This is a genomic window from Mesorhizobium sp. BR1-1-2 (assembly GCF_020165435.1).
Taxonomy (GTDB): domain Bacteria; phylum Pseudomonadota; class Alphaproteobacteria; order Rhizobiales; family Rhizobiaceae; genus Mesorhizobium.
Map to the genome: position 1 here is coordinate 1 of NZ_JAIUID010000018.1, position 54,174 is coordinate 54,174.

64 protein-coding genes and 1 tRNA gene (1 of these 65 only partly in view) are annotated in these 54,174 nt (G+C 63.4%); 27 read left to right on the forward strand and 38 right to left on the reverse strand.

The features are described 5' to 3' along the window. Positions 1–96: 96 nt before the first annotated feature. From LB551_RS26380 to LB551_RS26435, 12 genes are all read right to left on the reverse strand, one after another. Positions 97–732, reverse strand: a complete 636-nt coding sequence (locus LB551_RS26380) for a tetratricopeptide repeat protein (RefSeq protein ID WP_224629182.1) — start codon at positions 730–732, stop codon at positions 97–99. A gap of 109 nt (positions 733–841) precedes the next feature. Further along, positions 842–967, reverse strand: a complete 126-nt coding sequence (gene ykgO / locus LB551_RS26385; RefSeq protein ID WP_125004464.1) for a type B 50S ribosomal protein L36 — start codon at positions 965–967, stop codon at positions 842–844. Positions 968–1,240: 273 nt separating this feature from the next. Continuing rightward, positions 1,241–2,317 (reverse strand): 5-(carboxyamino)imidazole ribonucleotide synthase, encoded by a 1,077-nt coding sequence (locus tag LB551_RS26390; protein WP_224629181.1) that lies wholly within the window; start codon positions 2,315–2,317, stop codon positions 1,241–1,243. After that, entirely contained in the window at positions 2,314–2,811 is a 498-nt protein-coding gene (gene purE, locus LB551_RS26395) for a 5-(carboxyamino)imidazole ribonucleotide mutase (RefSeq protein ID WP_140550896.1), read from the reverse strand. Before purE ends, LB551_RS26390 begins: the two co-directional genes overlap by 4 nt. Positions 2,812–2,906: 95 nt before the next feature. After that, a complete protein-coding gene (locus LB551_RS26400) occupies positions 2,907–3,803 on the reverse strand; it encodes an anti-sigma factor family protein (protein ID WP_224629179.1) in 897 nt (298 codons plus the stop codon). Further along, a complete protein-coding gene (locus LB551_RS26405) occupies positions 3,800–4,339 on the reverse strand; it encodes a sigma-70 family RNA polymerase sigma factor (RefSeq protein WP_224629177.1) in 540 nt (179 codons plus the stop codon). Before LB551_RS26405 ends, LB551_RS26400 begins: the two co-directional genes overlap by 4 nt. 404 nt (positions 4,340–4,743) lie before the next feature. Next, positions 4,744–5,949, reverse strand: a complete 1,206-nt coding sequence (locus LB551_RS26410) for an aminotransferase class V-fold PLP-dependent enzyme (protein ID WP_224629175.1) — start codon at positions 5,947–5,949, stop codon at positions 4,744–4,746. Positions 5,950–5,972: 23 nt separating this feature from the next. After that, on the reverse strand, positions 5,973–6,434 hold the full coding sequence (locus tag LB551_RS26415; protein WP_140550900.1) for a RidA family protein: 462 nt from the start codon (positions 6,432–6,434) through the stop codon (positions 5,973–5,975). Between the two features lie 38 nt (positions 6,435–6,472). Next, on the reverse strand, positions 6,473–7,267 hold the full coding sequence (locus LB551_RS26420) for an amino acid ABC transporter ATP-binding protein (protein WP_140550901.1): 795 nt from the start codon (positions 7,265–7,267) through the stop codon (positions 6,473–6,475). 2 nt (positions 7,268–7,269) lie between these two features. After that, a complete protein-coding gene (locus LB551_RS26425) occupies positions 7,270–7,920 on the reverse strand; it encodes an amino acid ABC transporter permease (RefSeq protein WP_140500483.1) in 651 nt (216 codons plus the stop codon). A 1-nt stretch (position 7,921) separates the two neighbouring features. Next, positions 7,922–8,587, reverse strand: a complete 666-nt coding sequence (locus LB551_RS26430) for an amino acid ABC transporter permease (protein WP_140500485.1) — start codon at positions 8,585–8,587, stop codon at positions 7,922–7,924. Positions 8,588–8,681: 94 nt separating this feature from the next. Continuing rightward, complete coding sequence (locus LB551_RS26435) at positions 8,682–9,563, reverse strand: transporter substrate-binding domain-containing protein (protein WP_140550903.1); 882 nt, start codon at positions 9,561–9,563, stop codon at positions 8,682–8,684. A gap of 129 nt (positions 9,564–9,692) precedes the next feature. On the opposite strand from LB551_RS26435, the gene LB551_RS26440 reads away from it, so the two are divergent. Then, positions 9,693–10,487 (forward strand): IclR family transcriptional regulator, encoded by a 795-nt coding sequence (locus tag LB551_RS26440; RefSeq protein ID WP_140550904.1) that lies wholly within the window; start codon positions 9,693–9,695, stop codon positions 10,485–10,487. Positions 10,488–10,489: 2 nt separating this feature from the next. Here the strand turns inward: LB551_RS26440 and LB551_RS26445 are convergent, their stop codons facing one another. Then, entirely contained in the window at positions 10,490–10,693 is a 204-nt protein-coding gene (locus tag LB551_RS26445) for a YdcH family protein (protein ID WP_140550905.1), read from the reverse strand. A 239-nt stretch (positions 10,694–10,932) separates the two neighbouring features. Here LB551_RS26445 and LB551_RS26450 point away from each other — a divergent pair, with 239 nt between their 5' ends. The 3 genes from LB551_RS26450 to LB551_RS26460 all read left to right on the forward strand — a co-directional run bounded on the left by LB551_RS26450 (position 10,933) and on the right by LB551_RS26460 (position 13,750). Continuing rightward, the gene (locus LB551_RS26450; protein ID WP_097571999.1) at positions 10,933–11,112 is read left to right on the forward strand and encodes a YdcH family protein; all 180 of its coding nucleotides are present in this window, start codon (positions 10,933–10,935) and stop codon (positions 11,110–11,112) included. A gap of 533 nt (positions 11,113–11,645) precedes the next feature. Next, positions 11,646–12,896, forward strand: a complete 1,251-nt coding sequence (ispG, locus tag LB551_RS26455) for a flavodoxin-dependent (E)-4-hydroxy-3-methylbut-2-enyl-diphosphate synthase (protein WP_140550906.1) — start codon at positions 11,646–11,648, stop codon at positions 12,894–12,896. A gap of 5 nt (positions 12,897–12,901) precedes the next feature. Further along, positions 12,902–13,750: a lytic transglycosylase domain-containing protein gene (locus LB551_RS26460; protein ID WP_140550907.1), complete on the forward strand. Its 849-nt coding sequence runs from the start codon at positions 12,902–12,904 to the stop codon at positions 13,748–13,750. A gap of 66 nt (positions 13,751–13,816) precedes the next feature. Here the strand turns inward: LB551_RS26460 and LB551_RS26465 are convergent, their stop codons facing one another. The 5 genes from LB551_RS26465 to LB551_RS26485 all read right to left on the reverse strand — a co-directional run bounded on the left by LB551_RS26465 (position 13,817) and on the right by LB551_RS26485 (position 18,759). Then, positions 13,817–16,156, reverse strand: a complete 2,340-nt coding sequence (locus LB551_RS26465) for a response regulator (protein WP_224661035.1) — start codon at positions 16,154–16,156, stop codon at positions 13,817–13,819. Positions 16,157–16,335: 179 nt separating this feature from the next. After that, entirely contained in the window at positions 16,336–16,578 is a 243-nt protein-coding gene (locus tag LB551_RS26470) for a hypothetical protein (protein WP_224661036.1), read from the reverse strand. Between the two features lie 13 nt (positions 16,579–16,591). Further along, complete coding sequence (locus LB551_RS26475) at positions 16,592–16,810, reverse strand: hypothetical protein (RefSeq protein ID WP_224629165.1); 219 nt, start codon at positions 16,808–16,810, stop codon at positions 16,592–16,594. Between the two features lie 206 nt (positions 16,811–17,016). Continuing rightward, entirely contained in the window at positions 17,017–17,772 is a 756-nt protein-coding gene (locus LB551_RS26480) for an SDR family oxidoreductase (protein ID WP_224661037.1), read from the reverse strand. Between the two features lie 69 nt (positions 17,773–17,841). Beyond that, on the reverse strand, positions 17,842–18,759 hold the full coding sequence (locus LB551_RS26485) for a polyprenyl synthetase family protein (protein WP_224661038.1): 918 nt from the start codon (positions 18,757–18,759) through the stop codon (positions 17,842–17,844). Positions 18,760–18,837: 78 nt separating this feature from the next. Here LB551_RS26485 and LB551_RS26490 point away from each other — a divergent pair, with 78 nt between their 5' ends. From LB551_RS26490 to LB551_RS26525, 8 genes are all read left to right on the forward strand, one after another. Then, on the forward strand, positions 18,838–19,599 hold the full coding sequence (locus LB551_RS26490) for a biosynthetic peptidoglycan transglycosylase (RefSeq protein WP_224661039.1): 762 nt from the start codon (positions 18,838–18,840) through the stop codon (positions 19,597–19,599). Between the two features lie 142 nt (positions 19,600–19,741). After that, the gene (rpmF, locus tag LB551_RS26495) at positions 19,742–19,924 is read left to right on the forward strand and encodes a 50S ribosomal protein L32 (protein WP_008834724.1); all 183 of its coding nucleotides are present in this window, start codon (positions 19,742–19,744) and stop codon (positions 19,922–19,924) included. A gap of 332 nt (positions 19,925–20,256) precedes the next feature. Continuing rightward, on the forward strand, positions 20,257–20,751 hold the full coding sequence (locus LB551_RS26500; protein ID WP_224661040.1) for an Lrp/AsnC family transcriptional regulator: 495 nt from the start codon (positions 20,257–20,259) through the stop codon (positions 20,749–20,751). A 2-nt stretch (positions 20,752–20,753) separates the two neighbouring features. Then, positions 20,754–21,611 (forward strand): transporter substrate-binding domain-containing protein, encoded by an 858-nt coding sequence (locus LB551_RS26505; protein WP_224661041.1) that lies wholly within the window; start codon positions 20,754–20,756, stop codon positions 21,609–21,611. A 103-nt stretch (positions 21,612–21,714) separates the two neighbouring features. After that, positions 21,715–22,374 carry an amino acid ABC transporter permease gene (locus LB551_RS26510; protein WP_224661042.1) on the forward strand — a complete coding sequence of 220 codons (660 nt, stop codon included), beginning with the start codon at positions 21,715–21,717 and terminating at the stop codon, positions 22,372–22,374. Beyond that, positions 22,371–23,045 carry an amino acid ABC transporter permease gene (locus tag LB551_RS26515; RefSeq protein ID WP_224661043.1) on the forward strand — a complete coding sequence of 225 codons (675 nt, stop codon included), beginning with the start codon at positions 22,371–22,373 and terminating at the stop codon, positions 23,043–23,045. The genes LB551_RS26510 and LB551_RS26515 overlap by 4 nt, the downstream gene beginning before the upstream one ends. A gap of 31 nt (positions 23,046–23,076) precedes the next feature. Further along, on the forward strand, positions 23,077–24,030 hold the full coding sequence (locus LB551_RS26520; RefSeq protein ID WP_224661044.1) for an agmatinase: 954 nt from the start codon (positions 23,077–23,079) through the stop codon (positions 24,028–24,030). A gap of 181 nt (positions 24,031–24,211) precedes the next feature. After that, positions 24,212–24,613 carry a hypothetical protein gene (locus tag LB551_RS26525; RefSeq protein WP_224629153.1) on the forward strand — a complete coding sequence of 134 codons (402 nt, stop codon included), beginning with the start codon at positions 24,212–24,214 and terminating at the stop codon, positions 24,611–24,613. Between the two features lie 2 nt (positions 24,614–24,615). Here the strand turns inward: LB551_RS26525 and LB551_RS26530 are convergent, their stop codons facing one another. The 3 genes from LB551_RS26530 to LB551_RS26540 all read right to left on the reverse strand — a co-directional run bounded on the left by LB551_RS26530 (position 24,616) and on the right by LB551_RS26540 (position 26,066). Beyond that, positions 24,616–25,047, reverse strand: a complete 432-nt coding sequence (locus LB551_RS26530; protein ID WP_140562417.1) for a GlcG/HbpS family heme-binding protein — start codon at positions 25,045–25,047, stop codon at positions 24,616–24,618. A 187-nt stretch (positions 25,048–25,234) separates the two neighbouring features. Further along, complete coding sequence (locus LB551_RS26535) at positions 25,235–25,468, reverse strand: hypothetical protein (protein WP_224661045.1); 234 nt, start codon at positions 25,466–25,468, stop codon at positions 25,235–25,237. A 76-nt stretch (positions 25,469–25,544) separates the two neighbouring features. Beyond that, positions 25,545–26,066, reverse strand: a complete 522-nt coding sequence (locus LB551_RS26540) for a winged helix-turn-helix transcriptional regulator (RefSeq protein WP_140550919.1) — start codon at positions 26,064–26,066, stop codon at positions 25,545–25,547. Between the two features lie 89 nt (positions 26,067–26,155). Here LB551_RS26540 and LB551_RS26545 point away from each other — a divergent pair, with 89 nt between their 5' ends. Beyond that, a complete protein-coding gene (locus tag LB551_RS26545) occupies positions 26,156–27,019 on the forward strand; it encodes an alpha/beta fold hydrolase (RefSeq protein WP_224661046.1) in 864 nt (287 codons plus the stop codon). A gap of 35 nt (positions 27,020–27,054) precedes the next feature. Here the strand turns inward: LB551_RS26545 and LB551_RS26550 are convergent, their stop codons facing one another. From LB551_RS26550 to LB551_RS26560, 3 genes are all read right to left on the reverse strand, one after another. After that, positions 27,055–27,318: an ArsR/SmtB family transcription factor gene (locus LB551_RS26550; protein WP_224661047.1), complete on the reverse strand. Its 264-nt coding sequence runs from the start codon at positions 27,316–27,318 to the stop codon at positions 27,055–27,057. A gap of 31 nt (positions 27,319–27,349) precedes the next feature. Next, positions 27,350–28,597, reverse strand: coding sequence for an MFS transporter (locus LB551_RS26555; protein WP_140500523.1), 1,248 nt, complete (start codon positions 28,595–28,597; stop codon positions 27,350–27,352). An 84-nt stretch (positions 28,598–28,681) separates the two neighbouring features. Beyond that, the gene (locus tag LB551_RS26560) at positions 28,682–28,876 is read right to left on the reverse strand and encodes a DUF1192 domain-containing protein (protein WP_140500525.1); all 195 of its coding nucleotides are present in this window, start codon (positions 28,874–28,876) and stop codon (positions 28,682–28,684) included. A 121-nt stretch (positions 28,877–28,997) separates the two neighbouring features. Here LB551_RS26560 and LB551_RS26565 point away from each other — a divergent pair, with 121 nt between their 5' ends. From LB551_RS26565 to LB551_RS26575, 3 genes are all read left to right on the forward strand, one after another. Continuing rightward, the gene (locus LB551_RS26565; protein ID WP_224661048.1) at positions 28,998–30,008 is read left to right on the forward strand and encodes an NAD(P)H-quinone oxidoreductase; all 1,011 of its coding nucleotides are present in this window, start codon (positions 28,998–29,000) and stop codon (positions 30,006–30,008) included. A gap of 195 nt (positions 30,009–30,203) precedes the next feature. After that, complete coding sequence (locus LB551_RS26570) at positions 30,204–30,344, forward strand: DUF1127 domain-containing protein (RefSeq protein WP_140500528.1); 141 nt, start codon at positions 30,204–30,206, stop codon at positions 30,342–30,344. A gap of 326 nt (positions 30,345–30,670) precedes the next feature. Beyond that, the gene (locus LB551_RS26575; protein WP_140550924.1) at positions 30,671–31,366 is read left to right on the forward strand and encodes a DUF1013 domain-containing protein; all 696 of its coding nucleotides are present in this window, start codon (positions 30,671–30,673) and stop codon (positions 31,364–31,366) included. A 63-nt stretch (positions 31,367–31,429) separates the two neighbouring features. Here the strand turns inward: LB551_RS26575 and LB551_RS26580 are convergent, their stop codons facing one another. The 4 genes from LB551_RS26580 to LB551_RS26595 all read right to left on the reverse strand — a co-directional run bounded on the left by LB551_RS26580 (position 31,430) and on the right by LB551_RS26595 (position 33,647). Further along, positions 31,430–32,149, reverse strand: a complete 720-nt coding sequence (locus tag LB551_RS26580; protein WP_140500532.1) for a helix-turn-helix transcriptional regulator — start codon at positions 32,147–32,149, stop codon at positions 31,430–31,432. Positions 32,150–32,238: 89 nt separating this feature from the next. Then, a complete protein-coding gene (locus LB551_RS26585) occupies positions 32,239–32,682 on the reverse strand; it encodes a hypothetical protein (protein ID WP_224629142.1) in 444 nt (147 codons plus the stop codon). Positions 32,683–32,739: 57 nt separating this feature from the next. After that, positions 32,740–33,330: a DJ-1/PfpI family protein gene (locus tag LB551_RS26590; protein ID WP_224661049.1), complete on the reverse strand. Its 591-nt coding sequence runs from the start codon at positions 33,328–33,330 to the stop codon at positions 32,740–32,742. 149 nt (positions 33,331–33,479) lie between these two features. Next, positions 33,480–33,647: a hypothetical protein gene (locus tag LB551_RS26595; RefSeq protein WP_140550927.1), complete on the reverse strand. Its 168-nt coding sequence runs from the start codon at positions 33,645–33,647 to the stop codon at positions 33,480–33,482. A 151-nt stretch (positions 33,648–33,798) separates the two neighbouring features. On the opposite strand from LB551_RS26595, the gene LB551_RS26600 reads away from it, so the two are divergent. Beyond that, entirely contained in the window at positions 33,799–33,978 is a 180-nt protein-coding gene (locus LB551_RS26600; protein ID WP_181165425.1) for a hypothetical protein, read from the forward strand. Between the two features lie 76 nt (positions 33,979–34,054). Here LB551_RS26600 and LB551_RS26605 read toward each other — a convergent pair whose 3' ends face one another. From LB551_RS26605 to tkt, 7 genes are all read right to left on the reverse strand, one after another. After that, positions 34,055–34,771 carry an SGNH/GDSL hydrolase family protein gene (locus LB551_RS26605; protein ID WP_224629137.1) on the reverse strand — a complete coding sequence of 239 codons (717 nt, stop codon included), beginning with the start codon at positions 34,769–34,771 and terminating at the stop codon, positions 34,055–34,057. A gap of 99 nt (positions 34,772–34,870) precedes the next feature. After that, positions 34,871–35,602: a DUF899 domain-containing protein gene (locus LB551_RS26610; protein WP_224629135.1), complete on the reverse strand. Its 732-nt coding sequence runs from the start codon at positions 35,600–35,602 to the stop codon at positions 34,871–34,873. Between the two features lie 167 nt (positions 35,603–35,769). Further along, positions 35,770–36,795, reverse strand: a complete 1,026-nt coding sequence (locus tag LB551_RS26615; protein WP_224661050.1) for a class I fructose-bisphosphate aldolase — start codon at positions 36,793–36,795, stop codon at positions 35,770–35,772. A gap of 226 nt (positions 36,796–37,021) precedes the next feature. After that, entirely contained in the window at positions 37,022–38,218 is a 1,197-nt protein-coding gene (locus LB551_RS26620) for a phosphoglycerate kinase (protein WP_140554203.1), read from the reverse strand. A gap of 156 nt (positions 38,219–38,374) precedes the next feature. Beyond that, entirely contained in the window at positions 38,375–40,258 is a 1,884-nt protein-coding gene (locus LB551_RS26625) for a potassium/proton antiporter (RefSeq protein WP_224661051.1), read from the reverse strand. A 213-nt stretch (positions 40,259–40,471) separates the two neighbouring features. Then, positions 40,472–41,482, reverse strand: coding sequence for a type I glyceraldehyde-3-phosphate dehydrogenase (gap, locus tag LB551_RS26630; RefSeq protein WP_224629111.1), 1,011 nt, complete (start codon positions 41,480–41,482; stop codon positions 40,472–40,474). A 211-nt stretch (positions 41,483–41,693) separates the two neighbouring features. Next, positions 41,694–43,685: a transketolase gene (gene tkt / locus LB551_RS26635; protein ID WP_224661052.1), complete on the reverse strand. Its 1,992-nt coding sequence runs from the start codon at positions 43,683–43,685 to the stop codon at positions 41,694–41,696. A gap of 259 nt (positions 43,686–43,944) precedes the next feature. On the opposite strand from tkt, the gene LB551_RS26640 reads away from it, so the two are divergent. From LB551_RS26640 to LB551_RS26655, 4 genes are all read left to right on the forward strand, one after another. Next, positions 43,945–44,217 carry a DUF4164 domain-containing protein gene (locus LB551_RS26640; RefSeq protein ID WP_023763725.1) on the forward strand — a complete coding sequence of 91 codons (273 nt, stop codon included), beginning with the start codon at positions 43,945–43,947 and terminating at the stop codon, positions 44,215–44,217. 4 nt (positions 44,218–44,221) lie between these two features. Then, a complete protein-coding gene (locus LB551_RS26645) occupies positions 44,222–44,587 on the forward strand; it encodes a cell division protein ZapA (protein ID WP_140500552.1) in 366 nt (121 codons plus the stop codon). 169 nt (positions 44,588–44,756) lie between these two features. After that, a complete protein-coding gene (locus tag LB551_RS26650; RefSeq protein WP_140554196.1) occupies positions 44,757–45,416 on the forward strand; it encodes a peroxiredoxin in 660 nt (219 codons plus the stop codon). Positions 45,417–45,666: 250 nt separating this feature from the next. Next, positions 45,667–46,539 carry an MBL fold metallo-hydrolase gene (locus LB551_RS26655; protein ID WP_224661053.1) on the forward strand — a complete coding sequence of 291 codons (873 nt, stop codon included), beginning with the start codon at positions 45,667–45,669 and terminating at the stop codon, positions 46,537–46,539. 87 nt (positions 46,540–46,626) lie between these two features. Here the strand turns inward: LB551_RS26655 and rpoH are convergent, their stop codons facing one another. Together rpoH and LB551_RS26665 are read right to left on the reverse strand one after the other, a co-directional pair. Further along, a complete protein-coding gene (rpoH, locus tag LB551_RS26660) occupies positions 46,627–47,538 on the reverse strand; it encodes an RNA polymerase sigma factor RpoH (protein WP_027023478.1) in 912 nt (303 codons plus the stop codon). A gap of 208 nt (positions 47,539–47,746) precedes the next feature. Continuing rightward, a complete protein-coding gene (locus LB551_RS26665) occupies positions 47,747–48,802 on the reverse strand; it encodes an RluA family pseudouridine synthase (protein WP_224661054.1) in 1,056 nt (351 codons plus the stop codon). 25 nt (positions 48,803–48,827) lie between these two features. On the opposite strand from LB551_RS26665, the gene LB551_RS26670 reads away from it, so the two are divergent. The 4 genes from LB551_RS26670 to LB551_RS26685 all read left to right on the forward strand — a co-directional run bounded on the left by LB551_RS26670 (position 48,828) and on the right by LB551_RS26685 (position 50,575). Then, on the forward strand, positions 48,828–49,226 hold the full coding sequence (locus tag LB551_RS26670; RefSeq protein ID WP_224661055.1) for a fimbrial protein: 399 nt from the start codon (positions 48,828–48,830) through the stop codon (positions 49,224–49,226). Positions 49,227–49,239: 13 nt separating this feature from the next. Next, positions 49,240–49,647 (forward strand): VOC family protein, encoded by a 408-nt coding sequence (locus tag LB551_RS26675; protein ID WP_140554190.1) that lies wholly within the window; start codon positions 49,240–49,242, stop codon positions 49,645–49,647. Positions 49,648–49,737: 90 nt separating this feature from the next. Continuing rightward, positions 49,738–49,812 (forward strand) — tRNA-Glu (locus LB551_RS26680). Positions 49,813–50,203: 391 nt separating this feature from the next. Continuing rightward, the gene (locus LB551_RS26685; protein ID WP_140554188.1) at positions 50,204–50,575 is read left to right on the forward strand and encodes a hypothetical protein; all 372 of its coding nucleotides are present in this window, start codon (positions 50,204–50,206) and stop codon (positions 50,573–50,575) included. Positions 50,576–50,755: 180 nt separating this feature from the next. Here the strand turns inward: LB551_RS26685 and LB551_RS26690 are convergent, their stop codons facing one another. Next, positions 50,756–50,959, reverse strand: a complete 204-nt coding sequence (locus LB551_RS26690) for a hypothetical protein (protein ID WP_224661056.1) — start codon at positions 50,957–50,959, stop codon at positions 50,756–50,758. Positions 50,960–51,221: 262 nt separating this feature from the next. On the opposite strand from LB551_RS26690, the gene LB551_RS26695 reads away from it, so the two are divergent. Beyond that, a complete protein-coding gene (locus tag LB551_RS26695) occupies positions 51,222–52,190 on the forward strand; it encodes a DUF2865 domain-containing protein (protein ID WP_224661057.1) in 969 nt (322 codons plus the stop codon). A 606-nt stretch (positions 52,191–52,796) separates the two neighbouring features. After that, a protein-coding gene (locus LB551_RS26700; RefSeq protein ID WP_224661058.1) for a PAS domain-containing protein crosses the window boundary here: on the forward strand, positions 52,797–54,174 show its beginning. The gene runs 2,756 nt beyond the window's last position; only the first 1,378 of its 4,134 coding nucleotides appear in the window; it begins with the start codon at positions 52,797–52,799; the stop codon falls past the right edge of the window.

The following is a 54,174-nucleotide window of genomic DNA, read 5'->3' on the forward strand; positions in this document are numbered from 1 at the left end:
GAGTAGGGGAGTAGGGGAGTAGGGGAGTAGGGGAAGTATTTCCGGGCGATCTCTCTCCTACTGCCGTACTGCCCTATTCCCCTACTGCCTTAAATATCAAATGCCTTCGCCGGCGAGCTCTTCCGAAAGCGTGCCGACCTGGTCCTGGGCGCTGCGCAGCATCGGATAGATGGCAAGGACCTTCTGCCAGGCCTCGAGCGCCGATTGCTTGCGTCCGGTCACGGTCATGATCTGCGCCAGGCCAGACAGCGCGCCGAAGTGGCGTGGCTCGAGTTGCAGCGCATGATCGATGTCGGACATCGACTTGCCGTAGTTCTTCATCATGAAATGCACCGTTGCACGCCGGTTCCAGCCCTCGGCATACGCTGGCTGCAATGTCACCACCTGGTCGAGGAAATCGAGCGCGACGTCGAACTTCTGGTTCTCGATCGCCTTCTGCGACCATTGCATCATCAGGTCGATCGAGGCGCTGCCCGACTGGGACCATTCGTTCCAGATGATGCCGGCGATACGCTCTGCCGCCTTTTCGTTGCGCTCGCGCTTGAGATCGGCAAACAGCTTGTCGAGCCGGGCCTCCCTGGTCATTGCGGGAGGCGGGGCTTCCGGCGCCGGCTGGGCATCCGGAGGCGCCGGCTCCGGGGCCGTTTGCACGGTCGCCCGATCATCGGCCCGCGCCGGCAACGAGACGGCGCTGCAAACGAGGATCGTCAGAAATGCAAAAAGAATCCGCATCGCCCGAATCTAGTCCCGGGCGGCGGAACGTCAAACCGATTTTAGCGTGAAAAGCCGGCGGACCGACGATAAACACCAACTGTGGAGGCAAAAAGCCTCGCGACGAAGCTCAGCCCTGGCGCGCCTTGTAGCGCGGGGCGGTCTTGTTGATGATGTAGACGCGGCCCTTGCGGCGAACCAGACGGTTGTCGCGATGACGCGCCTTCAGCGCCTTGAGCGAATTCTTGATCTTCATGGTCTTGCCTGTCGGTGTGGACCCGGTCGGGTCGAAATTTTAAGGCGCGCCAGAAGACGCGCCTTTGAACTGTGGGTGGCTCATAAACGAGGAGCCTTGTCCGTGTCAACCGCAAGCATGCCTGGTAGCGGAGATGAATGCCCGATGCCGTCAAATATCCGCAGCCGGCCCATGGCTCGGCACCGGCTGGTATGATGTGGTGGTCGCCACGTGACTGGGGGACACCATGCGCCGAGTTTTCCTGCCCAGTAGCTCGCGGTGTCGCTGTCGCTGTCAGGCGCGGCGGCTGATCCGGGTGAAATGGCCCATCTTGCGGCCGGGCCGCGCCTCGGCCTTGCCGTAGAGATGCAACATCAGCTCTGGCTCCGCCAGCAATTCCGGAACGCGCATGATATCGTCGCCGATCAGGTTCTCCATCACGCAGTCGGAATGGCGCCGCGGGTCGCCGAGCGGCAGCCCGGCCACGGCGCGGATATGCTGCTCGAACTGCGAAACGGTGCAGGCGGCTTCCGTCCAATGACCTGAATTGTGGACGCGGGGCGCGATCTCGTTGGCCAGCAGCGAGCCGTCGGCCAGCACGAAGAACTCGACGCCGATGACGCCGACATAGTCAAGCGCCGACAGGATCTTCACCGCCGCCGTCCGGGCCGCCTCGGCTGTCTGGGGCGCGATCACGGCCGGCACGGTCGATGTGTGGAGAATGCCGCTGCGGTGGACGTTCTCGGCCGGATCGTAAGCGGCGACGACGCCATCGATGCCGCGCGCGGCGATGACGGAGACTTCGCGCTCAAAGGAAACGAAAGCCTCGAGGACCAGCGGCACGTTGCCCATGGCCTCGCAGGTGCCGGCGAAGCCGCCGGCTTCCATGTCGCGGAAGACGCGCTGGCCCTTGCCGTCATAACCCATGCGCCGCGTCTTCAATATGCCGCTGCCGCCAAAGGACTTCAGCGCCGCCGTCAGCTCGTCGTCATTGTCGACCGCGCGGAAATCCGCCGTGGCAATGCCGATGCCGTTGAGAAATGTCTTCTCGGTCACCCGGTCCTGCGCCACATCAAGCGCGCGCGCAGGCGGATAGACCGGCACCTTGGCGGCGAGCGCCTCGGCGGCGGCAACCGGAACGTTCTCGAACTCATAAGTGACGACGGCACTTGCCGCGACCAGTTCGGCAAGCGCGGCGGGGTCGTCATAGGCGGCCGTGACCTGACGGTTGGCGACCTGCGCTGCGGGGCAATCCGGCTGCGGCTCCAGCACCACGGTGCGGTAGCCGAGGCGAGCGGCCGCCATTGCCAGCATGCGGCCGAGCTGGCCGCCGCCGATGATGCCGATGGTCGATCCGGCGGGCAGGCTCACGGCGCGTCCGTGGGTTCGGCCGCGACCTTGGCGGTCTGGGAGGCGCGCCAGGCATCAAGCCGCCCGGCAAGCTTGTCGTCGTGGAGCGCCAGCACGGCGGCGGCCAGCAGGGCTGCATTGGCCGCACCGGCCTTGCCGATGGCCAGCGTCCCCACGGGAATGCCGGCCGGCATCTGGACGATGGACAGCAGCGAATCCTGTCCCGACAGGGCTTTGGATTCCACCGGCACGCCGAACACCGGCAGCGGTGTCATCGCCGCCGTCATGCCGGGCAGGTGCGCCGCACCGCCCGCACCGGCGATGATGACCTTGTAGCCGGCGGCCTTGGCGCCCTTGGCGAAGTCGTAGAGTCGGTCGGGGGTGCGGTGCGCCGAGATGATCCGCCTGATATGCGGGATGCCAAGCGCCTCCAGTGTCTCGGCGGCATGGCGCATGGTCGCCCAGTCGGACTGGCTGCCCATGATGATGGCGACGTCGGCGCGTTGATCGTCCAAGCTTCTGCTCCCGGCGACAAAGGCGCGCCTTAGCGGAATTCGGCGGCGGCGGCAAGGATGCGAGGCATTGCCGGTCGTCCGGCCGGGAGATCGGCCTATGCCGCAGCCTTGCGGAAGCGGGCGACGAAATCGTCGAGTTCGGGCCGCTCCATGTCGGAGATAGCCCAGTAGGAGAAGGCGCCGTCGCTCCACTGCACCAGCGAAAAGCCGCCGGAGGACAGATCGTCAGGCCCGCTGACCTTACCGTCCTGCTGCGGTTCGGCGACCAGCGTGATCAGATGTTCGCGGTGGCGGTAGACAAGTGCCGGCACGGGCCGGCCGGCGATTACTTCGACGCGGCCGCCGATCAGTGCGTAGCCGTCCTGGGCAAGATCAGGTGCCGGTGGTGACACGCCGATCCGGGCGTCGAGCCAAGGCTTTACCGTATGGCGATCCGACGAGACGATGTCGATCGGGCTGGCGGCAAGCAGGCTGCGGCGATGGCCGCTGGCGACCGCGGCGGCAAGGCCGTCTTCCGCACCGCTGAACATCACCCATTGCGTCGCCCCGCTGGCGAGTACCGCGCTGATCATGATCGACGCGGCCATGGCCCGCCAGTCGAACGAGCCGAAGCGGCGCGCTCGACTTGGCGACAGCCGCGGATCGGCATTTCGCCTCTGCCCTCCCCCGCTAGGGGCAAGCATCCCCGGCAGCGCCGGTGAGCCCTGCTGCGGTTTGACCGTTTCGCCTGCCTCCGGCTGCGCGGTGGCCGCAGCGCCAATGGCCGCGATGCGAGCCCGAAAGGCATCGCTGATCTCGGAGTGCGGCAAGTGGCCGATCGCGCCCTGCAAGGCCACGATGCGGGCATGCTCGGCGGCAAGCCGCGGATCGGCGGCGAGGCGCCGCTCCACCGCAAGCGCGGCCGCTGCATCAAGTTCGCCGTCGACGAGGGCGTGGATCATCAGCCTGATGCCTTTCGGATCATTGGGCAGTCCGTCGTCATGCATGGTCATGGCGCTCTCCCCAGTTCAGACACAAGCAGGCTCCGCGCGCGGGCCAGCCTGGACATCACCGTACCCATCGGCACGCCGAGCATGGCCGCCATCTCGCGGTAGCTGAGGCCGTTGATGTCGCGCAGCACAAGCGCCTCGCGGAACGGCTGCGGCAAGGCTGCTATAGCCGCTTCAAGTGCCGCCGTATCCGCCTTGGCGATCAGGCTTGCCTCCGGACCGTTTTCGTCCGGCAGACTGGTGCCGTGTGCCGCCGCCATCTCATCGAGGTCGCCGAGATCGCCGACAGCCAGCATGCCGCGCGGCCGGTTGCGCGACATCCAGGTATAGGCGGTGTTGCGCACGATGGTCAGCAGCCAGGCGCGGGCATTGCCGCCGGCATAGCCTGATATGCCGGCATGCGCCTTTATGCAGGCGTCCTGCACGACGTCCTCGGCATCGGCGCCATTGCCGGTCAGCCAGCGGGCAAGCGCGAGCGCGTCGCCGAGATGCGGCAGCACCACCTCGTTGAAGCGCTCGGCCCTGGCCTTATCGCTCAAAGCAGCACCATCCGATACTCCGCGAGGAACAGGCCGGGCGCTTTCAGGCAACGCGGGTGATCTCGTCCCGCTCGCCCGGGCGAAACCCGCGGCAACAGGCAGAGCCGCCTGCCGTGGCGAAAGTGAATTCATCTGCGTCACCAGTGTCAAGCGCAATGGGAAAGCCCTGCATCATGGGAGAAGGCCGGCTAAGGTCATGCGCTCGAGCAAATGGCGGCCGCCGACGCGGCGGCCATGCTCGCTGTCGTTTTCGCAATGACGGGCATGCCGGTCTCCTCAACGCCTGTAGCGGCCTATGTCGAGGAGACCCGTTGCGGCCGAGATTTATTCCCGGCGCGTACGCATCCGGCTGTTCACGGTCACGTGATCAGCCCATGCTTCTGTTTCGTTGGTCCGCTTGGCGCTCAATCCGGCCAGCGCAAGGCGCCGGAAGAATCCTTGCGAGCAATCCTCATGGCGTCGGCGGGCCGGTCCTTCGCGGTCAACAGGGCACGCAGCCGTTCGGCGACAATCTCCGCCTCTCCGGGATGAAGATTGCAGGGGTCGAGGAAGAAATGGCCCCGTTCGACCTCGTGGTTGCGCACGATGATGGGCGGCGATCCCCCGGCAAGCGCCGAGGCAAGGCCGGCGGCGGTGAAACCGCTTTCCGGCCGCACGAAGACCTGCAGCCGATCAAGTGGGTTGGCGGTCGGGTCGGGAATGATCTCCGCGCCAATGCCCGGGATACCTTGCAGAGCATCCTTCCAAAGGTTGAGGGCGGCCTCTTCGCGCCGGCGGATGCCGGCGTGGTCGCGCTTCTCCCAGGCCTCGAGCGCGGCCATGGTGCCGGCGATGCTTTCCTTGCCGACCTTCATGGCGCGGGCGACGCCGCGGTTCTGCAGATAGGCTGATCGCACCAGATCCTTGCGTCCGGTGACGATGCCGCTGGTCGGGCCGCTCAGGAATTTGTGGCCGCTGTAGATGACGATGTCGGCGCCGCGCGCCAGGAAGCCGCGCAGGTCATATTCGGAAGCCGCGTCGACGATCACCGGCACCCCCTTGGCGTGGCAGATTTCGCAGAATTCCTCCAGCGACAGCATGCCGTACTGCACGGTGTGATGCGCGACGACATAGAGGCCTGCCGCCGTGCGGTCGTTGATCGCGTCCCGGACATGATAATCCTGCGTCACGCTGACCGTGCCGGCAGGCACGACCTTGGCGCCGGCCACCCGGACCGACTGGTCGATCGGCGCCCCATAATTGACGATGTGGCCGAGCTGGACGATGACTTCGGACTTCAGGCCTTCCGTGACGTCAGGCAGGCGTTCAATGGCGAGCAGGTTGGTTCCCGTCATCGCGCCGGCGATCGCCATGGTGATGCCGCTGGCGCAGCAGGCGGTGATGAAGCCGGCCTCGCCGCCGGTGAGGCGCGCGACGACGGCGCTTGCGGCGCGCTGCAGATCATCCATCTCCACCCATTGCGATGCCATTTCAGACATGGCGCTGATCGCTTCAGGTACGATGATCGATGCGCCGAGCGCCGTCATCGTGCCGGAGACGTTGATGATCGGGCGAAGGCCGAGCCGTTCGCGGATCGTGGTGTTGGAGCCGGTGTCGGAATAGGTTTTCATCTCTGGATCCCATTTCTAGCAGGTCAGGCGGCGATCTCGACGACCGCTTCGATTTCGACGGTGATGTTTCCGGGCAAGGAGCCGACGCCGATCGCCGAGCGGGCATGCCCGCCGATCGTGGCGAAAACGTCGGCGAAAAGATCGGAGCAGCCATTCACCACTTTGGGGTGATCGCTGAAGGTCGGCGTGGCGTTGACGAAGCCGAGCAGCTTGACGACGCGCACGATGCGGCCGAGATCGCCGGCGGCAGCATGCATGACGGCAAGCAGGTTAAGGCCGGTGAGGCGGGCATGCTGATAAGCCTGCTCCACCGTCACATCCTCGCCCACCTTCCCGGTGCAGAGCGTGCCGTCAGCTCGCAGCGGTCCCTGGCCGGACAGGAAGATCAGCCGGCCGCTCTCGGCATGGGTGACGAAGTTGGCGATGGGCGTCGGCGGCTCGGGCAATGTGAGGCCGAGTTCGGCGAGCCTGGTGTAAGGCGTCATGGAAGAAGGCTCCTTGGGATGGCGTCGACCATCCGATGTCAGAAGTGCGAGGCGCGGAAGCGCGCCAGGAAATTGCGCAGACGCTCATTGTCGGCGTCTGCTGCGAGAATCTCCTTCGGCGGGCCGACCGCGCCGACGCCGCCATCGGCCATGAAGACGATGCGGCTCGAGGCGTCGCGGGCAAAGGCCATCTCATGCGTGACCATCACCATCGTCATGCCGTCCTCGGCGAGGCTGCGCACCACTTCGAGCACCTCGCCGACGAGTTCCGGATCGAGGGCGGAGGTTATCTCGTCTAGCAGCAGGATTTTCGGCCCCATGGCCACGGCGCGCGCAATGCCGACGCGCTGCTGCTGGCCGCCCGAGAGCTCCGCCGGCAGGCTGTCGGCCTTATGGGCAAGGCCGACGCGGCCGAGCCAGTGTTCGGCAATCGCGCGCGCCTCCGCGGTGCTTTTGCCGCGCACCTTGGTGAGGCCGAGCATGATGTTGCCGGCGGCGGTGAGATGCGGAAACAGGTTGAAACTCTGGAACACCATGCCGGTCTCGGCGCGCATCGCGGCAAGGTCGCGTTCACTGCGGCGCTGGCGGGCTCCGGTTTCGCGGAAGCCGACCTCCTTGCCGTCGATGCGGATGGACCCGCTGTCATAGCTCTCCAGGAAGTTGACGCAGCGCAGCAGCGTGGTCTTGCCGCTGCCCGAGGGCCCGATGACCGTCACCACCTCGCCGCGCGCCACGCGCAGGCTGACCGAGCGCAGGACCTGGACGGCGCCAAAGGATTTGGACACATCGCGGATATCGAGGAGGGCCGGGGCATCGTTCGAGCTTGTGGACATTGCTATTCCCGGATGAAGGAGAAGCGCCGCTCCAGCCGCCGGCTGGCAAGCGAAAGCGCATAATTGACGGCGAAATAGATGAGGGCGCCAAGGATGTAGAGCGGCATGGCCTCATAGGTGCGGCCGATGACCTGGTTGATGGCCTGCATGAGATCGGTGATGCCGAGCAGCGAAACCAGCGCGCTGCCCTTGACCGCGTCGGTGACGCCATTGATCCAGGGCGGCAGGAAACGCCTGAACGCTTGCGGAAAGATGACATGGGCCAGCCGCTGGCGGAAGGTCAGGCCGATCGCCATCGCGGCCTCCGATTGTCCCTTCGGGATGGAGCCGACGGCGCCCCGCAGGTATTCGACGACCTGGGCCGTCTTGAACAAGGTCAGCGCCAGCACGGCAGCCCAGAAGGACGGCAGGTGAAGCCCGACGGCCGGCATCCCGTAATAGACGAAGAAGATGAGAACCAGGATCGGTATGCCGCGGATCGTGTCGCTGAAGATGCGCACCGCCCAGCGTGCCGGCGCCGGGCCATAGACCAGGCCAACGCCAAGGACGACGCCGGCGACGAGCGAAAACGTCACGACCAGCAGCGACACCCAAAGCGTCAGCGCAAAACCCTGAGCCAGGAAAGGCAAGGCGTAGGCGATCTGGCCAAGCATGCTAGTGCACCACCTTGAACCAGCGTTCGACGAGCCGGAGCGCGTAAAGCAGGGCGTAGCCGGTCAGCAGATACATCGCCGTCACGACGAGATAGACCTCGACGATGCGGAAGGTGTTGAAGTTGATCCATTGCGCGCCGAAGGTCAGCTCGGGCACCGAGATGACCGAGGCGACGGAGGTGTCCTTGAACAGCGATATGAAGGTGTTGGAAAGTGCCGGCAGCGTGATGCGCAGCATGGTCGGCAGGCGCACATGCAGCAGCCTTTGCCAGGGCGTCAGGCCGATCGCCTTGCCGGCGTCGAGCTGGCCGCGCGGCACCGCTTCGAGACCGGAGCGGAACACCTCGACCAGATAGGCGCCGCTGTAGAGCGCCAGCGTGGCGACGAACGAGGTTTGCGCGCTGTAGGCGATGTCGACCACGGTCGGCAGACCGTAGAAGACGAGATAGACGAGCAAGATCAGCGGCACGTTGCGGATGAATTCGACATAGGCGGCGATGATGCCGCGCACCATGCGTCCGGCCGACACGTACCAGACCGCCAGGACCAGGCCGATGACGATGCCAATGGCGATCGAGATGACCGCGAGTTCGAGGCTGAGCAGCAGGCCGCCCCACAGCTTGTCGAAATGCCGCCAGATCAGGTTGAAATTAAGCGCATAACCCATGCGTCGGCCTCAGTGCTCCCGATGTGACGCAAAGCTGGCCGCGTCGCCAGGAAAAAGGCGGAAGGGCGCCGGCGGCGCCTATCCGCCGATGACGTCAGATAACCGGGAAGCCGGGATGGCGCGCCGGCGGCTCCTGCCCGAAATAGTCCTTGAACGCCGCGTCGTAGAGCGCCGTTTCATGGCCGAACATGGCGATGGTGAAGGTCTGGTTGACGAAGGTCAGCCAGTCGAGATCGCCTTGCCGGAGCGCTGCGCCATAAAGCATCGAATACCAGCTCTTGCCGGCGTCGAAGTATTTGTCAGGATTGCGCGAGGCGAGCCAGCGCACGGTGGAAAGGTCGACGGCAGCGGCATCGGCACGCTTGGATTCCAGTGCCTGCAGCACGTTGGCCTGTGTATCGATCTGCATCACTTGCGCCTCCGGCAAGGCAAAATGCACCGAAGATTCGGCGTCGACATTCTGCAGGATGGAAACGCGCGTCGCGGAGCCTGCGGCAAGCAGCTTGTCGAAGGTCTTGTTCTCGGCGCCGGGCAAAGTCAGCAAGGCGACGCCCTCGACGTAGTAAGGCCTGGAGAAGTTGATCAGCTGCGAGCGCTGCGCGGTCATGGTCATGAACTGGATGGTGATGTCGACCTTGTTGGTCGTCACGTTCGGAATGCGCTGCGCCGGGTCCTGCATGACGAACTCGACCTTGGCCGGGTCATCGAACAACCCCTTTGCGAGAATGCGTCCCATGGTGATGTCCATGCCGACGAGTTCGCCGGCATCGTTCTCGAAATGCCAGGGCGCATTGGTGCTTCCGGTGCCGACGATCAGCTTGCCGCGCTCCAGCACGGTGCGCAGCAGGCTATCGGGCGCAGCCTGCGCCGCCGCCTTCTGCACGTCGACCGTAGCCGCCGCGCTCATGACGCCGGCCGTTGCCAGTCCGGCCATGCCCAGTTTCAGAAAATCACGCCTTTTGGATGTGTCGTTCACAGCGACCTCCTTTCGTGTTGTGTTCCCCTACGCACAGGCAATACACGCGCCCGAAATCATTCAGAAATTGTCTCTTACAAGGGACGTGTGTATCCTGTACAAGACAGATACTAACATCAGGAATCGACAATGCAAGATGGCAGCGCCTTGGCGGTCTCAGCGGACGCAAAGATTTCGGCCTCTCGGGAGAAGGGCCTCAACCGGGTGCTCGAGATTCTGGAGTTCCTTCATTCGACACAGCGCGCCATCGGCATCGGCGACCTGGCCAAGGGGGTCAACGCGCCGCGTTCGACCACCTACACGCTGGTGCGATCGCTGGTCGATGCCGGCCTCCTGGAAATGGCCGGCGACGGCAACCGCGTCTATTTCGGCAAGAAGCTCTATCTCTATGGAATGGATTATGTGCGCGGCAACGACCTCTTGAGGCGAGGACGCCAGGAGGTCGACAACCTGTCGCGCGAGACCGGCGAGACGTCCGAACTGTGCATGCTGCAGAGCGGCCGCTATACGATCGTCCACTCGAGCCCGGGCACCCGGCCGTTCCGCATCAGCTCCGCCACCGGATTGCAGATCCCGCTGCCCTGGACCGCCTCAGGCAGGCTCCTGCTCGCCGGTCTCGAACAGGCCCGGATCGAGGCGATGATATCGGAAGACGATCTCATCCTGCCCGATGGCCGCAGATTGCGGCTGGACGATTTCATCGCCGACATAGCGACGGCGCGCGCCACCGGCTATTGTATCACTTCGGGGCTCGTCGACGCCTATACGAAATGCCTCGCCGCGCCGGTGTTTTCAGCGCCCGGCACGGTCGAGGCGACGATGTGTCTGGTGGTGCCCATCGACACGTCGCAGGAGAAGACAGGCGAACTCCTGGCCCTGCTGCGCGAACGCGCGGCGAGGCTTTCGATCGCGGCCTGGACCTGAAGTCAGGCGATGATGTCCGGGATGATCTTGTCTTCCAGCTTCATCAGCCGATCCTTCAGCGCAAGCTTCTTCTTCTTCATGCGCTGGATCTGCAGCGGGTCGCAGTTCATGGCGATCATCGCATTGATCGCAGCGTCGAAATCGGCGTGTTCCTGCTTCAGCCGGGAAAATTCGAGGCGAATATCGGCCTGTTCCTGATCGGACATTCTCTACCGTCTGCACGTCTGCGGCGCCCAAAACTGGGCCTGATTGGGCGGGGGCGGCTCGTTTTGCCACCGGCGCGCAGCCCATATCACATTTCACAGTGCCGTGGAATGCTACCACGGATCATTCGACATCGCTGCGCGAAGGTGGCACACTGTCATTGTGCCGTCACAGAGCGAGCCTGCGGTGGACGCGCCTTTGGCGGCTGCAATCGAGGAAACCATGAAAGGGAGAACCAATCATGTCTCTTGCATCCCATCTTGATGAGTTGCAGCGGAAACACGGCGACATCGAACGCGAGCTCGATGATGCGATGAATCACCCGTCGGTGGACGACCTCGAAATCGTGAATCTCAAGCGACGCAAGCTGGCAATCAAGGACGAGATTGAAAAACTGAGGGCCAAACCCACGACGCATTGATGCCCCACTGACATAACCGCTCACCATCCGGGTCTTTCCTGCCGGCGGCAATTGCCGCCGGACTGGTGGTTTTGATTTCCGTTTCAGGTCGGCCATCACAGATATCCGTACCAGGCCGAGGCCTTCCGACTTCGGAATCCGAGGACGAGCAGGAGTGAAGCTCTGCGCAGGAACCCCTGAATCTATGCGGTAACTCTTGACCGAAGAGCCATGGCGCTCTGAGGTCAGGGCTTGGATTCTGGCTGTGCTGCGTCGCTCTTCTCCTTGCTCCTCCCCGGAATTCATTCCCGGAATGGTGAAGCGATTGGGGCCTGCCAATCGCCAGGTAGCCGATTGGCCAACGCAAGCGACCGGCAAAAAATCGGGTGCCAAGGAACCGGCGGCGGGATGATTGCGGCCAGTGGCGACCTGTCGCCATTGACAAGCCATCTTTGCTCCTCCACCTCATGCCCGGACTTCAGCGCATCGGCCCGGAGCGCGCTTTTGTGCGTCCAAGTGGACGCGCGGCGCCCCAGAGATTAAAGGCTGCCGGCATGACCGGATATTATTCCTTCCCCTTCCCGCGCCGCACCTCGGTTGGCGTCGATGTGGGCGGCGTGGTGGTTGGCGGCGGTGCTCCCGTCGTCGTGCAGTCGATGACCAATACGGATACCGCCGATGTCGACCAGACGGTCGCCCAGGTCGCGGCGCTGCATCGCGCCGGCTCCGAGATCGTGCGCATTACCGTCGACCGCGATGAAAGCGCCGCCGCGGTGCCGCGCATCCGGGAGCGGCTGGCGCGGCTCGGTATCAACGTGCCGATTGTCGGCGACTTCCACTATATTGGCCACAAGCTCCTGGCCGATCATCCGGCCTGCGCCGAGGCGCTGGCCAAATACCGCATCAATCCCGGCAATGTCGGTTTCAAGGACAAGAAGGACCGGCAGTTCGCGGCAATCGTCGAAATGGCGATCAAGCATGACAAGCCGGTGCGCATCGGCGTCAACTGGGGCTCGCTCGACCAGGAACTCCTGACCCGGCTGATGGACGACAACCAGGCCCGCGGCTTTCCGTTGACCGCACAGCAAGTGACGCGCGAGGCGATCGTGCAGTCGGCGATCCTCTCGGCCGAGATGGCCGAGGAGATCGGCCTTGGCCGCGATAAGATCATCCTCTCGGCGAAGGTCAGCGGCGTGCAGGACCTGATCGCCGTCTACACCGAGCTTGCCAGCCGTTCCGACCATGCGCTGCATCTCGGCCTCACCGAGGCCGGCATGGGCTCGAAAGGCATCGTCGCCTCATCCGCCGCCATGGGCATCCTGTTGCAGCAAGGCATCGGCGACACCATCCGCATATCGCTGACGCCGGAGCCGAACGGCGATCGCACACGGGAGGTGCAGGTATCGCAGGAATTGTTGCAGACCATGGGCTTCAGGCAATTCGTGCCGATCGTCGCCGCTTGCCCCGGCTGCGGCCGTACAACCTCGACCGTGTTCCAGGAACTGGCGCAGAACATCCAGGCTGATCTCAGAAAGAACATGCCGGCGTGGCGTGAGAAATACCCAGGGGTCGAGAACCTCAAGGTCGCGGTCATGGGCTGCATCGTCAACGGCCCGGGCGAGTCCAAACATGCCGATATCGGCATTTCGCTGCCCGGCACCGGCGAGACGCCGACGGCGCCCGTCTTCGTCGACGGCAAGAAGGCGGCGACGCTGCGCGGACCGTCGATCGCGCAGGATTTCGAAAAGATGGTCACCGACTATATCGAACAACGATTTGGTCGCGGCAAGGCCGCGGCAGAGTAGGTCGAATGCTGCGCTTCCTCCCGGTGGCGCTGATCCTGCTGTGCGGGTGGCCGACCCTGGTCCAGGCCGATCCGCCGCAATCGGCCAAGCAGCGGCTGATCGACAAGGTCTGCAATCTGATCCAGGCCCATGCCGACCAGAACGGCCTGCCCAGGGATTTCTTCGCCCGGTTGATCTGGAAGGAAAGTCGGTTCGATCCCAACGCCGTCAGTCCAGTCGGCGCCGAAGGAATCGCCCAGTTTATGCCGGGGACCGCCAGGATGCGCGGGCTCGCCAATTCCTTCGACATCAACCAGGCGATCCCGGCCTCGGCGAAATACCTCGCCGAGATGAAGACCAGCTATGGCAATCTCGGCCTGGCGGCCGCCGCCTACAATGCCGGCGAAAACCGGGTCTCGCGCTGGCTGGGCTCGGGCGGCTTCCTGCCGATGGAAACCGAAAGCTATGTCTTCGACATCATGGGCGAGCCGGTCGATAAGTTCGCCGACCGCGCCTATGCCGGAAGCGTACGACCGCTCGACGCGAAATCCGATTTCGTCGCGGCCTGCCGCAAGCTCCCGGTGATCATGTCGCGGACGGTGGCGATGGCTTCCATCAACATAAAGCCGTGGGGAGTCCAGGTGGCCGGCAATTTCCGCCGCAGCGCCGCGATCAACCAGTGGCTCAGGGTGAGAGGCCGCTTCCCGGCCCTGTTAGCCGGGCATGATCCGGTGGTCAGCCGGGTGCGGACGCCGATCGGCCGACGCGGCATCTACGCGGTCAGGATCGGGGTCGACGACCGTGCCGCCGCCGGCGCCATCTGCCAGAAACTGCAAAGTGTCGGCGGGGCATGCGTGGTGGTGCGCAACCGTTAGAGCCGCATTGAACGAGCTCGGTAACGCTTTGTTCGCCTGAATGCGTCTGTCGCATCCATCACAAATTTACGCCGTCTTCGCCACCACCGTTTCGCTGAGCCAGGTGCCGATCTTGGCGCCGAGGCGGTCGGGTGAAACCGGCTTCGGCAGATAATCGTCCATGCCGGCTTCGATGCACTTGTCGCGGTCGCCCTTCAGCGCATGCGCGGTGACGCCGATGATCGGGATGTGGCTGCCATCCGAAGCCTCCGTCGCCCGGATGGCGCGGGTCGCCTCGTAGCCGTTCATTTCCGGCATGGAGACGTCCATCAGGATCAGCCTCGGGCGCAGCGAGCGGTACATCTCGACCGCCGTGCGGCCGTTGCCGGCTATGCGATAGCTCAAGCCCAACCCGTTGAGGATTTGGCCGAACACCAGCTGGTTCACCTCATTGTCCTCGGCGATGAGGATGTCGATCGGACCGTTCGGCGCGACCGTCGGCTCCGGCACGGGGACGGCCGGCATTGCCGGGCCGCGGATGACGGTAAAGGCGGGCGGCGCCGCCTGCGGCAGCGTCGGTACCGGTTCGCGAACGAACTGCGCCCTGCCGAGCTGCGAACGGGCTTTCTGGACGACCGAGATGACGGTGCCGAGCAAAACCGCGGAGCGTGCCGGCTTGGTCAGGTGCGCGGCAATGCCGAAATCGATGATCATCTTGCCGAAATCGACCTGATCGACCGAGGTCAAGAGCACGACCGGTATGGCCGACAGCCGGCTGTCGGCGGCAATGGCTTTCGCGACATCGGCGCCGTTCATACCGGGCATCTGGTAGTCGAGGATAATGCAATCGACGGCGGCTCCCAGCTGGCAGGCGCGGTCGAGGAAAGCCAGGCCGACCGCACCGCTTTCGGCGGCGGCGCAGTCGAAGCTCCAGCTCCTGAGCTGTTCGAGCAGGATCTCGCGGTTGACCGGATTGTCATCGATGACCAGAACGCGCGCGCCGGTGACGTCGACCGGCACGATCTCGTCGCGAGCCTCGGCACGATGCACGGGCAGGGGCACCGCGAACCAGAATACGGAGCCGCGGCCGATCTCGCTCTCGACGCCGATCTTGCCGGCCATCAGGTCGACGAGGCGGGCGGCGATGGCGAGACCGAGGCCGGTGCCCTCGTGACGGCGGGTCGAGGAGCCGTCGACCTGGGCGAATTTTTCGAACACGTTCTGCAACTTCTCGGCCGGGATGCCGATGCCGGTGTCCTCGACGCGCAGCTTGAGCTGGACGACATCATTGACGGTTTCGCCGCCGACGTCGATCAGCACATGGCCCTTCTCGGTGAACTTCACCGCGTTGCCGAGCAGGTTGGTGACGATCTGGCGGAACCGCCCGGCGTCGCCGACGACGTAGGCCGGCAGGCGCGGGTCGACGCGCACGATCAGTTCGAGGTTCTTTTCGGCGACGTGGGCGGAGACGAGCGTGGCCACATCCTCGACCGCCTCGGCAAGGCGGAACGGCGCCGGGTCGAGCGTGAGCTGGCCGGCATTGATCTTGGAGAAATCGAGGATGTCGTTGATGATGGTGAGCAGCGCGTTGCCGGATTTGACGATGACGTCGGTGAAGGTCTTCTGGCGCGCGGTTAGCTCGGTCTTGGCCAGCAACTCGGCCATGCCGAGCACGCCGTTCATCGGCGTGCGGATTTCGTGGCTCATATTGGCCAGGAATTCCGATTTGGCGCGGTCGGCGGCCTCGGCCTTGAACAGCGACTCGGCGGATTCGGCGAAGGCGCGGCGGATGGCTTGCTCCATCGGCCGGAAGATCCAGAAAGCGGCGATGGAGAGCACCGCGAACAGCAATCCGCTCGCCCACAGCAGCAGCCGGTCACTGGAGGCGTCGGCCAAATGGCGCTCGTCGTCCATGGCGGTGCGGACGCGGACCAGCATCGGCTGGGCAAACAGGTCGTTCTGGTTGCGGATTTCGCGATAGCTCCACTCGTCGACCTTCTGCGCCACCGACATGAGGTTGAAGTTTCGAACCATGTCGCGCGGCGACCAGAACAGGTCGCCATTGACCGAAGCGGATTCGAGCTCGTTGATGGTCTTTGTCGACAGGCGTGGACGCAATGCGGCGATCTGGGCCGCAAGCGTCCCAATCTCGCGGGAGAGGCGTTCCGAATGGCCGCGCGCCGATGCGGCCAGCGCATCGCGCGTCTCCGCGCGCCAGGCGGTTCTCGTCGTTTCGGCGAAGCTGGTCGCGTTGCGCAGGTCGCGGGTGAATATGACAAGGTTGCTGCTCAGGGCATCGATCTGGTGGCGGAAGGAATTGACGCGATCAAGTGCAACCATGATCGCGAGCGAAGCCAACGCGAAGATCAGCAATCCTGAGAGATAACGGGTCCGGATGGACCGTATGAAGGAAGAATATTCCGGCATGCGCAACCCCAACACATACGCATTATTTTAACGGTCGGGATTACGCTTGATTTACATTAAGATTTCGTTCTGGCGACCGAGAATTTGGGATTCCCGCAGAGCCTCCCATGTATCCTGCCGGCTGCGCCGAGATGAAGGGCCGCGGCACTTCAAGGAACGGTCAACCTTCGGATATTCCTTCAATCAGCGGACCGTTTGTGGTGCCGGGATTCCTGGTTCGAGCCGCGAAGCATTTCGCGGTCGTCGGCATCGACCAGATCGACGTCGCCGCCCCTGAGCGCCTGGCCCTGCTGGCGAGCCGTTCTCTCCTGCTTCGACCGCTTCAGTTCGTCCTCGGCATTGAAATTCTTGTCCGCATTCTTGGTGTTCACCCGCTCCTCGATGAGTTGCATCTGCTGTTCGTGGGTCTTCTTGCCGGTCATGGGATATCTCCCTCTATTTGTTCGTCCGGCCGGTCTGGTCGGGGTTCACACCGCCTTGTGGGGTGGTGTCGTTCTCGACATCGCCCCGAAAAGTATTTTCGCCGTCGAGCTCCTCGTCGTCGTCAAGGATATCGCCACCCTTGATGGTGCCTTTGGATGCGCCGATGCCGGGATCGCTGCGCAAGTCGCGATCGCTTGGCCTTGGCTGTTTGCGATGCTTGTTGTCGTTCATGGGGTTGCCTCCTGCTTCTGGTCCCGAACGTCGCGACGGGCGCAATGGTTCCCGAAACGCGAATCCCCCAACGCTCTGGCGGGAGTGAGGCCACCGCAGCCGTGTATCTCCGAACAGCGGAATGCTGCCACGCGTGACGTCAGCTCCGCATCAACCGATTATCGATCGGGCAGCATTTGGCGCGCCGGCCTGTTCGGCGCGGCGGATCAGATCGACGCTGTGATGCCGCCGTCCACATAGAGAATATGGCCGTTTACGAAAGAGGAGGCGTCGCTGGCCAGGAAGACGCAGGCGCCGACCAGTTCCTCGACCTTTCCCCAGCGGCCGGCCGGCGTGCGCTTTTCCAGCCAGGCGCTGAATGCCGGGTCGGCGACAAGGGCCGCGTTGAGCGGCGTGTCGAAATAGCCGGGTGCGACGGCATTGCATTGCAGGCCGTGTTTGGCCCAATCCGTAGCCATGCCCTTGGTCAGGTTGCCGACCGCGCCTTTCGTTGCCGTGTAGGGCGCGATGCCCGGACGGGCGAGCGCGGTCTGCACGCTGGCGATGTTGATGATCTTGCCGCGGCCGCGGCCGATCATGTGGCGCGCCACCGCCTGGCCGACATGGAAGACGCTGGCGACATTGGTCTGCAGCAGGCGCTCGAATGCATCGGCAGGAAACTCCTCGAGCGGCGCGCGGAACTGCATGCCGGCATTGTTCACCAAAATGTCGATCGCTCCGCCGCCCAGTTCGAAACCGTCGATCGCCGAGCGGACCGCTTCATGATCGGTAGCATCGAAGGCCAGCTTTTCCGCTTCGGGAATCTGCCTGACCGCCGTGGCGAGCCTTGCCTCGTCACGGCCATTGAGGATCACTCTGGCGCCGGCTTCGGCCAAACCCTTGGCCAAGGCGAAGCCTATGCCTTGCGAGGAGCCGGTTACGAGCGCGGTGCGCCCGCTGAGATCGAACAATTTGGTCGACATCGAACCTGATCCTCCCATTGCCCTGTTAAACAGAAACCTTCACGCCAAGCCTCGGGGTCTGCCCCGATCTCAATTGTTGCGCGTCGCCACGAAGGTCGCGGCTGCCTTCAGCAGGCCGGCCTGCTCGCCATAGGGTTCGAGCAGCGCATGCGCCTGATGGACAAGGCCATGCAACTGGGCGCGTGCCCATGCCTCGCCGTGCAGCGCCACCAGCGTTGCCTTGCCGGCGGCGGCGTCCTTGCCCGTCGCCTTGCCCATCTGTGCGGCATCGGCGGTCAAATCGAGAAGATCGTCGGCAAGCTGGAAGGCAAGCCCGATCGCCGAGCCGAACTCGGCCAGTCTTTCGCGATCCCCGGCAGGCACGCCGGCGACGACCGCGCCCGCCTCGCAGGCAAAGCGGATCAGCGCGCCGGTCTTCATCGCCTGCAGCCGGATGATCCCCGCCTCGTCCGGCGCGATGCGCTCGGCCTCGAGGTCCAGCGTCTGGCCGCCGACCATGCCGCCGGTCCCGGCGGCGCGGGCGAGCGCCAGCACAAGGGCGGCCCGCCGCTCCGCCGGCAGCGCCGTTGTCTCGTCGGCGACGATGTCGAAGGCAAGCGTCAGCAGGGCGTCGCCGGCCAGGATGGCGGTCGCCTCGTCAAAGGCCCTATGCACGGTAGGCTGGCCGCGGCGCAGATCGTCGTCGTCCATCGCCGGCAGGTCGTCATGGATCAGCGAATAGCAATGTACGCATTCCAGTGCGGCCGCCACGCGCAGTGCCGTTTCGCCGTCGGCGGAAAACAGCGCCGCACTTTCCATCACCAGAAAGGGGCGCAGGCGCTTGCCGCCGTTGAGCACGCCGTGCCGCATCGCCGCCATAAGGCGCTTGGGCCGCGCGATCTCGCCCGTGAGCGCGCGGTCGTCGAGCAATCGCCGCAGCAACGTCTCGACGGCGGCGGCCCGTGCAACGAGCGCCGTTTCGAACGCCATTTCATTGTCATTCGTCATGGCCCGGACCGGTAGCCGACACTCAGACGTTGCGCAAGAAGACAAGCGCCATTATGCCGGGGGAAGGAGAGACACGGGTTGGGCGACTTGGCGGAACCGATCGTCGATCATGAAACCGAAAAGCTGGACATGGCGACGAGATCCCGTGGCGTGAACCGTCGTGCTCTCAAACGCTGGGTCCGGCGCGGTATCGTCGTGGCTGCCGTGCTGGCGCTTATCCCCACGGTGCTGACGTTCCTCTATCTGCCGTCTTTCGTGCATCCGGTGTCGACGCTGATGCTGAAGGACCTTGCCACCTTCTCCGGCTATGACCGCCGCTGGGTTTCGATCGACGACGTGGCACCGGTGCTGGCCAATTCGGTGATCATGTCGGAGGACGGACAGTTCTGTTTCCATCGCGGCGTCGACCTCGGCGAATTGCGGGGTGTCGTCGACGACGCGCTGGCCGGCGAGGGGACGCGCGGCGCTTCGACCATCACCATGCAGACGGTGAAGAACCTGTTTTTGTGGTCCCGTCCGCTGGGCACGGTTCGTAAAGTCGTCGAGTTGCCGCTGGCCGTGTACTTCGACGCGGTGATGTCGAAGCGGCGCATCATGGAAATCTACCTCAACATCGCCGAGTGGGGGCCGGGCATTTACGGCATCGAGGCGGCGGCGCGGCACCATTTCGGTGTTTCGGCAAAACAGCTGTCGCGCCGGCAGGCCGCGCTGCTTGCCGTCAGCTTGCCAAATCCGATCGTCCGCAACCCGGCCAAGCCTGGGCCGGGGCTGAGGAGGCTGGCCAACCTGATCGAGCGGCGCGCCGGCCGATCCGGCGCTTATGTCGGCTGCCTCCAGTAGCGGACATAAAAAAATTCGCGGGCAGCGCTGGCCAAAACGGCACCGGGCGTGTATAGGCACCCGACTTTCTCAGATTCCGGCCCCTGACACGGCCCTTTCACGAGGGCGGGCGGGGCTTTTGACCATGTAATGGAGCATATCCATGGCCGTTCCGAAACGAAAAACCTCTCCGTCCAAGCGCGGCATGCGCCGCTCGGCAGACGCCCTCAAGGCCCCGACCTATGTCGAGGACAAGAATTCCGGCGAAATGCGCCGCCCGCACCATATCGACCTGAAGACCGGCATGTATCGCGGCCGCCAGGTGCTGACGCCCAAGGAAAGCTGAGACCAGCTTTCCTGATGTTGAGCTAAAAAGACCGGCCGCTGGCCGGTCTTTTTGCGTCTGTAAGGCCCGACGACCGACCGCATAGCTGCGCGTCCGGGCCTTGATCTCCGATCGGCCCCGGACGACGCCTCAGCGCCCATCCTCGAGGCGTGGCCGATTGCGGCCGACATCAGTCGACACGACTTCCCAACGATCGAACCCTGAGCCCGATGCCCGGCAATCGCCAGAGGCAGCGTCGGTCGGCGTCTTTCGCAATCTGAGGGATTGTCATCGACGGTTTCTTATGTAATTTCTAGATTTATAGTTGGAAATCGACACAGATAGGCGATTCGATGTGGGATTTCGTCAGCACGAGTGACCTCGACGACACCGAGCAGGCCGTGCTTTCCCAACTCAAGATCGATGGGCGGATGTCGAGTGTGGATATCGCCAAGCGCATCGGCGTCACCGAAGCGACGGTGCGGCGCAAAATGGCCCGTGTGCTCGAGGACCCCGATATCTGCATCCAGGCGGTCGTGCGCCCTTTGCGCAGCGATGTCGGCATCGCGGCCATTGTCGGGCTCGACGTCGACCGCGAGCACATCATCAGCGTCGCCCGAAAACTGTCGGAATACTCGTTCGTCGACAGCGTCTACGCCATGACCGGGCCGTTCGACATCATCATCCAGCTCACTTTGCCGTCCACGACCAGCCTGCACGATTTCCTCGTCAGCGAACTGGCCAACGTTCCCGGGATCAAGGATTCCGAGAGCTACATGATCGGTCGCGTCTTCAAGCATAGCGGCCGGGCTTACCAGCACAGCAAAACCGAAGAAAAAAGAGGGTAACAATGGGTGAGTTTCTTTCCGCTTCGCGCCGCCGCGTTCTGGCCCTTCTTGCCGCCGCTCCGCTCCTCCTACCGTTCGCTGCCGCCGCCCATGCCGATGGGCTGGTCGACCAAATCAAGCAGCGCGGCACCATTCTCGTCGGAACCGAGGCCGCGTTCGAGCCGTTCGAATTCGTCCGCGACGGCCAGATCGTTGGCTATAACAAGGACATTCTCGACTATGTGGTCAGCCAGCTCGGCGTGAAGCTCGACCAGCTCAACCTGCCTTTCCAAGGCTTGCTGCCGGGGCTGCTGGCCAAGAAGTTCGACCTGATGGCGACCTCGACCGGCATCAACGCCGAGCGGGCGGCGAAATACGCCTACACGCGGCCGACCGGTTCGTTCGAGAACGTCATCGTCGTGCGCGTCGACGAGGAGCGCATCAAGAAGCCGGAGGACATCAACGGCATGGTGGTGGCCACGCAACTCGCCTCCTCCGTGCAGCCCATCATCGAGGCCTATGACAAGGAGCTCAAGGATAAGGGCGGCAAGGGTGTCGGCGAGCTGAAGCTGTTCACCTCCTTCCCCGAGACCCATGTTGCTCTGGCCTCCGGCCAGGTCGACGCCATCGTCATCGCCTCGCCTTCGGCGGCCGTTCTGATGAAGAACGTTCCCGATACCTACAAGGTCGTCGGCTCGATCGGCGAATTCTCCTATCTGTCCTGGGTGGTGCGGCCGGAGGACAAGGATCTGCGCGCCTTCATCAACGCCAAGATCGGCGAGCTGAAAGACAGCGGCAAGCTGAAGGAGCTTCAGCTCAAATGGTTCGGGTTCGAGATGAAGACGCCCGACGAGGGCTATCTGCCGCCTGGCGCGCTCTAAGCCCGCCGACCAGGCGCCCCTGCGCTGCCGGACCGGCGGTTCCAGTCATTGGACGCGCCGGTCTCGGATGGGCCGGACGTTCAGGGATCATTCGAGCTGAAAAATGTTCCATTTTTCAAAGACGCTGACCTTCCTGCCGGAATTCCTGGCCGGCGCCGGCATCACGCTGGGTGTCTCGGCGCTGGGGTTTCTGGTGGGCACATTGATCGGCTTCGGCCTGCTCGCATGTGGCAGGTCGCGCTGGCGCGCGGTCCGCTGGATCGGCGCGCTCTACACCAGCTTCATCCGAGGCACGCCGCTGATCGTGCAGATCTTCATGGTCTACTACGTGCTGCCGGGCCTCGTCGGCATCGACCTGCCGCCGCTCCTGGCCGGCGTGCTGGCGCTCAGCTTCAACAGCGCGGCCTTCGTCGCCGAAATCCTGCGCGCCGGGCTGACGCGCATTCCCGCCGGCCAGTACGAGGCGGCCAAGGCGCTCGGGCTGAAGCCTGCCGTGACCTGGTTCAAGGTCATCCTGCCGCAGCTCTTCCGCGCCATTATCCCGCCGATGGTCAACGAGTTCACCATGCTGGTGAAGGCATCCTCGATCCTGTCGGTGATCGCGGTGGTGGAACTGACCCGCACCGCGCAGAACACCATGAACGTGACCTACCGGCCGGTCGAGGCCTTCTGCATCGCGGCGGTGCTGTATTTCGTCGTGCTGCTCTCATGCAGCCTGCTGACCAGGCATCTGGAATTCAAGGCGCGAGGCGCACGCGCATGAGCTTCGATTTTTCCGTCATAGCGGACAACTGGCACATACTCGCCAAAGGCTTCGGCAACACGGTGATGATGTGCGCTGTCGCACTGCCGTTCGGCTTCGCGCTCGGCACCGTGCTGGCGCTGATCCGGCTGCGCGGCGGACGGGTGCCGGCGGCAATCGTTTCCGCCTATGTCGAAATATTCCGCAACATTCCGTTCCTGATCCAGATATTCCTTTTGTTCTACGCCTTGCCGATGTTCGGTGTCAGGCTCTCCCCGGTGGTTGTTTCGATCGGCGCGCTGTCAGCCTATGCCAGCGCCTATTCCGCCGAAATCATCAGGGGCGCGATCCAGTCGATTTCGTACGGCCAAGTCGAGGCCGGCTACGCGCTGGGGCTGCGCTACCTGACCATCTTCCGCAAGGTCCTGGTTCCGCAGGTGCTCGGCTACATCCTGCCCGCGGCCACCAATCTCACCATCACGCTGATCAAGGAATCGGCGATCCTGTCGGCGATCACCGTGCCGGAACTCACCTACATGGCCCAGAACATCATTGGCCGCACCTTCTCGCCGGTGGAGATCTTCACCGCCATCGCATTGCTGTACTGGGGGCTGACGGCCTTCGTGGCAGCGATCTCGCGCAGCCTGGAGCATAGGCTGCAGCCCCATCTCGCAGCCCGCCGTGGCGCCTGATCCAAAAAGCTTTCAACGCAGAGGAGTCCCCATGTCCAAGCTCACCACCGCGCCGCGCGGCGTCTTCCAGACATTCATGAACTTTCCGCTGGTCGAGGATCTCGACACGCTGAAGGCCGATGTCGCCATCATCGGCATGCCCTATGGCGATCCCTACACGATCGACGAGCTGATCAACGACCAGACCAATGCGCCGACCGCGGTGCGACGCGCCTCGCAGCGGATCAGCCAGGCGCTCGACCGCTATGATTTCGACATTGGTGGGCCAGTCTTCGACGGCAAGGACATCAAGGTGGTAGACGTCGGCGATGTTCCCGGCGCGGCGGCCGATCATGTCGGGCACTACGGCAGAGCCGAAGCGGCGATCCGCAAGATCCGCGCCGCGGGCGCATTGCCGATCACAATCGGCGGCGACCACGGCATTCCGATCCCGATCTTCCGGGCGCTCGATGGCGAAGGTCCGATCACGCTGGTTCAGCTCGACGCTCATCTCGACTGGCGTGACAACGTCAACGGGGTCAAGGAGGGCTATTCCAGCACCATCCGGCGGGCCTCGGAAATGGCGCATATCAAGGATATCTTTCAGGTCGGCGTCCGCGGCCAAGGCAGCGCGCGCCCCGAGGAGGTCGAGGCCGCCCGCGCCTATGGCGCCAACATCATCACCACCAATGAATGGCAGGACATCGGCACCGCGGCGCTCCTGAAGCGAATTCCCGACGGCGGCCGCTATTATCTCACCATCGATGCCGACGGCCTCGACCCGGCGGTGATGCCAGCGGTCGAGGGGCCACAGCCGGGGGGCGTCAGCTACCGGCAGACGATTGAACTCATCAAGGGGCTGGTCGGCAAAGGAAGGCTGGTCGGCATGGATATCGTCGAGATCGCGCCGGCGCGCGACGTCAACGAGATCACCTCGATGACGGCCGGCCATATCATCCTCAACGTCATCGGCGCGGCCGTGCGCGCCGGCTACTTCAAGCGCTGATCGCGAGCGGGGTGCGCGTTCACGCATCCCGCGGCTCGATTTCAGAGATGTCGGCCGGACAACCGGCTGACATCGTTGTTGCATTCGGTCTTCTAGCGCGTTCGGGGCGCGCTGCGAAAATTCTTGACGGCGTGCCGCTGGCGCACTCTACAAAAGAGGTGCCCCCAAATGGAGACGCCAGATGTTCGGTGCCGTCCCGCTGCTGATCGTGCCTTTTGTTCTCTACAATCTCGGGCTGCTCGGAATATTCGGCAGCGGTGACGATCCGTGGACGAGCGAGGTCTTTTCCGTCGGCATGATGTCGGGCGGGGTGTTCTCGATGACGCTCGGCGACCTGATTGTGCTGATCGGGCTCATCTTCCTCTTCGTCGAGATCGTGAAATCGGCGCGCACCACGAATGCCTCGATCATGGACCATCTGTTATCGACGCTGGTCTTCGTCGCCTTCCTGATCGAGTTCCTGCTGGTCAAGGGCGCCGCGCACTCGGTCTTCTTCACGCTGATGATCATCGCGCTGTTCGATGTGCTCGCCGGCTTCTCGGTGTCCATGCGGTCGGCGAGCAGGGATATCAACCTGAATTAACCTCAGCCCGGATCGGCGGTGAAGCCGGCGGCTTCGATGCCGGCGATGGCCGCGGCTTCGTCATTGTCCGAGCTGTCGCCGGAAATGCCGACGGCGCCTATGATGCTGCCTGCCTTGTCGCGGATCAGCACGCCGCCCACGACCGGCAACACGCGTCCGCCCGAGACATCGGAGATGCCTGTCATGAGATGCGGACGCTCCTTGGCGAAGGCCTCGACGCGGCGCGAGCCCATGCCGATGGCGAGCGCGCCATAGGCCTTGCCGGCGGACATTTGCGGGCGCAGGAACGAGGCGCCGTCCTGGCGCTGGAAGGCGACGAGATGGCCGCCGGCGTCGAGCACCGAGACGCCGAGCGGCCTAAGCTTGAGCTCCGCGCCCTTGGTGAAGGCGGCATCGATGATCTCGAGGGCTTTGTCGAGCGGCAGTGCGGTCATGGCGATCTCCTATTGAACGGATAATCATCGGCAGCCAGCCGGACGAGACAATCCAGGTTCCGGTTGAAATTGCTTCGCGCTGGAAAGCGGGTGAAGGCGCCACTTGGATCGCGCTGACGCCGCGATCCCAATGCGATCAACGGCCAACGGCTCAGGGCCGGCAACGAAGCGACCGGGGAGCGGCGTGCTACTTCTTCTTGGCGCGGGCGGGCTTCTTGGCGGGCACTACCGGCGCGTTGGCAAGGTCTTCGGCTTCCTTGGCCAGCCGCAGCGCCCGCAGCTTGTCGGTCTTGACCTTGCGAGCATCGCTCTCGGCGACATACTCGGCCATCGCCTTCTGTCGGACCGTGGCCGCTTCTTCCTGCTTCTTGAAGCGCAGATCGGCGCGCGCGCGGGCAGTATCCCTAGAGTTCTCAACCAAGAGTCTGTTCCAATCTCGTGACGTGATTTTCGGCCTCTTGTAGCAGAGCCGGCCACTCAACGGGGAAAATAGTTGGTCAAGCGGCGGTGTCGGTGCTGAGAGCCTTGCTGGCGACAACGGCCTCATAGGCGGCCTGCAGGGTCGCGCGTACAGAAGGGCCGGACGCTGGATCGAGAGGCGTGCCGAGATGCTCATGGCGCAACTCGTCCATGAATTTCTCCCAGAGCGGTGGTCCGCCCTTCTCCAGAAGCTCGGCGCGGATCGACAATTCCTCGCTGACCGGCAGCCAGACGCGGCCCCAGGCGCCGAGATGGGCCAGGATCGGCACCAGGGTGATCGCCATTTCGGTTAGGCTGTAGATCGCCTTCTGCTTGTGCGAGGGATCGTCGGCCTTGGTCAGCATGCCCAGATCCATCAGCCGCTTCAGCCGGTCGGCCAGTATGTTGGAGGCAATGCCTTCCATCGATCCGTTAAGCAATTCGCGAAAATGGCGCCTGCCGCCAAAAATCATGTCGCGAAGGATGATCAGGCTCCAGCGGTCGCCGAACACTTCCAGCGAGAGATTGATCGGGCAACCCGAGCGGCGATCGATGTTCATTCGATGTCTCCAAAACCGGTTGCATTATCGTATCGGTTTTATTATGGTGCAACCGATTGCAAAATACAAGCAGATGAGGAGGCTGCGCGATGACGAAGACCGGACGCCCCGATATCATATCCGAAGCCTTTGGCGACCCCGCCGATCCCGCTCTGTTGCTGATCATGGGAGCGATGGCCTCAATGCTGTGGTGGCCGGAGGCGCTTTGCCGGAAGCTCGCCGGCGCCGGACTGTTCGTGCTCCGCTACGACAATCGCGATACCGGCCGATCGACCAAATACCCGCCTGGGGAGCCACCCTACACATTCGACGACATGGCCGACGATGCGATCGGCGTTCTCGACAGCCACGGCCTCGACAAGGCGCATATCGCCGGCATGTCGATGGGCGGCATGATCGCGCAGCTTGTGGCACTCAAGCATCCATCCCGCGTCGCGTCGCTGACCGTGATCAGCAGCTCGCCCCTGGGAGTGGACACCTCGAACCTGCCGCAGACCAGCGATGCCTATATCGAACATTCGGCTGAAGGCGCGCACATCGACTGGTCGGATCGCCGCCAGGTCATCGACTTCATGATCAAAGATACCAGGGCAATCGCCAGCACAGCGCATCCCTTCGACGAGGGCCGCATGAGAGCCTTTATCGACCGGCTGCGCCCGGAAGGCAGGACCGATCCGTTCGGCGTCGAACAGGCGCGCGACCAGTTGCGCAATTCCTACGCGATCATCGAACAGGAGATGGCGTCGAGGACCTGGGCTGTGGGTGATGCCTTCACCATGGCCGATTGCGCGGCATCCCCGGCTCTGTTCTATGCCAACAAGGTCGAGCCGTTCGGCGACAAATATCCTGCCGTGAAGCGCTATCATGACCGGCTGTTGCAGCGGCCGGCCTTCATCAGGGTGATCGAGGAGGCGCAGCCCTATTTCAAGCTCTTCCCGTATAATGATGGCTGATCGTGGTGCTTGATCGGGCGTTTGAACAGGAATGATCAATCCTGCCAGAATTGGTCGAGCCAGATGTTGAGCTTCAGGAACCCGGCATTGCTCACCGTATAGACGCGCCGCGTGCCTTCGGCCTTGACGTGGACAAGGCCAGCATCGAGCAACACCTTCAGATGCTGCGATACGGCCGGACGCGAGACCGGCAGCCCGGCTGCCAGTTGATTGACGGTTTTTGGACCGCGTCGAAGTTCTTCCAGGAGATGGCGCCGGTTGGGATCGGCGATCGCCATGAAGGCGTCGGAAAGCATCATGCCTCATTTGTGGGGCAAAGTTCTTCGAATCTCAACCGTTTGCTTCTGCTTTTCTTCTTGGGTCGAGCCGCAATGCTTCCGGCGTCACCGAACGGTCGGCGGGCTGCGTCTTGAAGGCATCGCGGTCCTCGATCGGCACCGGCGCACGGCGGCTGATGCGCAGCAGCGTGTAGCCTGCCAGGGAAAGATGCGCGAACGCGGTTGCAAGGAACAGGCCCTCGGGGCGCATCCAGCCCATCAGGGCGGCCGCCAGCAAGGGGCCGATCATGGTGCCGAAGCCGTAGAGCAGCAGGAGGCCGCCCGAAACCTTGACGAAGTCCTCGGCACTTGCGTGATCGTTGGCATGCGCCACGGCGATCGAATAGAGCGTATAGGCGAAGGCACCGTAGGCGGCGGTGAAGACGATGACGAAGACGCCGGAGCGCGGCTCGAACAGGAAGATCAAGAGCGCGAACAGCGCCGCGCCGAAAGCGGCACCCGCCAGCACGAAGCGCCGGTCGGTCTTGTCGGAAAAACGCCCGGCCGGAAGCTGCATGGCGGCGCCCGCCACCACCACCAGGCTCATCATCAAGGCGATCTCGGCGGTGGAGATGCCGATGCGGGCGCCGTAGACGGCGCCAAGCGTGCCCCATGCGCCGTTGGCGATGCCGATGAGGACGCAAGCGATGGCCGAGACCGGCGAGTTGGCGTAGAGCCCTTTGACGTCGAGCTTGACGTCCTGGAGCGGCTTGGGGTGCGACGCGGTCGATACCGCGGTGGGGATCAGCGACAAGCAGAACAGGATGCCGGTGATCATGAAGAGCGAGGCCGATTTCACGTCGCCGCCGGCCACGATCATCTGCCCGCCCATGATCGAGGCATAGGTGACCATCATGTAGAGGCCGAAGACGGTGCCGCGATTCTCGTTGGTGGCCTTCTCGTTCAGCCAGCTTTCGATAACCATGAAGGCGCCGGCCATGGTGAAGCCGGTGAAGGCGCGCAGCAGGATCCAGACATATTCGTCGATGACCAGGCCGGTGAGCAGCGCGACGATGGCGCCGGACGCGGCGAAGGCGCCGAAGGCGCGTACATGGCCGGCGCGACGCACGATGCGTGGGGCAAAGAAGCAGCCGGTGACGAAGCCGCCGGCCCAGGCCGTGCCCATCAGGCCGAGAGATGCGGTGGAGAAGCCTTCCACCTGGCCGCGCAGGGGCAACAGCAGGCCGTGCAATCCCGACGCTGCCAAAAGGAAGGCGGTGCCGCGAAGCAGCGAAAGGATCGGTCTGTAGGCTGCGAGCATTTTTTGATCCGGCTGAAATCGAGGAAAGACGCAGAGTCTGAAGACAGTCGCATTCGGGCTTTTCGGCGGCGGATCTTTCCGGCCTTATCCGCGGCGGAACAGCGCCTCGGCCGCGGATTTGGTACTGTCCTTCGACTTGAGTTCAGCCTCCAGCCGGGCGATCTCGTCGCGCAGGATGCCGATCCGTTCCGACAACTCGCCGACGGAGAGCAGCGACAGATCCTGGCCGATCTCGTGCGGACGCGCCTTCTTCTTGGGTTCGTCGTCGAAGATCGCCATTCGTGCTCCTCCTCCGCCATACCGATTGGCCATTTGCCTGATTTGCCAATGAGCATACATAGGACAGGGGCGTCGATGCAAACAGCCGGTAAGAATGCGGCGAGGAAAGACGGGAGATTTCATGGCGAGCGGATATAAAATTCCGGCAAGGATGACGGCCATCGCGATCTCGGAGCCGGGTGGGCCCAGGGTGCTCAAACCGGAGACGCGCGATGTGCCTGTGCCCGGTCCCGGCGAGATATTGATCAAGGTGCGCGCCGCCGGCGTCAACAGGCCCGACGTGCAGCAGCGCAAGGGCGCCTATCCGCCGCCGCCCGGCGCGTCGGACCTGCCGGGCCTGGAGGCGTCGGGCGAAGTGGCCGCGCTGGGCGACGAGATCTCTCGCTGGCGTCTTGGCGAGCGCGTCTGCGCGCTCACTCCCGGCGGCGGCTATGCCGAATATGTCAAGGTTCATGCCGGCAGCGTGCTGCCGCTGCCGGCCGGTTTCACCCACACGGAAGCGGCGGCCGTGCCGGAAAACTATTTCACCGTCTGGCACAATGTGTTCGAGCGCGGCGGCTTGAAGAAAGGCGAAACGCTACTGGTCCATGGCGGCTCTTCGGGTATCGGCACGACGGCGATCCAGCTTGCATCTGCCTTCGGCGCCCATGTCATCACCACGGCCGGCAACAAGGAGAAATGCGATGCCTGCCTGAAGCTCGGCGCCGACCGGGCGATCAACTACCGCGAGGAGGACTTCGTCGCGGCGGTCAAGGAAGTGACGGGCGGCAAGGGTGCCGACGTCATCCTCGACATGGTCGGCGGCGACTATGTGGCGCGCAACTACGAGGCCGCGGCGGTCGAGGGCCGGATCGTCCAGATCGCCCTGCAAGGCGGCGCGATGGCGAGCGCCGATTTCTCGAAAATCATGGTCAAGCGGCTTGTTCATACCGGTTCGACACTGAGGCCGCGCACCGTTGAGTTCAAGGCGGCGCTGGCAGCCGCGCTCGAAGCGCAGGTGTGGCCGTTGCTCGGCACGCGCCGGATCGCGCCCGTAATGGACATGATCTTCCCGCTCGCCGATGCCTGGCGGGCGCATGAGCGTATGGAGGAAGGCGATCATATCGGCAAGATCGTGCTCGACGTCGGCTGACGCCAACATTGCCGATGCCGGCCGGCGGAGGCGGGCTCATACCCGCGATCCCGGTCCCTGCCTGTAAGCTGAACAAAAGCTTAATGGTGCAATGCAGCATTTGCATCATTGCTATGCAAAATCAGCCATTCAAGTGCCGCTCGATGATGACTATTTGAGCATCATCGAAACGAACACCCCATTTGGAGGACTGACATGAACCCGATCCGCGCTTTCCGTAACTGGCGCATGTACAACGAGACCGTGCGCGAACTGAACCGCCTCAATGCGCGCCAGCTCAGCGATCTCGGTATCAATCGCGCCGACATCGAAAAGATCGCCCGCCAGGCGATCTGACTTCAAGAACCGCCCTGCCGCCATGCAGGGTCGCAAAGCAGAGCCGCCGCAGACGCTTGCTCGTCGCCGGTTCCGAACCCGCCGGACCTTGTCCGGCGGGTTTTGTCTTTCTGGATCCCAAACATATTCGCGGCGCCATTTGCGTGCCGGTCCTGATCGATCCGCCCCCGGTGTGGCTGCCAGATCGACGCGCGTTCCCAAAAACGCATTCCCAAAAACGTTGCGGAAGCGCCGCAGAGCGGTTATATAACCCTCGAATTTCCCATTTTGGTGGCTCTAAACCACCGCCCGCGCGGGAACGCGGGCGAACGAGAAGGATTTTTTAAATGGCCAACACCCTGCTGATGCCCAAGGCGACCGCCGTCTGGCTGGTCGACAACACCGCGCTTTCCTTCGAGCAGATAGCACAATTCTGCGGGCTGCATCCGCTCGAGGTCAAGGCGATCGCCGACGGCGAATCGGCGCAAGGCATCAAGGGCATGGATCCGATCATGACCGGCCAGCTTACCCGCGACGAGATCGCGCGTGCCGAGAAGGATCCGAACCAGCGGCTGAAGCTCTCGGACCCCAAGGTGCGGGTGCCGGAATCCAAGCGCAAGGGGCCGCGCTATACCCCGCTGTCGAAGCGTCAGGACCGGCCGAACGCCATTCTCTGGCTGGTGCGCAACCATCCCGAATTGAAGGACGCGCAGATCTCGCGTCTGGTCGGCACCACCAAGTCCACGATCGAGCAGATCCGCGAGCGCAAACACTGGAACTCCGCCAACCTGCAGCCGATGGACCCGGTGACGCTCGGTCTCGCCTCGCAGATCGATCTTGACATGGAAGTCAACCGCGCATCGCGTGGTCGCGAGCAGGCACAGCCGGTCGGCGACACATTGCTGCCGGCGGCGCTGACCGAGCGCCTGGTTCCGGCTCCCGAAAAGCCGAAGGACGAGGATGCCGAACTCGACGCCAACGCCGTGTTCGCCAAGCTCTCGGCTCTGAAGTCGAAGGACAAGGATAACGACGACGAGGAGTAGAATTCTCGTGAATTCGATGGAAAAGCCCGCTTCGAGCGGGCTTTTCCATGTGGTCGGGAGATGTCAGCTTCGCGCCGCGCGGTCCGGCGCCATGCCGTAATCCTCGCTGCGTTCCACCGCCCGGTAAAAATCGGCGAGCTGCTTGCCGCGCTCCGGCTTGAAGACGCGGCCTGCGATGACCACGGAGGCGATGCGATCGATGCGGAAGGCGCGGAAATCGTCGCGCATCTCGCACCAGGCGACCAGCGTCCAGACCTTGCCCCAGAACCAAAGGCCCAAGGGCCTGATGTCGCGGGCGGTGCCGCGGCCAGCTTCGTCCGAATAGTCGATGGTCAGCACCTGGCGCTTCTCGATGGCGCGCTCGATCAGGTCGATCGCCTCGCGCGCGGCGTCGCTCACCACCCACATCGGCGTGTGGATCTCGGTGCGGGCGATGCGGTCCTTTTCGGCATCGGGCAGCACCGCGCCGATCTTGACCAAAGCCTCATCGGCGGCCCGGGCCATGGCCGCACCGCCAAAGGCACGCACCATGCGGGCGCCGGCGACCAGCGCCACGATCTCGTCACGCGTGAACATCAGCGGTGGAAGGTCGAAACCCTCCCTCATCATGTAGCCGACGCCCGCTTCCCCGTCGATCGGCACTCCGGTCGACTGCAGGTCGGCTATGTCGCGATAGATGGTTCGCTCGGAAACCTCGAGCCATGTGCCAAGCTTCTGCGCGGTGACCAGACGGCCACCGCGCAAATGCTGCACGATCTGGAAGAGCCTGTCGGCGCGTCGCATCGTATGGTCCCTCGATGTTGTTCCTATGCATGTCGCCCAAAACCGGTTCCCACTTTTGGACTGCATGCATCGTGTTCTTGCGCATGCCTTTATTCCGAAACCGTAGAACACTCGGCGGCATGCATCATGGTTTCAGGCCTTCGCACTTGCGCTGCGCGGCCACAAATTCCGCGCCGAAGGACAATTTCCTCGTTGTCGGCGTCATTGGCATCGAGCACGCGCCAGAAGGGCGCGACATCGCTCAGCGTCATGCCGCGCCCGAGATCCTCAATGGCTGCTTCGGCAACGGTACGCCGATAATAGCCCATCGCGACCGGGCATGTCACTTCGGCGCCATGTTCAAAGGCAAGCCCCGTGCGCAGCGCGCGAACGTCCATCTCGACGCCTTTGGGAATAGAGGGGATGAATTCGTCGACCTGTCGCGCCGTCGGCATCAGGATCGTCTGGTCTTCGGCTCCATCTTCCACCGTGCGCGGGGCCGGTTTGATGCCGTTGACCCCCGGCGTGTTCAATCTGTCGGTCCAGCTCTTCATCGCTCGTCCTCTCGAACGCTCATGCATCTATGGCATGGCGCTCCTGACACCATTCTGTCAGGAGCGTTCAGCATACTCGCTGGCGAATAGCGTCCGCATCTCGGCAAGTTCGCCGTTTCGTTCAGGATAGAGCGACTTCAGGAAGGCCAGCGCGAAGGTGCCGGGCGCCGAACCTGGCGCGGAAACGATCTTGCCGTCGGACACGGCATGCGGCACGTCCTGATAATTATGATTGCCGGCATAGCCGGCAATGTGGTGATTGATCCAGTCGCGGCCATTGCTGGTATGCCTCGCCTTCTCGAACATGCCGGCTCGGGCCAGCGCCAGCGTTCCGGCGCAGATACCGCCGACCACACCGTCCCGCATCGCAACGGCCCTCAGCAATTCCGCGACCTCGGGCGGCGCCTCGCCCGCCCATCGGTCGGAGCCAATGACGGCGATTGCATCGAGATCGGCATTTTCATCGGCGCCGGCCGAGCGGTCGGGCGTCAGCCGGAAACCGCTGATCCCGCTCACCGGTCCGCCGTCCGGCGTCAGCGAAACCGCGCGGGCGCCGAACCATTCGACCGCCGAGGCGGCCAGCAGGCCATATTCCCAGTCGGCGAAGCCTTGGATGAACAAAAAGCCGATCGTCTTTTGCTCAGGCATGCGTTTGCTCCATTCCCAGATGCGCAGCCCCCGGCGACAAGCTGCACTCGTTCAGTTCGCCTTCGCCGGAAATCGCATTACTTGCTTGCCTGGACTTGCTATCTGGGTGCGGCAATCCCGGCCTCCAAGCCTTGCCTGAAAAAATCGCCTCAATTGTCGCGGATATGAAGGCCATCATACATGTCCGGCCAGCCGATATCCTTGCGGACGTCCGCCGGCAATGCATTCAGGAACCGCCTGGTGCGGATCTCATTGCGCATCGTGCGCACCTTGCCGACATAGTGCTTCATATTATGCAGAATGGTGAACCCGTTCATGGCTATCCTCCTCTTGCTTCGATGAGCCACTATCGCACACCCCTCCTGACAGCAGTCTGTCAGGAGGATGTCAGCCTACCGAAGTGAGGGCCGATCAGCGCCGGTATGGCCCGGTTTCGGCCCTTGCGAGAGGCTTTGACAGCGGGTTCCGATGCTGGTCAAAGGCGGCATGTCGAAACTCCTCGCCCTCGTCATCCTTGGCATCATGGTCATCCAGTTGATCAAGCCGCTCGGCTGGCCGGGGCTGAAACGGCGCAGCGACTTCTGGAAGCTGGCGCTCCTGGCCATGGCGGCCATTTCGATAACGGCCGTGCTTGGACATTGGACGTAGCGCAGTTCCAGGAAGGTGTCTGGCGGTTTTCCGCCCGTAATGCGTAAGATGTCGGCCGGCACGCAGCCGGCGGCAATCACTCTTCGATCACGCAGCCGACGAGGTGCTCGGCCCAGGCCCGGTAACCGGCTTCCGAAGCATGAAATCCGTCCGAGGCGAAGCCGGCTTCGGGATTGGTGATCGGCAAGCGCGGCGCCGGCACCGCACCGCGTTCGAGGCAAAGACGTTTGCCCATCCGGTTCATCTCACCGGCGCGAATTTCCAGGATCCTGCCGAGCAGCGACGGCATTGCCGGCGCTTGCGTGAACTCCAGCACAGGAGACCACACGACGCGGGCCTCGGGCCATTTGGCGCGCAGCGCGTAGAGCAGGCCGCCGAACGCCTTCTTGAAACGGGGCACGGAGTGGAAATTCTTGGTATCGTTGGTGCCGATGGCGAGCACGATATGCGTCCACGGATCGGCCGAGAGATTGGGCAGGACGTGGTCGCGGATCTGCCCAGAGGTCGCCGAATTGAACCCAGCGGCGCGCCAGCGCACGGCGCGGCCGGTGCGCTGCGAGATCAGGGCGGCCAGCTGCGCGGCCAGGCCATTCTCGGATTTTTCGATGCCGACCGAGGCGGCGGAGGAATCGCCCAGCACGAGCAGCCAGACCGCCGGGTGCCCGCCGGCGATCTCATGCATGACCGGGCCTTGCGCGGGCAGCATGCGCGAGGTGCGTCGGCGCACGCCAAGCCCCTGCCAGACATAGACAGGGAAGGCGAGCCAGGTGAGGAGAGCCGGAAAGCGTCGCATCGAGCAGCATTTAACGCATGTTGCGCCGGAGGTGAACGATCCTTGCACCGGTGGCGGACGCCTTCAAGCGTTCAATGTTCGATGGGATCGCTGAATGTCCTAAGCCCTGTCCGCTTGCGACCTGTTTCCATACTGGTCGTGCAGCCGCACCCAGTCCATCAAGGTTCTGTAAGGGCCGGTCTCGTCGCGCCCTTTCGGCGCAAGGTCGAGATATTGATAGGCGCCGATCAGTTGTTCGCTGCCGCGGGCGCGCGACATGAAGGTCAGGAAGATGTCGCCGGTCTCGTCCCGGTAGAACACGGTGGTGCCGGGCAGGTCTTTCGATTTCAGAACGGGCGTCTCGAAATTGTAGATCGCTTCACCCGATGCGATCTGCTTGTCGGTGAACGACACCTGCATGTCGAAGTTGAAGTCCGAGGCATAGGATGAGACCCAGTCGAATTTCCAACCCATGCGCTCTCGGTAGGGCAGCAGCTCGGAGGGCGGCGCGCGTGACACCACGACAAGCGACACGTCATGATGTCTCAGATGCTGGTTGGCGCCGTCGATGTGGTCGGCGACGAACGCACAGCCTTCGCAATGATGGGTCGAGCCGGGACCGAACACGAAATGATAGACGATCAGCTGGCTGCGGCCGGCGAACAGTTCGGCCAGGCATCTTGGACCCTGCTCGGTTTCGAAGACGTAGTCCTTTCTCACCTTCAGCCAGGGCAATTCGCGCCGTTCCGCCGCGATGCGCTCGCGAAATCGCGTCAATTCCTTCTCGCGCGCCAGATGCGTTTTGTGCGCCCGGAACCAATCCTCGCGTGAAACGACCTTGTTGCGATGCATGAACCTCTCCCTGGCTTCATCCCAAGGACGTTCGGGACGGGCGTGAGCCGACATCGCGCCGGCTGCGCTGGAGAGAAATAGGGATGGAGGCGCTTTATCCCAAGTCCGGCGGAGCGCAGCAAAACCCGGGCGCATGGCCCGGGTCCGATAGAGACGGAAAACCGTGGTCAGGCAGCCTGCTCCAGGCTCGGCCTCCATTGTCCAAGCGCCGCCAGATGGTTCATGTGGGCGCGGTGGGTGAAGGCGGCCTGGCCGGCGGCAACGTTGGATGCCTTGCCGCTCCAGGCTTTCTGCGGGGCAGCCTGCAGGGCGCGCCCATAGGAGAAGGTCAGCTTCCACGGATGCGGGCCAATGGCGTTGATGGCGTTGAGGTTGGCGGTCGCTTCCTCGTCCTCCTGGCCGCCGGAGAGGAAGGCGATGCCCGGCACCGCCGCCGGCACGGCCTCGCGGAACAGTTTTATGGTTTTCTCGGCGACTTCCTGGGGGCTGCTCACCTTGCCCGACTTCCTGCCGGCCAGCACCATATTGGGTTTCAGGATCGTGCCTTCGAGCACGACGCGGGCCGCATAGAGCTCGTCATAGAGCTTCGTCAGCGTCGCCCTCGAGATTTCATAGCAGGTGTCGATGTCGTGGGCACCGTCCATCAGCACTTCCGGCTCCACGATCGGCACGATACCGGCTTCCTGGCAAAGGGCCGCATAGCGGGCGAGCGCGTGGGTGTTCGCGCTGATCGAGGTGACCGACGGCACGCCCTTTGCCTTGTCGATGTCGATCACGGCACGCCATTTGGCGAAGCGGGCGCCGAGCTTGTAATAGTCGGCGAGCCGCTCGCGCAGGCCGTCGAGGCCCTCGGTGACCGTGTCGCCGGGAAAGCCGGCCAGAGGCTTGGCGCCGGCATCGACCTTGATTCCGGGAATAGCGCCTGAAGCTTTGATGATATCGACCAACGGCGTGCCGTCGGCCGCTTTCTGGCGAATGGTCTCGTCATAGAGGATGACGCCGGAAATATACCTGGTCATGGCGTCACTGGTGCGGAACATCATCTCGCGGTAGTCACGCCGGCTGTCCGCGGTCGATTCGACGCCGATGACGTCGAACCGCTTCTTGATCGTGCCCGAGCTTTCGTCGGCGGCCAGCAGGCCCTTGCCGTTGGCCACCATCGCGGCGGCAATGTCTTCGAGACGTTCGCTCATCGTGCTTCTCCTGGACGGTGTTGTTCTGTGCCTAGAACGGTTCACCGTTTCCCGGAAACGGCGAACCGCTCTAACTCTTTGTTTTGACGCAATTCCGGACGGAAAGCCGTACACACTTTTCCTGGAATTGCTCTAGCAGAACACTACCGCCAAAGGATTGACGCCGGAAAGCTCGAATCGATCGAAAGTCCCGGCAGCGTCGCGCGCTCGCCTCGAGTTGATCGTTTCAACGCTTGAGCACGTCGACGCCCGGCAGCGGCTTGCCTTCCATCCATTCGAGGAAGGCGCCGCCGGCAGTCGAGACATAGGTAAAATCGTCGGCAACCCCGGCCTGGTTGAGCGCCGCGACGGTATCGCCGCCACCAGCCACCGAAACCAGCTTGCCAGACTTGGTGCGCGCCGCCGCATGCCTGGCTGCCGCCATCGTCGCGCGGTCGAAGGGTTCGATCTCGAACGCGCCGAGCGGGCCGTTCCAGACCAAGGTCGCGGCGCGGTCGATCCAGTCGGCAACGACTTTCACGGTCTTTTCGCCGACATCGAGGATCATGCCATCCGCCGGCACGTCGGCTATGGCCACGGTTTCGCTGGCCGCACCCGCCTTGAATTCCTTCGCCACGACACCGTCGACGGGCAGGATGATGGCGCAGCCGGCCTCGGCCGCCTCGATCATGATCTGCTTGGCGGTAGCGGCGAGGTCGTGCTCGCACAGCGACTTGCCGACGTCGGTGCCGCGTGCGGCGAGAAAGGTGTTAGCCATGCCGCCGCCGATGACCAGCGCGTCGACCTTCTTGACCAGGTTCATCAGCAGGTCGATCTTGGTCGAGACCTTGGCGCCGCCGACAATGGCGACCACCGGGCGAACAGGATTTCCAAGGCCCTTCTCCAGCGCTTCCAATTCGGCCTGCATGGTGCGACCGGCAAAGGCCGGCAACAGATGCGCCAGTCCCTCGGTCGAGGAATGCGCCCGGTGGGCAGCGGAGAAGGCGTCGTTGACGAAGATATCGCCATTGGCGGCGAGCCGTTCGGTGAAGGCCGGGTCGTTCTTCTCCTCGGCCTTGTAGAAGCGGGTGTTCTCGAGCAGCAGCACGTCGCCCTTGTTCATGGCGGCAACGGCACTTCCCGCCGTGTCGCCGACGCAGTCGCCAGCAAAGCCCACGGGGCGGCCGAGCACCTCGGACGTTGCCCTGGCGATCGGCTCCAGCGAGAATTCCGGCGAGGGACCGTCCTTGGGTCGGCCGAAATGGGCGAGCAGGATGACCTTGGCACCCTTGCCCGACAATTCAGCGATGGTCGGCGCGATGCGTTCGATACGGGTCGTGTCGGTGACCTTGCCGTCAGCGACGGGAACGTTGAGGTCGACGCGCACCAGCACGCGCTTGCCATTGATATTGCCGATATCGTCCAGTGTCTTGAAGCTGGCCATGCTGGTTCCTTTCGCTGAGAAATCGCCGGGACCATACCCCGCACCGACGACGATGCAAGACTTGGCTGGGGAGGGCGCGAAATTTTCAAGGCGAAGGCGTTGACGTCGCGTAGCGTCACGGCAGGCGGATGGCTGCGGCGCAAAGGATCGCCGTTGTCAGCTCTCGGTCGTTGCCTTTTCCGCCGCCGGCTCTGTTTTCTCGTCTGCGCGTGCCGGGGGGATCGGTGTTTCCACCGGCTTGCGCCAGGTTTGGACGAAGGCCTTGATCCGGTCGGCGATCTCGCCGGCGCTGAGGAAGACCGGTACCCGCGCCACGGGCGCGGTCGGTTCGAAGGAGAGGCCCAGGCCTGTGATCCTGCCCTTGTCATCGACGTCACGCACGATCAGCTCGATCGGGCCGATCAGCACGCGGTCGGCGTATTCGACATGGCCGCCGAGCCGAGCCGTGACCAGAGCGCCGACGGTCAGGTTCTGTTCCGCCTCGCTCAGGCCCGGCGCGTAAGCGGCTTCCAGTTCGGCAGCGGAACGCGCCGGATCGACAGCAAAGGCACCGAAGAAATCGGCATCCTCGGGGTCGACGACGGCGCGGCTGGCGAACAGCTTGTCGAGCAGGCGTGGATAGCGGTCCGGCACGAAGATGTAGACCTGGTCGCCGGCGGCAAGCCTGCCCATGTCCTGGAAACGCATCGAGCGTCCGTCGCGCAACACCAGCGAGGGCCGCGCCCAGCGAGGGATGCGCTCGCCGCGCGCCACCGGGCTGCCCGGGGCGACGCGGTAGGCGAGGAGCTCGTGATGGGCCGAGCCCGGCAGTTCGAGCTCGACCTTGTCCAGAGGTCCGAGCCGCGCCGGCACGATCAGGCCGAGACGGCGTGCCAGCGGACCAACGGTCCAGCCCTGGATGACGAGTGACACCAGGACGATGATGAAGGCGGCGTTGAAGATGGTGCGGCCATTCTCCAGCCCGCCGAGCAAGGGAGTGATGGCAAGCAGGATCGAGACGGCGCCGCGCAGGCCGACCCAGGAAACGAAGGCGACTTCGGGGCGCGGCAGACGAAACGGGATCAGGCAAAGCCAGACCGCGATCGGCCGGGCGACGAACATCAGGAACAGGCCAAGCAGCACCGCAGGCACCATGATCGCCGGAAATTGCGAGGGCGTCGCGAACAGGCCGAGGATCAGGAACATGATGATCTGCGCCAGCCAGGACATGCCGTCCTGGAAGCGTTTGAGGATAGTGACGGCGCGGATGTCGGAATTGCCGGCGATGAGGCCGGCAAGATAGACCGCCAGGAAACCGGAGCCGCCGATGGCGCCGGCGGCCGCGAAGACCATCAGCGACAGGGTCAGCACGAAGATCGGCAGCAGGCCATGGTCGAGATTGAGCCGGTCGACGAGGCGCACGATGGCGAGGCCCCCCAGCACGCCGACAATGGCGCCCAGGCCCATGTTGATGAGGAAGCCGAGGACGAGGTTGGTGACCAGGACATTGGCCTCTGGGTCGGCATGGGCGGCTATGATCTCGACCAGGGTGATGGTCAGGAAGATGGCGATCGGATCGTTGGTGCCGGACTCCACCTCCAGCGTGGATCGCACGCGCTCGCGCAGATTGATCTCGCCGGCGCGCAAAAGAAAGAACACGGCCGCCGCATCGGTGGAGGCGACGGCGGCACCGAGCAGGAAGGATTCCAGCCAGGTGAGATCGAGCAGATAGTAGGCGGCGGCGCCGAACAGGCCGGTGGTGAGGACCACGCCGAACGTGGCCAGCGACAGAGCCGGCCCGGCCGCCTGGCGCAAGGCATTGAGAGGCGTGCCGAAGCCGGAATCGAACAGGATCACCGCCAGCGCCAGTGAGCCGGCAAAATAGGCGATGCGGGCGTTGTCGAACTCGATGCCGAGGCCATCGGTTCCGGTGGCGAGCCCGATGCAGAGAAACAGAAGCAGCAGCGGTGCGCCGAAGCGGAAGGCGATCAGGCTCGAAAACGCGGCGACGACGACAAGCGCGGTGCCCACCAGCGTGACGAGATAGATCGCATGCTCCATCCGTGACTTGTCCCCTGCCTCTTCTCTCGATTCAAGGAAGAGTGGGGCGAAGGCATGGCCGGCGCAAGGCAGGAGAGCGGTTTTTTGGCCGAAGCCTATAACTTCATCGTCCTTGGGCTTAGCAGGAGCGAAGCGACGCCTTGCCGAGCACTCCAACGAAAAAACGCCCGGACGAAGCCAGGCGTTTCAAGTCTCTGGAAGATGGGCCCGCGATCAGGCGATGGTCTTGCCGAAGGCGACCGCGGTATCGCCCATGCGATTGGAGAAGCCCCATTCATTGTCGTACCAGGACAGCACCGAAACGAAGTTGCCGTCCATCACCTTGGTCTGGTCGAGCGCCACGATCGAGGAGTGCGGGTCGTGGTTGAAGTCGATCGACACGTTCGGATGATGGGTAACCGACAGGATGCCCTTGAGCTTGCCGTTGGAGGCGGCGATCACCGCTTCGTTGATCTCCTGCGCCGACGTCGAGCGCTTGGCGATGAACTTGAAGTCGACGAGCGAGACGTTCGGCGTCGGCACGCGGATCGAGATGCCGTCGAGCTTGCCCTTGAGCTCGGGCAACACCAGGCCGATGGCCTTGGCGGCACCGGTCGAGGTCGGGATCTGCGAGAGTGCCGCGGCGCGGGCGCGGTAGAGATCCTTGTGCATGGTGTCCAGCGTCGGCTGGTCGCCGGTGTAGGAATGGATCGTCGTCATCATGCCCTTTTCGATGCCGACCGTCTCGTGCAGGACTGCGGCCAGCGGCGCCAGGCAATTGGTGGTGCAGGACGCGTTCGAGATAACGATGTGGTCCTTGGTCAGCTTGTCGTGGTTGATGCCGTAGACGACAGTGAGGTCGGCGCCTTCGGCCGGCGCCGAAACGAGGACGCGCTTGGCGCCGGCGGTCAGGTGCGCGGCGGCTTTGTCGCGGGCAGTGAAGATGCCGGTGCATTCGAGCGCGATGTCGACGCCGAGCTCCTTCCACGGCAGCTGCGTCGGATCCTTGATCGCGGTGACCTTGAACGTCTCCTTGCCGACGGTGATCTGGTCGCCGGAAACCGACACTTCGTGCGGGAAGCGGCCGTGTACGCTGTCGTAGCGCAGGAGGTGGGCGTTGGTTTCGACCGGGCCGAGGTCGTTGACGGCGACGACGTCGATGTCCTTGCGGCCGGATTCATGGATGGCGCGCAGAATGTTGCGGCCGATGCGGCCGAATCCGTTGATGGCAACTCTGACGGTCATTTTTCTCTCCTTGGGAGCTGGAGGGCAGACGATTGGTCCGCAGCTTCATAGCGGCGGAAGCGGAAAGAATCCAGCCGCGGCGACGTGGATTTAAATCGATTAGGTCAGGCCAGTCCGGCGGAACCCTTGTACGCGGTTTCGCCGATTGTTCTTGTTTCATACATGTCGCTGTCCCAAAATCGAGATACACTTTTGGGCAACATGCACGGCCTTACTTGCCATGCAGGCGGGCTTCCGCCGCCTTGGCGGCCGCCTCGGCGGTGATGCCGAAATGCGGATAGAGCTGCTCGATCGTTCCCGAGGCGCCGAAGCCGGTCATGCCGATGAAGATGCCGTCGGAGCCGATGAGATGATCCCAGCCCTGGCGGATGCCGGCTTCGATCGCCATCTTCACTTTCGCATTGCCGATCGTCTTGCGGCGGTAGTCCTCGCTCTGCTTGTCGAACAGTTCGAAGCAAGGAACCGAAACGACGCGGGTCGGATGGCCGTGCTTCTCCAGGAGGTCGCGGGCGCCGAGCGCGATCTCGACTTCCGAACCCGTGGCGAAGATCGTCACCGCGGCTTCGCCGCTGGCGGCGGCGAGTTCATAGGCGCCCTGGCTGCTCAGGTTCTTCTCGGTGAATTCGGTGCGCACGGTCGGCAGGTTCTGTCGGGTCAGCGCCAGCGTCGACGGCGTCTTTTCCGATTCAAGGGCCAACTGCCAGCATTCGGCGGTCTCGACCGCATCCGCCGGACGGAAGACGTTGTGATTGGGGATGGCGCGCAGTGCCGCCACATGCTCGACCGGCTGATGGGTCGGGCCGTCTTCGCCGAGACCGATGGAATCATGGGTCATGACGAAGATCGAGCGGATGCCCATCAGCGAGGCCAGCCGCATCGAGGGGCGGGCGTAGTCGGAGAAGCACAGGAAAGTGCCGCCATAGGCGATCACGCCGCCATGCAGCGTCAGCCCGTTGATGGCGGCAGCCATGCCGTGTTCGCGGATGCCGTAGTGGACATAGCGCTGGCCGTAATCGTCCGGGGTGATGTTCTTGGTCTGGCTGGTCTTAGTGTTGTTGGAGCCGGTGAGATCGGCCGAGCCGCCGATGGTTTCCGGGACGGCGCCGTTGATGACTTCCAGCGCCATTTCGGAGGATTTGCGGGTAGCGACCTTGGGCTTGTCGGCGGAGAGCTTCTTCTTGTAGTCGGTGATGACGGCGTCGAAGTTGGACGGCAGCTTGCCGGCAACGCGGCGCTCGAACTCTGCCCTGAGCTTGGCGTCGGCCTTGGCGAGGCGGCCTTCCCAGTCGGCGCGCGCCTCGGCGCCGGCCGTGCCGGCGGTGCGCCAGGCATTGAGGATGTCGGCTGGAACCTCGAAGGGGGGTGACTCCCAGTTGAAGAACTTGCGCGCGCCGGCGATCTCGTCGGCGCCGAGCGGCGAGCCGTGCGCCTTGTTGGTGCCGGCCTTGGTCGGGGCGCCGAAGCCGATGGTCGTCTTGCAGGCGATCATCGTCGGCTTGTCGGAATGGCGGGCGGCTTCGATCGCATAGGCGATGGCTTCCGGATCCGTGCCGTCGATATGGCTGGCGTTCCAGCCGGAGGCCTGGAAGCGGGCGACCTGGTCGGTGTTGTCAGCCAGCGATACCGGACCGTCGATCGAGATGTTGTTGTTGTCCCAGAACACGATCAGCTTGTTGAGCTTGAGGTGGCCGGCAAGAGCGATGGCTTCCTGGGAGACACCTTCCATCAGACAGCCGTCGCCGGCCAGCACATAGGTGTAGTGGCTGACGAGGTCGTTGCCGAAGGCGGCGTTCATGATGCGCTCGCCGAGCGCGAAGCCGACAGAATTGGCAAGGCCCTGGCCGAGCGGGCCGGTGGTCGTTTCGATGCCGGCGGCGTGGCCATATTCGGGATGGCCGGCGGTTTTCGAGCCCAACTGGCGGAAGTGCTTGATCTGGTCGATCGTCATGTCTTCGTAGCCGGTCAGGTAGAGCAGCGAGTAGAGCAGCATCGAGCCATGGCCGGCCGACAGGATGAAGCGGTCGCGGTCGGCCCAATGCGGCGCCTTGGCGTCGAATTTCAGGAAGCGGGTGAACAGCACCGTGGCAATGTCGGCGCAGCCCATGGGCAGGCCGGGATGGCCGGAGTTCGCCTTCTCGACCGCGTCCATGGAGAGAAAGCGGATCGCATTGGCCATCCGGTCATGTTGTTCACGCGACGTCATGGTTCCTCCGGGGTGGGGTTCGGGGCCTTGGGAGAGCCCTTGAAAAGCGTGCGCGACACATAGCAGGCGCGCACTTTTAGTCAACAAACCGGTGCGCATTTGCCGGCCTTGTGATGCCGCGGGCAGGCCTATATTAGCGTTAGCAGGGGACAGTCGCGAGAGCTTTGTTGACGTCGCCTTCACCCGGTGCCTAATGTTTCAGAGATAACGCGTTCTGAACGCGAACGATTCGGTGATGGGCAGGGCACAGGACGAGGCCATGACCGGGGAAACGACACTCAAGGAAGTCATTGCAAGGCTGGGCAAGGCCATGGAAGGCCTGGAAAACGCCGTCGCGGCCAAGCTCGAGCATGAGCGCGATTATTCGGAAGCCGAGGCCGAGGTGCAGCGGATGAATGCCGACCGCTCGCGGCTGGCGCAGGAGCTCGACAATTCCGAGGCGCGCGCCGAACGGCTGGAGGACGCCAACAAGGAAGTGTCGCGACGACTGGTGACCGCCATGGAAACCATCCGCGCTGTGTTGGATAGGTAGGCTCATGGCACAGGTCACGGTTTCCATAGACGGCAAGCAGTATCGGATGGCCTGCGACGAAGGCCAGGAAGAGCATCTGATCGATCTCGCCGAGCGTTTCGACCGCTACGTCTCGCATCTGAAGGATTCATTCGGCGAGATTGGCGACCAGCGGCTGACGGTCATGGCCGGCATCATGGTCATGGATGAACTCTCGGAGCTGCAGAAGCGCGTCAAGGGCATGGAAAGCGAAGTGCTGACCTTGCGCAAGACCCGCGACGAGGCGCTGACCAAGGCCGACAAGAGCGACAGCGTGCTGACCAACGCGCTTGGCGCGCTGGCGCAGCGCATGGAAGATCTTGCGGCGACGCTGGCCGTCAACAAGGCATAAGCGGTCTCCCCGGAAATTCCTGCCGAACTTGGCGGTAAGAAGAGAAATTTTTTCGCGGGCGCGACGGGCGCCTGTGGGTTTAGGCATTTGTGGGTTGCCGCCGAGGTGTTAAAAAGATTTGAGCGCTCGCCAGCCGTTGCCGGCAACATTTCAAGGGTAGGGAAACATCATGAGCCTTCGCATCAACGATATCGCCCCGGATTTCACCGCCGAGACCACGCAAGGACCGATCAGCTTTCACCAGTGGATCGGTGACGGCTGGGCGGTGCTGTTCAGCCACCCGAAGAATTTCACCCCCGTCTGCACGACCGAGTTGGGCACGATGGCGGGGCTCGAGGGCGAGTTCAAGAAGCGCAACGTCAAGATCATCGGCATTTCGGTCGATCCGGTCGAAAGCCACGGCAAATGGCAGGACGACATCAAGACGGCGACCGGCCATTCGGTGAACTATCCGCTGATCGGCGACAAGGATCTCAAGGTCGCCAAGCTCTACGATATGCTGCCTGCTGGTGCCGGCGAGACCTCGGAGGGCCGCACGCCCGCCGACAATGCCACCGTGCGTTCGGTCTATGTCATTGGGCCCGACAAGAAGATCAAGCTGGTGCTGACCTATCCGATGACCACGGGCCGCAACTTCGACGAGATCCTGCGCGCGGTCGATTCCATGCAACTGACCGCCAAGCACCAGGTGGCGACGCCGGCGAACTGGAAGCAGGGCGAGGACGTCATCATCACCGCGGCCGTTTCCAACGAGGACGCCATCAAGCGCTTCGGCGCCTACGAGACCGTCCTACCCTATCTCCGGAAGACCAAGCAGCCTTCCGCGTAGAGCGGTTCACCGTTTCACGGAAACGGCGAACCGTCTCTTTGTTTTTGCGCAGTTCTCTGGGCAAAGCGCCACGCGCTCTTCCCGGGATGCCGCTTGGATTTGCTCCAGTTTCCCGGATGGCATTTTTCGACTTTCCCTAGCTTTTCTGGCAAGGCGTGCTTGACGGCAGCGCCCTGCTAGACAAGCATGCTCTTATGTTGCTCTGGCAGAGAAAATCATTCCTGTCCGGTTAACAGGAGGGGAAGTCGGATTGGACATAGGTTCGGCAAAGCCTGAAGTCACCGGTTTCCATGACAAGCCGACCGGCGCCATCCAGTATGTCGTCGCCGACCGGGTGACGAAGCGGTGCGCCATAATCGATCCGGTTCTCGACTTCGACGAGAAGTCCGGCGCAGTTTCGACAGCCAATGCCGATGCGCTGCTGGATTTCGTCAGGGCGGAGGGACTGAGCGTCGAATGGATCCTGGACACCCATCCACATGCCGATCATTTCTCGGCCGCGCAGTACCTGAAGCAAAGGACCGCGGCGCCGACGGCGATCGGCGAGCGGATCGTCGAGGTCCAGAAATTGTGGAAGGCGATCTACAACTGGCCGGATTTCCCCGCCGACGGCTCGCAGTGGGACCGGCTGTTCGGCGACGGCGAGGTTTTTCGGGTCGGAACGCTTCCAGCAAGGGTGCTTTTCTCGCCCGGGCACACGCTGGCGTCGATCACCTATGTGATCGGGGACGCGGCCTTCGTCCACGACACGCTGTTCATGCCCGACAGCGGCACGGCAAGGACGGATTTTCCCGGCGGCAGCGCCGCGCGCCTGTGGCACTCGATCCAAGGCATTCTGGCCCTGCCGGAGGACACGCGCCTCTTTGTCGGCCATGACTATCAGCCCGGCGGGCGCCAGGCGTTATGGGAGAGCACGGTTGCCGCGCAGAAAGCCGGCAACATTCATCTTGCCGCCGCGTGCAGCGAGGCCGAGTTCGTTGCGCTCCGCGAGGCCCGCGACCGGACATTGCCGATGCCGAGGCTGATCCTGCATGCGCTGCAGGTAAACATGAATGGCGGACGCCTGCCGGAACCGGAAGCCAATGGACGACGGTATCTGAAATTTCCGCTGGATGGGCTTTGAAGCAATCACGGCACCCGATGCGGTTTACGAAAAAGGCGGCGCCAGTTTCCTGACGCCGCCTGGATGTTTCGTTGCCGAACGTGGCTTTTAAGCCGCCGGCTGCGCCTCGATGGTGCGCAGCGCCTGGGTCTGGCGCTTGGCGGCGGCCTTGACCGCATCCTGTACCTTCTCGAAAGCGCGCACTTCGATCTGGCGCACGCGCTCGCGGCTGATGTCGAACTCGGCCGACAGTTCTTCCAGGGTCAGCGGCTCATCGGCGAGGCGGCGCGCCTCGAAGATGCGCCGTTCGCGTTCGTTGAGCACCGCAAGGGCGCCCGACAGCATGCCGCGCCGGTTTTCCAGCTCGTCCTGCTCGATCAGCATCTCTTCCTGGCTTTCGTGGTCGTCGACCAGCCAGTCCTGCCATTCGCCGGACTCGCCTTCCGTCGCCCGGATCGGCGCGTTGAGCGAGGCGTCGCCCGACAGGCGGCGGTTCATCGACACGACTTCCGCTTCCGAAACGTTCAGCCGCGTGGCGATCTCGGCGATCTGGTCGGGCTTGAGGTCGCCGTCGTCAAGCGCCTGGATCTTGCCCTTCACCTTGCGCAGGTTGAAGAACAGACGCTTCTGGTTGGCGGTCGTGCCCATCTTGACCAGACTCCACGAGCGCAGGATGTATTCCTGGATCGAGGCCTTGATCCACCACATGGCGTAGGTCGCGAGGCGGAAGCCACGCTCGGGCTCGAATTTCTTGACGGCCTGCATCAGGCCGACATTGCCTTCCGAGATCACTTCGCCGATCGGCAGGCCGTAGCCGCGATAGCCCATGGCGATCTTGGCGACGAGCCGCAAATGGCTGGTGACGAGCTTGTGCGCGGCGGAAGTGTCCTCATGCTCGGCATAACGCTTGGCGAGCATGTACTCTTCCTGCGGTTGAAGCATCGGAAAGCGGCGGATCTCTTCCAGGTAGCGGCTGAGGCCGCCTTCGCCGGAAACGATACTGGGTAGTGACTGGGCCATGATAGCGCCCCCTCTCTATTGGAGTGATGCCCCCGAAACGCGGCGGGCATGTGACGCGAGCACCAAAGGCTCGCTCGCGACATCGGATATATACAGGAACAAAACCAGAAAAGACAGGCATTTGTTCAACACGAAACAGTGTGTCACGCTGAAGTGAACAACGCCAGTCAGGTTTTTGATGGTTGATTTGAAGCTTGCCGGTGGCGGATCACAGACTGCGCAAGCCGCCGACGAGTTTCTCCATGTCCCTCGGTATCGGTGCCTCGAACCTCATCGGTAGATGGGTAGTCGGATGGCGAAATTCAAGGAGCCAGGCGTGCAAAGCTTGCCGGGAAAATGCCTTGACCTGGCTTCTCAGCGGTTCGGGCAACCGGTTGGCCTTGGTGCGAAAGGCTTGGCCGTAATCGGGATCACCGAGGACCGGATGACCGATATGGGCCATGTGGACGCGGATCTGATGGGTGCGGCCGGTCTCCAGCCGGCATTCGACCAGACTTGCGGTTGCGAATTCCTTTTGGTTTTCGCCGAAGCGCTCCTGCACCGCAAAATGGGTGACGGCGTGGCGGGCATCGTCGCGTCCTTCGGGTACCACGGCGCGACGCACACGGTCGGCGGCGCGGCCGAGCGGGGCATCCACCGTTCCGGCCGGCCGCTGCGGTATGCCCCAGACCAGCGCCAGGTAGGCGCGCTCGAGATCGCCTGTCAGGCCGTGATCGGCAAAGGCCTCCGAAAGCGCCTTGTGGGCGCGGTCGGTCTTGGCCACGACCATGACGCCGCTGGTTTGCTTGTCGAGACGATGGACGATGCCCGGCCGGCGCACGCCGCCGATGCCGGACAAGCTGTCGCCGCAATGATGGATCAGCGCATTGACCAGCGTGCCGGTCCAATTGCCGGCGCCGGGATGGACGACAAGCCCGGCGGGTTTGTTGATGACGATCAGTTCGTCATCTTCGTAGAGGATATCGAGGGCGATGTTTTCCCCCTGTGGCTCCGCCGGTTCCGGCTCCGGCATGGCGACCGAGACAGTTTCGCCCGGCGACATCTTGCGCTTGGTCTCGACAACGGTCTTGCCGTCGACCAAGACCGCGCCCTGCCTGATCAGCATCTGCACGCGACTGCGCGACATGTCCGGGCCGAGCCTGCCTGCCAGCCACTGATCGAGGCGCTGGCCGGCACCGTCGGCGCCGGCCACGAGCACGGTCGGTTCTGCCTGCATGAATTGGTCCTCTATCAATCGGGGGGCCTCTTCGCTATGAGCGCTCATCGAGAATCGTTCCGGAATGTTTGCCATGGCCCGCCCCGCCGCCGACGAAGACGCCGTTGTTGAAGGCGGGGAAAAGCCGCTCAACCCCGAGATCGAAAAGGTGCGCGGCAGGCTCATCCGCTTCATGGCCATCAATCTCGGCCTGCTTTTGCTGGCTCTTATGGTGGTGATCGCGGCGATTGTCTACAAATCACGCAAGGCAGTGCCGGTGAGCCCGCCGCTGGCCGGCGACATCCAGGTGCCCGCCGGCGAACCGCTCAGCGGAGACATCGTGCTGCCGGTCGGCGCCAGGGTGGTCAGCCAGTCGCTGTCCGGCAATCGCGTCTCGATCGACGCCGAACTCGCCGATGGCAGCCGCACGATCTTCGTCTACGACATAGGCGAGCGGCGCATAATCGGCCGCTTTGCAATCCGCAACAAATGAAGCCCGGCGCGCAATGACCGGCTTTGCCGAAAATCGTCATATCGCCACCGTCGCGCTGGTCGTCGACAGCTATGACGAGGCGATCGACTGGTATGTCGGGCGGATGGGCTTTGTGCTCCTGGAGAATGTGGACCTCGGCGGCGGCAAGCGATGGGTGACGGTCGCGCCGGCCAGCGGGCGCGGCGCGCGGCTGCTTCTGGCCGAGGCCTCCGACGAGGCACAAAGGAAGAGCATCGGCAACCAGACCGGCGGACGGGTCTTTCTCTTCCTCGAAACCGACGACTTTGCCCGCGATCATGCGGCGATGGTGGCGAAGGGCGTCGAATTTCGCGAGCCCCCGCGCTTGGAGCCCTACGGCACGGTGGCGGTTTTCGCCGATCTCCACGGCAATCTATGGGATCTGATCGAGCCCAAACGCTAGCACCGGCCGGCTTTTTCTTGATCACGGCAAAGCCGGCGGAACCCCAGTTGCTTTTTCTCCGCTGCCAGCCTATATCGCCGGTTCTTGAACGCGCCCATCGTCTAGCGGTCAGGACACCGCCCTCTCACGGCGGGAACAGGGGTTCGATTCCCCTTGGGCGTACCAAGAAAAAACGGCTCAGCCGTTGATCCCCGGCATCGAACACTGTTCAGCCGCCCCGCTCGAGCGCTCCGTCATATGCAGGTGCATGGAACGCTGGCTGGAGCCGGGCTCGGAGCTATGGCGTGGAGGCGGGCGTCGGTTAAGGTTTCGTTTACCTATAACCTGTCTACTGGAGACAATTCACCCGCGACCACGGATGTACTGGCGCTGCGGTGAAAACAAAGGTCGGCCCACGCCGGCCTTTTGTTTTTTCGGCCGGCTGTTGCGGTAAGGCCATCTCCAATGCTTTCGGCAATACCTTCGTCAAAGCATATTGCCCTTGCCATTTCGGGCCCTACCATCAATCCTGCCGATCGTACGCGGGCTGGAGAGGGTCGAAGGTCGAGGAATTGCAATGAAAAAAATGGCTGGAATGCTCCTGATTGCCGGCGCGGTGGTGATGGTTGCCACATCTCCGTCGGCTGCCGCCCAGCTCAACACGATGGACGAAGTCGGCACGGCGATCCAGGCATGCTGGACGCCGCCGGCGGATGCTGGAAATTCCATCGTCACGCTGAGCTTCAGCTTCAAGCGCGACGGCACGCTGCTTGGTCCGCCACGGCCGACCGCCGCCAAGGTGGCCGGCGACGACAAGGCGCGAAAGTCGTTTATCGACGCCGCAACGGCCGCGGTGAAGAATTGCACACCGCTCAGCCTTTCGCCGCAACTGGCGCAAGGGATTGCCGGCAACGTGTTCACCTTGCAATTCGTCTCTCCCAAGCAATAGCTGTTCCGCGGCTCCGCACAGGGCGCGCCGCGGCTCAATGTGCTAGAGCCGTTCGGCGTTCGGCGGATCGCCGATCCCGCTTCCATTTACGCAATTCCTGACAGAAAACACCTGCCAGCGTCAGCGACCCGCTCACGTAGCGACTAGCACCAAACCATCTCGCAGCACCGCCTTCACCGGTCAGTGGCTGATACGCCGCGCCTCGGCGTGCCGCGCCAGTTCGGGCGTCTCGAAGACATAGTCGTTCCAGGCGGATTCCGGGATTTGCCCGGCCAGATAGCATTCCAGCAGCAGGTTTTGCTCGGCGCTCAGGGGTCTCGGATCAAGTCCCAGGGAATGAAAAAGGCTTCTTGTCAGTTCCGATACCGTGATGTGGATCGACATCTGCGTTCTCCTTCGCGCTTCAACGCGAAAGACCGGGCAAAGGTTTCAGGACCGGTTTCCGGTAACACTTGAGTGATCCGGCAGGCCTGCCAGCCCTCCGTTCGGCTGCATTGTTTTGCAGTTCGTCTCAATCTTGAAATAAAAATGCAATATTGAATTCACAGAGGTTCTTCTACTAACCTAGAGAAAAGTCTCTCAATGCATGGGGACTGGAAAGATTAGATAAAACTCATTTAGTGAAAGCTTGCTGAAGTCGAAATAGTTGTCATTCCAGGTTCTCAGCAACAAGGACCTCGTCGTTCCGATGATCCGTTTCTGGTTCTCCATGATGATCGCGCTCGTCATCCTGACGGTGCTGGCGCTCGGAATGTCCAGTTCTTATGCCGACAGTTGCAGTGCGATAAGAAATCAATTGTCGTCGGCCGGCCGTGGCGGCGGCACGAGCGCCGAGCTTGCCCAGTTGCACCGCCAGCTTGCCGCGATCCAAGGGCTCGAGAGGCAGCGCAAATGCACGGCGAAAAATTCCCTCGGTGGTTTCTTCAACGCGTGCGCCGATCTTGCCAGGAACAGGAGCGAGGTGCAGCGCCGGATCGCGGCGGCCTCCAATTCAGGCCGGGACATGTCGGGGCTGCGGGCGCGCTTTGTCGCGCTTGGCTGCGCGCCAGCGGCAAAGGAGCGCGCCGCGGCGAAGACCCAATCGGCGTCTGCGACGGCGCCAGCGGCGAGGGCAACGGGCGCCGGCAACGCGATGCTGTTCTGTGTGCGCCTTTCGGATGGATATTTCTTCCCAGCACCCAAGTCGCAGTTCGCCGGCAGCGACGATGTGAAGGATATGGCCGATCAATGCCGCTACATCTGCGACGAGCCGGGGGTCAATCTCTATACGCTCAGCGACATCAGCCTCGAAACCGAAAAGATGGTCGCTCTCGACACGCGCAAGCCCTACACCGATCTGCCGACCGCATACCGCTACCGCGACGACGTCAATTTCAAGGCATGTGACCTAAAACGCTACTACAGCAGGGTCACCGAATTGAGGGCCAGAACGGTAACGCCCACAAACATGACCAATGCCATCATCCCCTTGCCGTCGGCCAAGCCGGACCTCGGCAGCGTCGCGGCAATTCCCGCGGCGGGCGCCGAAGCTTCCGGTGCGGCCCAGCATCAGTCGATAGAGGCCGGCAAGCGGCCGGTGAGAATAGTTGGCCCGGCCTTCTTCCCAGCCGAATGATCATCCGCTCCGGGCGTAGGCGCCGGTTTCCCAGCCAATATCAATTTCGGGTGGCATCCATCAGTCGCAGACCATGCGAACCCTCTTTCCGGGTTCGCTGACATTCCTGCATGCCAGGGGCTTTTCCTCACCGGAGGACGGTGGAGGTGGTCTCGAAACTCTTGAAAGATGACGTCTCGGCGCGTCGCCCGGCGCGGGCCTGCGCTCGGAAAACCGGGTTGGCGGCTGTGGCGGCGCCGGAAAAGCGCCGTTTTCCATTCCGGAGGGCCCGTATTCCACATTGGGCGGCGGCCGGTCCCAGAAACGCCGGGCATCTAGCGGGCGCGGAATGACGACGGTGCCGTCATAGCTGCGCGAACAGCCGCTGCCGAAAAGCAGCGCCGCGCTCAGCAAGCAAGGCACAATCCGTCCAAACATCAGCAACACCCCCGTATGGGCTTATAGCGCGGCTTCGATCCGGCCGACAACCGGGCGCAATGGTGCAGGCCATGCCCGTCCGGTGCGCAACGGCTTGTTAAGGTTAGCGGATCGTTAATGCTTCTCGGGCACATTCCGCCGACGAACCGCGGAGGGAGGGTTCGGCCTTGGATTCGGGGTGGGGACGGCATGGCTGAAGCGAACGAGACAGCCGGCGTGCGCGGCGAGCGCGGGTCGGGCGAAATGGCGGTGAACGACGCGGCCTCGTTCGCCGAGGGCATGGATTTGGCCATGCTACGCCAACTGGTCGAGACGGGCTCGGACTGGATCTGGGAGACCGATGCCGAGCTGCGATTTTCCTGGCTTTCGCACAACTACCAGGCGGTCACGGGCATCGACCCGGCCGCTGTGCTCGGCCGCTTCCGGTTCGATTTCCTGAAGCAGGTCCTGAACGGCAACCGCAGCGCGGCAATGCATCTGGAGGATCTGCAGGCGCATCGGCCGTTCCGTGACTTCGTCTACGAACTGAAGGGAGGTCGCGCCGATTGCCGCTGGGTGCTGACCTCAGGCTTTCCACGCTTCGACGATGAGGGGAAATTTGCGGGCTACCGCGGCATTGGACGCAACGTCACGGGATTGGCGGGCGCCTTCGAAGAACTGGAACAGAAGCAGCAAGAGGCGTCTTCGGGAGGCCTTGCCGACCTTCGCACGATGGTCGATTCGATGCCGATCGGGATCATGGTCCTCGACGCCGACCTGCGCGCCGAAGTGATCAACCAGGCCTTCTACAATTTGTGGAAAATCGATCCCCAGCGCGCCGGGGTCGGCTCGGGCTTCCGCGAGTTGATGGACGCCAGCCGCGCCGTCGATTCCTACGGCGGCGACGACGTTGCCTGGCAACGCCATACCGCCGAGCGCGAGGCCGAGATCAGGGCCGGCGTCGCCGGCTCGAGACAATTGCCGCGCAATGACGGGCGAACCCTGATCGCATCGCTGGCCCCGCTGGGCGGCGGCAAGCGGCTCATCTCCTATGTCGATGTCACCGACATGAAGGACCGCGAGGCCGAGCTGGCCGACGCGCTGGAAAAGGCGCGACTGGCGGAAGCGGTGATCAACGGCGTCAAGGATCCGATCTTCGTCAAGGACGACGATCTGCGCTTCGTCTTCGTCAACGAGGCGTTCGCGGGCCTGTTCGGCCAGAAGCCGCAAACCATGCTTGGCAAGCCCGGCGGCAATTTTCTCGCGCCGGCCGAGGTTGCGCTGTTCGAGGAAAGCGAGCGCGCGGTCCTGGCGACCGGGCGGCCTTACGAGGTGGAGGAAAGTTTCGAGGTCGACGGCGTCAACCGCTCGCGCGTCGTCAGGAAGAACCGCGTTAGAATGGCAAGCGGCCGCAACTACGTGGCCGGCTTCCTCTTCGACGTCTCGGACATGAAGGGTCGTGAGACCGAGGCGCAGGACGCCCGCAAACACCTGGCCAGCGTGCTGGAATCGCTGCCGGCCGCCGTGATCATCTACGACCGCGACGACAATTTCGTTTTCGCCAACCGCAAGATGCAGGACACACTGC

Bases quoted from the DNA above. Each gene is read 5' to 3' on its own strand.
- LB551_RS26380 (WP_224629182.1), bottom strand. From the start codon at position 732: ATGCGGATTCTTTTTGCATTTCTGACGATCCTCGTTTGCAGCGCCGTC.
- ykgO (WP_125004464.1), bottom strand. From the start codon at position 967: ATGAAGATCAAGAATTCGCTCAAGGCGCTGAAGGCGCGTCATCGCGAC.
- LB551_RS26400 (WP_224629179.1), bottom strand. From the start codon at position 3,803: ATGACCATGCATGACGACGGACTGCCCAATGATCCGAAAGGCATCAGG.
- LB551_RS26410 (WP_224629175.1), bottom strand. From the start codon at position 5,949: ATGAAAACCTATTCCGACACCGGCTCCAACACCACGATCCGCGAACGG.
- LB551_RS26415 (WP_140550900.1), bottom strand. From the start codon at position 6,434: ATGACGCCTTACACCAGGCTCGCCGAACTCGGCCTCACATTGCCCGAG.
- LB551_RS26420 (WP_140550901.1), bottom strand. From the start codon at position 7,267: ATGTCCACAAGCTCGAACGATGCCCCGGCCCTCCTCGATATCCGCGAT.
- LB551_RS26425 (WP_140500483.1), bottom strand. From the start codon at position 7,920: ATGCTTGGCCAGATCGCCTACGCCTTGCCTTTCCTGGCTCAGGGTTTT.
- LB551_RS26430 (WP_140500485.1), bottom strand. From the start codon at position 8,587: ATGGGTTATGCGCTTAATTTCAACCTGATCTGGCGGCATTTCGACAAG.
- LB551_RS26440 (WP_140550904.1), top strand. From the start codon at position 9,693: ATGCAAGATGGCAGCGCCTTGGCGGTCTCAGCGGACGCAAAGATTTCG.
- LB551_RS26445 (WP_140550905.1), bottom strand. From the start codon at position 10,693: ATGTCCGATCAGGAACAGGCCGATATTCGCCTCGAATTTTCCCGGCTG.
- LB551_RS26450 (WP_097571999.1), top strand. From the start codon at position 10,933: ATGTCTCTTGCATCCCATCTTGATGAGTTGCAGCGGAAACACGGCGAC.
- ispG (WP_140550906.1), top strand. From the start codon at position 11,646: ATGACCGGATATTATTCCTTCCCCTTCCCGCGCCGCACCTCGGTTGGC.
- LB551_RS26460 (WP_140550907.1), top strand. From the start codon at position 12,902: ATGCTGCGCTTCCTCCCGGTGGCGCTGATCCTGCTGTGCGGGTGGCCG.
- LB551_RS26465 (WP_224661035.1), bottom strand. From the start codon at position 16,156: ATGCCGGAATATTCTTCCTTCATACGGTCCATCCGGACCCGTTATCTC.
- LB551_RS26470 (WP_224661036.1), bottom strand. From the start codon at position 16,578: ATGACCGGCAAGAAGACCCACGAACAGCAGATGCAACTCATCGAGGAG.
- LB551_RS26475 (WP_224629165.1), bottom strand. From the start codon at position 16,810: ATGAACGACAACAAGCATCGCAAACAGCCAAGGCCAAGCGATCGCGAC.
- LB551_RS26480 (WP_224661037.1), bottom strand. From the start codon at position 17,772: ATGTCGACCAAATTGTTCGATCTCAGCGGGCGCACCGCGCTCGTAACC.
- LB551_RS26485 (WP_224661038.1), bottom strand. From the start codon at position 18,759: ATGACGAATGACAATGAAATGGCGTTCGAAACGGCGCTCGTTGCACGG.
- rpmF (WP_008834724.1), top strand. From the start codon at position 19,742: ATGGCCGTTCCGAAACGAAAAACCTCTCCGTCCAAGCGCGGCATGCGC.
- LB551_RS26500 (WP_224661040.1), top strand. From the start codon at position 20,257: ATGTGGGATTTCGTCAGCACGAGTGACCTCGACGACACCGAGCAGGCC.
- LB551_RS26505 (WP_224661041.1), top strand. From the start codon at position 20,754: ATGGGTGAGTTTCTTTCCGCTTCGCGCCGCCGCGTTCTGGCCCTTCTT.
- LB551_RS26510 (WP_224661042.1), top strand. From the start codon at position 21,715: ATGTTCCATTTTTCAAAGACGCTGACCTTCCTGCCGGAATTCCTGGCC.
- LB551_RS26515 (WP_224661043.1), top strand. From the start codon at position 22,371: ATGAGCTTCGATTTTTCCGTCATAGCGGACAACTGGCACATACTCGCC.
- LB551_RS26520 (WP_224661044.1), top strand. From the start codon at position 23,077: ATGTCCAAGCTCACCACCGCGCCGCGCGGCGTCTTCCAGACATTCATG.
- LB551_RS26525 (WP_224629153.1), top strand. From the start codon at position 24,212: ATGTTCGGTGCCGTCCCGCTGCTGATCGTGCCTTTTGTTCTCTACAAT.
- LB551_RS26530 (WP_140562417.1), bottom strand. From the start codon at position 25,047: ATGACCGCACTGCCGCTCGACAAAGCCCTCGAGATCATCGATGCCGCC.
- LB551_RS26540 (WP_140550919.1), bottom strand. From the start codon at position 26,066: ATGAACATCGATCGCCGCTCGGGTTGCCCGATCAATCTCTCGCTGGAA.
- LB551_RS26545 (WP_224661046.1), top strand. From the start codon at position 26,156: ATGACGAAGACCGGACGCCCCGATATCATATCCGAAGCCTTTGGCGAC.
- LB551_RS26550 (WP_224661047.1), bottom strand. From the start codon at position 27,318: ATGATGCTTTCCGACGCCTTCATGGCGATCGCCGATCCCAACCGGCGC.
- LB551_RS26555 (WP_140500523.1), bottom strand. From the start codon at position 28,597: ATGCTCGCAGCCTACAGACCGATCCTTTCGCTGCTTCGCGGCACCGCC.
- LB551_RS26560 (WP_140500525.1), bottom strand. From the start codon at position 28,876: ATGGCGATCTTCGACGACGAACCCAAGAAGAAGGCGCGTCCGCACGAG.
- LB551_RS26565 (WP_224661048.1), top strand. From the start codon at position 28,998: ATGGCGAGCGGATATAAAATTCCGGCAAGGATGACGGCCATCGCGATC.
- LB551_RS26570 (WP_140500528.1), top strand. From the start codon at position 30,204: ATGAACCCGATCCGCGCTTTCCGTAACTGGCGCATGTACAACGAGACC.
- LB551_RS26575 (WP_140550924.1), top strand. From the start codon at position 30,671: ATGGCCAACACCCTGCTGATGCCCAAGGCGACCGCCGTCTGGCTGGTC.
- LB551_RS26580 (WP_140500532.1), bottom strand. From the start codon at position 32,149: ATGCGACGCGCCGACAGGCTCTTCCAGATCGTGCAGCATTTGCGCGGT.
- LB551_RS26585 (WP_224629142.1), bottom strand. From the start codon at position 32,682: ATGAAGAGCTGGACCGACAGATTGAACACGCCGGGGGTCAACGGCATC.
- LB551_RS26590 (WP_224661049.1), bottom strand. From the start codon at position 33,330: ATGCCTGAGCAAAAGACGATCGGCTTTTTGTTCATCCAAGGCTTCGCC.
- LB551_RS26595 (WP_140550927.1), bottom strand. From the start codon at position 33,647: ATGAACGGGTTCACCATTCTGCATAATATGAAGCACTATGTCGGCAAG.
- LB551_RS26600 (WP_181165425.1), top strand. From the start codon at position 33,799: ATGCTGGTCAAAGGCGGCATGTCGAAACTCCTCGCCCTCGTCATCCTT.
- LB551_RS26605 (WP_224629137.1), bottom strand. From the start codon at position 34,771: ATGCGACGCTTTCCGGCTCTCCTCACCTGGCTCGCCTTCCCTGTCTAT.
- LB551_RS26610 (WP_224629135.1), bottom strand. From the start codon at position 35,602: ATGCATCGCAACAAGGTCGTTTCACGCGAGGATTGGTTCCGGGCGCAC.
- LB551_RS26615 (WP_224661050.1), bottom strand. From the start codon at position 36,795: ATGAGCGAACGTCTCGAAGACATTGCCGCCGCGATGGTGGCCAACGGC.
- LB551_RS26620 (WP_140554203.1), bottom strand. From the start codon at position 38,218: ATGGCCAGCTTCAAGACACTGGACGATATCGGCAATATCAATGGCAAG.
- LB551_RS26625 (WP_224661051.1), bottom strand. From the start codon at position 40,258: ATGGAGCATGCGATCTATCTCGTCACGCTGGTGGGCACCGCGCTTGTC.
- gap (WP_224629111.1), bottom strand. From the start codon at position 41,482: ATGACCGTCAGAGTTGCCATCAACGGATTCGGCCGCATCGGCCGCAAC.
- tkt (WP_224661052.1), bottom strand. From the start codon at position 43,685: ATGACGTCGCGTGAACAACATGACCGGATGGCCAATGCGATCCGCTTT.
- LB551_RS26640 (WP_023763725.1), top strand. From the start codon at position 43,945: ATGACCGGGGAAACGACACTCAAGGAAGTCATTGCAAGGCTGGGCAAG.
- LB551_RS26645 (WP_140500552.1), top strand. From the start codon at position 44,222: ATGGCACAGGTCACGGTTTCCATAGACGGCAAGCAGTATCGGATGGCC.
- LB551_RS26650 (WP_140554196.1), top strand. From the start codon at position 44,757: ATGAGCCTTCGCATCAACGATATCGCCCCGGATTTCACCGCCGAGACC.
- rpoH (WP_027023478.1), bottom strand. From the start codon at position 47,538: ATGGCCCAGTCACTACCCAGTATCGTTTCCGGCGAAGGCGGCCTCAGC.
- LB551_RS26665 (WP_224661054.1), bottom strand. From the start codon at position 48,802: ATGAGCGCTCATAGCGAAGAGGCCCCCCGATTGATAGAGGACCAATTC.
- LB551_RS26670 (WP_224661055.1), top strand. From the start codon at position 48,828: ATGGCCCGCCCCGCCGCCGACGAAGACGCCGTTGTTGAAGGCGGGGAA.
- LB551_RS26675 (WP_140554190.1), top strand. From the start codon at position 49,240: ATGACCGGCTTTGCCGAAAATCGTCATATCGCCACCGTCGCGCTGGTC.
- LB551_RS26685 (WP_140554188.1), top strand. From the start codon at position 50,204: ATGAAAAAAATGGCTGGAATGCTCCTGATTGCCGGCGCGGTGGTGATG.
- LB551_RS26690 (WP_224661056.1), bottom strand. From the start codon at position 50,959: ATGTCGATCCACATCACGGTATCGGAACTGACAAGAAGCCTTTTTCAT.